Origin of the sequence: Labrenzia sp. 5N, from assembly GCF_012395805.1 — a bacterium.
Classification (GTDB): Bacteria; Pseudomonadota; Alphaproteobacteria; order Rhizobiales; family Stappiaceae; genus Roseibium; species Roseibium algicola.
Genome location: NZ_JAAZTM010000013.1, coordinates 1 through 57671, shown reverse-complemented (window position 1 = coordinate 57671; position 57671 = coordinate 1). Strand labels below are relative to the sequence as shown.

The 57671-nt window shown below is 60.6% G+C and carries 51 protein-coding genes (1 of these 51 running past the window's edge); 31 read left to right on the top strand and 20 right to left on the bottom strand.

The annotated features are described in order from the left end of the window. The 9 genes from HEP89_RS12835 to HEP89_RS12795 all read left to right on the top strand — a co-directional run. A protein-coding gene (locus HEP89_RS12835) for a DUF1194 domain-containing protein (protein ID WP_168692195.1) crosses the window boundary here: on the top strand, positions 1 to 554 show its 3' portion. The gene continues 181 nt to the left of window position 1, outside the view; 554 of the gene's 735 nt are visible here — the last part of the coding sequence; its start codon lies beyond the left edge, outside the window; the stop codon is at positions 552 to 554. A gap of 149 nt (positions 555 to 703) precedes the next feature. After that, complete coding sequence (locus tag HEP89_RS12830) at positions 704 to 1951, top strand: cation:proton antiporter (RefSeq protein WP_168692194.1); 1248 nt, start codon at positions 704 to 706, stop codon at positions 1949 to 1951. 53 nt (positions 1952 to 2004) lie between these two features. Next, complete coding sequence (locus HEP89_RS12825) at positions 2005 to 3615, top strand: glutamate synthase-related protein (protein WP_168692193.1); 1611 nt, start codon at positions 2005 to 2007, stop codon at positions 3613 to 3615. A gap of 30 nt (positions 3616 to 3645) precedes the next feature. Then, positions 3646 to 5622, top strand: coding sequence for a thiamine pyrophosphate-binding protein (locus HEP89_RS12820; protein WP_168692192.1), 1977 nt, complete (start codon positions 3646 to 3648; stop codon positions 5620 to 5622). Positions 5623 to 5915: 293 nt separating this feature from the next. Further along, on the top strand, positions 5916 to 6137 hold the full coding sequence (locus HEP89_RS12815; RefSeq protein WP_023003034.1) for a hypothetical protein: 222 nt from the start codon (positions 5916 to 5918) through the stop codon (positions 6135 to 6137). Continuing rightward, positions 6134 to 6301 carry a hypothetical protein gene (locus HEP89_RS12810; RefSeq protein WP_168692191.1) on the top strand — a complete coding sequence of 56 codons (168 nt, stop codon included), beginning with the start codon at positions 6134 to 6136 and terminating at the stop codon, positions 6299 to 6301. The genes HEP89_RS12815 and HEP89_RS12810 overlap by 4 nt, the downstream gene beginning before the upstream one ends. Then, positions 6298 to 7365, top strand: coding sequence for a Rieske 2Fe-2S domain-containing protein (locus HEP89_RS12805; protein WP_168692190.1), 1068 nt, complete (start codon positions 6298 to 6300; stop codon positions 7363 to 7365). The genes HEP89_RS12810 and HEP89_RS12805 overlap by 4 nt, the downstream gene beginning before the upstream one ends. Next, positions 7362 to 8123 (top strand): hypothetical protein, encoded by a 762-nt coding sequence (locus tag HEP89_RS12800; protein WP_168692189.1) that lies wholly within the window; start codon positions 7362 to 7364, stop codon positions 8121 to 8123. Before HEP89_RS12805 ends, HEP89_RS12800 begins: the two co-directional genes overlap by 4 nt. Continuing rightward, on the top strand, positions 8120 to 8365 hold the full coding sequence (locus tag HEP89_RS12795; protein ID WP_168692188.1) for a hypothetical protein: 246 nt from the start codon (positions 8120 to 8122) through the stop codon (positions 8363 to 8365). The genes HEP89_RS12800 and HEP89_RS12795 overlap by 4 nt, the downstream gene beginning before the upstream one ends. 45 nt (positions 8366 to 8410) lie before the next feature. Here the strand turns inward: HEP89_RS12795 and HEP89_RS12790 are convergent, their stop codons facing one another. From HEP89_RS12790 to HEP89_RS12755, 8 genes are all read right to left on the bottom strand, one after another. Further along, a complete protein-coding gene (locus tag HEP89_RS12790) occupies positions 8411 to 9205 on the bottom strand; it encodes an alpha/beta hydrolase (RefSeq protein WP_209014676.1) in 795 nt (264 codons plus the stop codon). Next, positions 9202 to 10263, bottom strand: coding sequence for a branched-chain amino acid ABC transporter permease (locus HEP89_RS12785; protein ID WP_077291845.1), 1062 nt, complete (start codon positions 10261 to 10263; stop codon positions 9202 to 9204). Before HEP89_RS12785 ends, HEP89_RS12790 begins: the two co-directional genes overlap by 4 nt. Before the next feature lie 15 nt (positions 10264 to 10278). Then, positions 10279 to 11307 (bottom strand): branched-chain amino acid ABC transporter permease, encoded by a 1029-nt coding sequence (locus HEP89_RS12780; protein WP_023003027.1) that lies wholly within the window; start codon positions 11305 to 11307, stop codon positions 10279 to 10281. Next, entirely contained in the window at positions 11304 to 12029 is a 726-nt protein-coding gene (locus HEP89_RS12775; protein ID WP_168692187.1) for an ABC transporter ATP-binding protein, read from the bottom strand. Before HEP89_RS12775 ends, HEP89_RS12780 begins: the two co-directional genes overlap by 4 nt. Then, a complete protein-coding gene (locus HEP89_RS12770) occupies positions 12029 to 12811 on the bottom strand; it encodes an ABC transporter ATP-binding protein (protein WP_207106374.1) in 783 nt (260 codons plus the stop codon). Before HEP89_RS12770 ends, HEP89_RS12775 begins: the two co-directional genes overlap by 1 nt. A 143-nt stretch (positions 12812 to 12954) precedes the next feature. Further along, positions 12955 to 14154 carry a substrate-binding domain-containing protein gene (locus HEP89_RS12765; protein ID WP_023003024.1) on the bottom strand — a complete coding sequence of 400 codons (1200 nt, stop codon included), beginning with the start codon at positions 14152 to 14154 and terminating at the stop codon, positions 12955 to 12957. Between the two features lie 682 nt (positions 14155 to 14836). Further along, on the bottom strand, positions 14837 to 15898 hold the full coding sequence (gene ugpC / locus HEP89_RS12760) for a sn-glycerol-3-phosphate ABC transporter ATP-binding protein UgpC (RefSeq protein ID WP_168692186.1): 1062 nt from the start codon (positions 15896 to 15898) through the stop codon (positions 14837 to 14839). Positions 15899 to 15925: 27 nt separating this feature from the next. Continuing rightward, positions 15926 to 16714: an IclR family transcriptional regulator gene (locus HEP89_RS12755; RefSeq protein ID WP_168692185.1), complete on the bottom strand. Its 789-nt coding sequence runs from the start codon at positions 16712 to 16714 to the stop codon at positions 15926 to 15928. A 118-nt stretch (positions 16715 to 16832) separates the two neighbouring features. Here HEP89_RS12755 and HEP89_RS12750 point away from each other — a divergent pair, with 118 nt between their 5' ends. The 9 genes from HEP89_RS12750 to HEP89_RS12710 all read left to right on the top strand — a co-directional run bounded on the left by HEP89_RS12750 (position 16833) and on the right by HEP89_RS12710 (position 27294). Continuing rightward, positions 16833 to 18092, top strand: coding sequence for an ABC transporter substrate-binding protein (locus HEP89_RS12750; RefSeq protein WP_168692184.1), 1260 nt, complete (start codon positions 16833 to 16835; stop codon positions 18090 to 18092). Positions 18093 to 18179: 87 nt separating this feature from the next. Beyond that, entirely contained in the window at positions 18180 to 19097 is a 918-nt protein-coding gene (locus HEP89_RS12745) for a sugar ABC transporter permease (protein WP_023003020.1), read from the top strand. A gap of 1 nt (position 19098) precedes the next feature. Further along, positions 19099 to 19947, top strand: a complete 849-nt coding sequence (locus tag HEP89_RS12740; RefSeq protein WP_023003019.1) for a carbohydrate ABC transporter permease — start codon at positions 19099 to 19101, stop codon at positions 19945 to 19947. After that, complete coding sequence (locus HEP89_RS12735; protein WP_168692183.1) at positions 19944 to 22019, top strand: alpha-galactosidase; 2076 nt, start codon at positions 19944 to 19946, stop codon at positions 22017 to 22019. The genes HEP89_RS12740 and HEP89_RS12735 overlap by 4 nt, the downstream gene beginning before the upstream one ends. A gap of 61 nt (positions 22020 to 22080) precedes the next feature. Further along, a complete protein-coding gene (locus HEP89_RS12730; protein WP_168692182.1) occupies positions 22081 to 22845 on the top strand; it encodes an SDR family oxidoreductase in 765 nt (254 codons plus the stop codon). Next, entirely contained in the window at positions 22842 to 23762 is a 921-nt protein-coding gene (locus tag HEP89_RS12725) for a 2-dehydro-3-deoxygalactonokinase (RefSeq protein WP_168692181.1), read from the top strand. The genes HEP89_RS12730 and HEP89_RS12725 overlap by 4 nt, the downstream gene beginning before the upstream one ends. After that, positions 23759 to 24373: a 2-dehydro-3-deoxy-6-phosphogalactonate aldolase gene (locus HEP89_RS12720; protein ID WP_168692180.1), complete on the top strand. Its 615-nt coding sequence runs from the start codon at positions 23759 to 23761 to the stop codon at positions 24371 to 24373. The genes HEP89_RS12725 and HEP89_RS12720 overlap by 4 nt, the downstream gene beginning before the upstream one ends. A gap of 4 nt (positions 24374 to 24377) precedes the next feature. Then, the gene (locus HEP89_RS12715) at positions 24378 to 25217 is read left to right on the top strand and encodes an SMP-30/gluconolactonase/LRE family protein (RefSeq protein ID WP_062487184.1); all 840 of its coding nucleotides are present in this window, start codon (positions 24378 to 24380) and stop codon (positions 25215 to 25217) included. A 175-nt stretch (positions 25218 to 25392) separates the two neighbouring features. Continuing rightward, on the top strand, positions 25393 to 27294 hold the full coding sequence (locus HEP89_RS12710) for a beta-galactosidase (protein ID WP_168692179.1): 1902 nt from the start codon (positions 25393 to 25395) through the stop codon (positions 27292 to 27294). A 206-nt stretch (positions 27295 to 27500) separates the two neighbouring features. Here HEP89_RS12710 and HEP89_RS12705 read toward each other — a convergent pair whose 3' ends face one another. From HEP89_RS12705 to iolG, 5 genes are all read right to left on the bottom strand, one after another. Beyond that, the gene (locus tag HEP89_RS12705; protein WP_062487180.1) at positions 27501 to 28178 is read right to left on the bottom strand and encodes a DsbA family oxidoreductase; all 678 of its coding nucleotides are present in this window, start codon (positions 28176 to 28178) and stop codon (positions 27501 to 27503) included. Positions 28179 to 28332: 154 nt separating this feature from the next. Then, positions 28333 to 30222, bottom strand: a complete 1890-nt coding sequence (locus HEP89_RS12700) for a monovalent cation:proton antiporter-2 (CPA2) family protein (RefSeq protein ID WP_077291833.1) — start codon at positions 30220 to 30222, stop codon at positions 28333 to 28335. Beyond that, a complete protein-coding gene (locus tag HEP89_RS12695; protein ID WP_077291832.1) occupies positions 30222 to 30839 on the bottom strand; it encodes an NAD(P)H-dependent oxidoreductase in 618 nt (205 codons plus the stop codon). Before HEP89_RS12695 ends, HEP89_RS12700 begins: the two co-directional genes overlap by 1 nt. Positions 30840 to 31026: 187 nt before the next feature. Next, positions 31027 to 32160, bottom strand: a complete 1134-nt coding sequence (locus HEP89_RS12690) for a Gfo/Idh/MocA family oxidoreductase (protein WP_077291831.1) — start codon at positions 32158 to 32160, stop codon at positions 31027 to 31029. 175 nt (positions 32161 to 32335) lie between these two features. After that, on the bottom strand, positions 32336 to 33334 hold the full coding sequence (gene iolG, locus HEP89_RS12685; RefSeq protein ID WP_077291830.1) for an inositol 2-dehydrogenase: 999 nt from the start codon (positions 33332 to 33334) through the stop codon (positions 32336 to 32338). A gap of 117 nt (positions 33335 to 33451) precedes the next feature. On the opposite strand from iolG, the gene HEP89_RS12680 reads away from it, so the two are divergent. From HEP89_RS12680 to iolB, 8 genes are all read left to right on the top strand, one after another. Continuing rightward, the gene (locus tag HEP89_RS12680) at positions 33452 to 34318 is read left to right on the top strand and encodes a MurR/RpiR family transcriptional regulator (RefSeq protein WP_077291829.1); all 867 of its coding nucleotides are present in this window, start codon (positions 33452 to 33454) and stop codon (positions 34316 to 34318) included. Positions 34319 to 34463: 145 nt separating this feature from the next. Then, positions 34464 to 35405 (top strand): sugar ABC transporter substrate-binding protein, encoded by a 942-nt coding sequence (locus HEP89_RS12675; RefSeq protein ID WP_023003006.1) that lies wholly within the window; start codon positions 34464 to 34466, stop codon positions 35403 to 35405. Positions 35406 to 35574: 169 nt separating this feature from the next. Further along, complete coding sequence (locus tag HEP89_RS12670; protein WP_031270286.1) at positions 35575 to 36702, top strand: ABC transporter permease; 1128 nt, start codon at positions 35575 to 35577, stop codon at positions 36700 to 36702. Position 36703: 1 nt separating this feature from the next. Continuing rightward, on the top strand, positions 36704 to 37483 hold the full coding sequence (locus tag HEP89_RS12665; protein ID WP_023003004.1) for an ATP-binding cassette domain-containing protein: 780 nt from the start codon (positions 36704 to 36706) through the stop codon (positions 37481 to 37483). A 28-nt stretch (positions 37484 to 37511) separates the two neighbouring features. Then, the gene (iolC, locus tag HEP89_RS12660) at positions 37512 to 39470 is read left to right on the top strand and encodes a 5-dehydro-2-deoxygluconokinase (protein ID WP_168692178.1); all 1959 of its coding nucleotides are present in this window, start codon (positions 37512 to 37514) and stop codon (positions 39468 to 39470) included. Further along, complete coding sequence (iolD, locus tag HEP89_RS12655) at positions 39467 to 41308, top strand: 3D-(3,5/4)-trihydroxycyclohexane-1,2-dione acylhydrolase (decyclizing) (protein WP_168692177.1); 1842 nt, start codon at positions 39467 to 39469, stop codon at positions 41306 to 41308. Before iolC ends, iolD begins: the two co-directional genes overlap by 4 nt. A gap of 201 nt (positions 41309 to 41509) precedes the next feature. Further along, positions 41510 to 42406, top strand: coding sequence for a myo-inosose-2 dehydratase (iolE, locus tag HEP89_RS12650; RefSeq protein WP_168692176.1), 897 nt, complete (start codon positions 41510 to 41512; stop codon positions 42404 to 42406). Then, positions 42403 to 43206: a 5-deoxy-glucuronate isomerase gene (iolB, locus tag HEP89_RS12645; protein ID WP_077291827.1), complete on the top strand. Its 804-nt coding sequence runs from the start codon at positions 42403 to 42405 to the stop codon at positions 43204 to 43206. The genes iolE and iolB overlap by 4 nt, the downstream gene beginning before the upstream one ends. A gap of 238 nt (positions 43207 to 43444) precedes the next feature. Here iolB and HEP89_RS12640 read toward each other — a convergent pair whose 3' ends face one another. The 7 genes from HEP89_RS12640 to HEP89_RS12610 all read right to left on the bottom strand — a co-directional run bounded on the left by HEP89_RS12640 (position 43445) and on the right by HEP89_RS12610 (position 52287). Further along, the gene (locus HEP89_RS12640; RefSeq protein WP_209014663.1) at positions 43445 to 45865 is read right to left on the bottom strand and encodes a methyl-accepting chemotaxis protein; all 2421 of its coding nucleotides are present in this window, start codon (positions 45863 to 45865) and stop codon (positions 43445 to 43447) included. Positions 45866 to 46112: 247 nt separating this feature from the next. Beyond that, complete coding sequence (locus HEP89_RS12635; protein ID WP_168692174.1) at positions 46113 to 47021, bottom strand: sugar kinase; 909 nt, start codon at positions 47019 to 47021, stop codon at positions 46113 to 46115. A 194-nt stretch (positions 47022 to 47215) separates the two neighbouring features. Continuing rightward, positions 47216 to 48037, bottom strand: coding sequence for a carbohydrate ABC transporter permease (locus tag HEP89_RS12630; protein ID WP_168692173.1), 822 nt, complete (start codon positions 48035 to 48037; stop codon positions 47216 to 47218). Further along, positions 48034 to 48924, bottom strand: coding sequence for a sugar ABC transporter permease (locus HEP89_RS12625; RefSeq protein ID WP_197923213.1), 891 nt, complete (start codon positions 48922 to 48924; stop codon positions 48034 to 48036). The genes HEP89_RS12630 and HEP89_RS12625 overlap by 4 nt, the downstream gene beginning before the upstream one ends. Before the next feature lie 120 nt (positions 48925 to 49044). Beyond that, entirely contained in the window at positions 49045 to 50328 is a 1284-nt protein-coding gene (locus HEP89_RS12620) for an ABC transporter substrate-binding protein (protein WP_168692172.1), read from the bottom strand. 67 nt (positions 50329 to 50395) lie between these two features. Next, a complete protein-coding gene (locus HEP89_RS12615; RefSeq protein WP_197923212.1) occupies positions 50396 to 51484 on the bottom strand; it encodes an ABC transporter ATP-binding protein in 1089 nt (362 codons plus the stop codon). Continuing rightward, positions 51481 to 52287, bottom strand: a complete 807-nt coding sequence (locus HEP89_RS12610; protein WP_023001188.1) for a DeoR/GlpR family DNA-binding transcription regulator — start codon at positions 52285 to 52287, stop codon at positions 51481 to 51483. Before HEP89_RS12610 ends, HEP89_RS12615 begins: the two co-directional genes overlap by 4 nt. A 456-nt stretch (positions 52288 to 52743) precedes the next feature. On the opposite strand from HEP89_RS12610, the gene HEP89_RS12605 reads away from it, so the two are divergent. The 5 genes from HEP89_RS12605 to HEP89_RS12585 all read left to right on the top strand — a co-directional run bounded on the left by HEP89_RS12605 (position 52744) and on the right by HEP89_RS12585 (position 57430). Next, complete coding sequence (locus HEP89_RS12605; RefSeq protein WP_168692171.1) at positions 52744 to 54246, top strand: alkaline phosphatase; 1503 nt, start codon at positions 52744 to 52746, stop codon at positions 54244 to 54246. A gap of 130 nt (positions 54247 to 54376) precedes the next feature. Continuing rightward, positions 54377 to 54835: a hypothetical protein gene (locus HEP89_RS12600; protein ID WP_209014652.1), complete on the top strand. Its 459-nt coding sequence runs from the start codon at positions 54377 to 54379 to the stop codon at positions 54833 to 54835. Between the two features lie 9 nt (positions 54836 to 54844). After that, complete coding sequence (locus tag HEP89_RS12595; RefSeq protein ID WP_168692170.1) at positions 54845 to 55525, top strand: ATP-binding cassette domain-containing protein; 681 nt, start codon at positions 54845 to 54847, stop codon at positions 55523 to 55525. Next, complete coding sequence (locus tag HEP89_RS12590) at positions 55518 to 56840, top strand: ABC transporter permease (RefSeq protein ID WP_209014650.1); 1323 nt, start codon at positions 55518 to 55520, stop codon at positions 56838 to 56840. The genes HEP89_RS12595 and HEP89_RS12590 overlap by 8 nt, the downstream gene beginning before the upstream one ends. Before the next feature lie 26 nt (positions 56841 to 56866). Then, positions 56867 to 57430, top strand: coding sequence for a copper chaperone PCu(A)C (locus tag HEP89_RS12585; protein ID WP_168692169.1), 564 nt, complete (start codon positions 56867 to 56869; stop codon positions 57428 to 57430). Positions 57431 to 57671 lie beyond the last annotated feature (241 nt).

The following is a 57671-nucleotide window of genomic DNA, read 5'->3' as shown; positions in this document are numbered from 1 at the left end:
CCATCGCCAGCAATATCTACGGCAAGATCGTCGTCACCTATGTCGAATGGGCGGACATGCGCTCCCAGGATGTTGTCGTGGACTGGACAGTCATCGACGGTCCGGAGAGCGCCCAGCATTTTGCAACGGAACTGATGGCAGCCCCGCGCCGCGCCTACGGCCGCAACGCCATTGGCGCAGCGCTTCTGAAAGGCAAGGAGCTGATCGACGACAATGCCTTTGCAGGCTTGCGCAGGGTGATCGACCTGTCTGCCGACAGCGCCAACAATTGGAACGGCCCGACCATACCCGAAGCCCGGAATATCGTGGTTTCCTCCGGTATTGTCATCAACGGCCTGGCGGTTCTGTGCCGGCATTGTTCCGGCCGGCCGATTGCCTACGATCTGGAAAAGCGGTTCTACGAGAGCATCATCGGCGGTCCGGCCGCCTTTGTGGTGACTGCCGACAGTCCAGCGACATTTGCCGAAGCAGTGCGCAAGAAACTGATCCTTGAAATCGCCGCCAAACCCACCGATGCGCAGCGCATCCTGAAGCAATTATCGGCCTTGCAGTAATCCTCACACGGGCCTTTGACCCGCCCTTTCCAAACGCATTTTCGCCTTTGGCAAATCACGGCTGTCGCACAACCGCGTCATCGCATTATGATTTGAGACGGCAGCTCGCGCTGTCCTAACGTCACAGCGTTCGAGGGGGATACCGTTTCATGACAACCGGCCTGTTGCTTCTGGCGCTGTTTACGGTCTGCTACACGCTGCTGGCCAGGACATTGTCGAAGGGCGTCCTGACAGCGCCGATCCTCTTCATCGGCTTCGGTTACCTGATGGCCCAGACCGGGCTGATGCCCGGAACCGATGCTGAACGCCTTCTGCATATCGTTGCCGAAATGGCTCTCATCGTCCTTCTGTTCCTGGACGCTGCCCAGATCAATCTTCAGGCCCTGCGCCAGCGCCACCAATGGCCCCTGCGCATGCTCGCCCTTGGCCTGCCACTTGCCATCATTATCGGAACCATGGCGGCCATACCGTTTTTGAGCGGCGAACCGCTCATCGTCGCCGCTCTTGCTGCCGCGCTGCTCGCCCCGACCGATGCTGCTCTCGGCCAGGCTGTCGTCACCAACAAGGCGGTGCCGGAGCGGGTGCGCCGGGCGCTGACCCTGGAAAGCGGCCTCAATGACGGACTGGCCCTGCCGGCCATCTTGCTGTTCGCGAGCCTTGCCGGGGAAATGATGCAGCCGGGCGCGACAGACTGGCTGATGTTTGGCGCCAAGCAACTGATCCTTGGTCCCCTGGCGGGCGCGGCTATCGGTGCTGCGGGCGGGGTGCTGTTTCTGGCTGCCAAACGCCGGGGCATGACCACCGATACAATCGAAGGCATCGGCGCCATTGCCATGGCTAGCGGCGCTTATCTGGCCGCCGGCGAAATCGGCGGCAACGGCTTCATATCAGCGTTCGTCGCAGGGCTCTTCTTCGGCAACGTCATCAAGGGGCAATGCGCCTTCATTTACGAGTTTACCGAAAGCGAAGGCCAGATGCTTTCCTGGGGTGCCTTTTTCCTGATCGGTCTTGCCCTGTTGCCCGATGCTATCGCCCATCTTGATGCCGCCAGCCTTGCACTCATTCTGGTGAGCCTGTTCGTGGTGCGGCCACTGGCGGTCTGGCTGTCGCTTGCCGGCACGGATGCCGCCCCGCTGACCAAGCTCTTTTTCGGCTGGTTCGGCCCGCGCGGACTGGCAACAGCCCTCTTTGCGCTGCTCGTCGTTGACCAGATCGATCACGCAATCGGCGAACAGCTCCTGAATCTGGCCGTTAACGCGGTCTGGATCAGCGCGGTCCTGCATGGTGTCACAGCCGTGCCTTTTGCCAAATGGTACGCTGCTCACATGTCCGGCAAGGACGGGGCAGCGGAACTCAAGGCCATGCCGCCCATGCGGCCGGAAGTGCCTGCCGACTGAATTTCGACCAACCCAATAGCAAGGGCGCATATCGCCAGTAGCCGGGGGAAGACATGACAAAACAGGTTGTTGCCAAACTCAGCGAATTGCCGGACAGAAAACCGACCTATGCCCTCGTCGCCGATGTTGACCTTGTGGTTGTTCGCTTCGACGACGACATCTCCGTCTTCTACGGCCGCTGCCTGCATCGCGGCGCACTCATGTCCGATGGCTATGTCAGCGGCAACAACCTCATCTGCGGTGTTCATTACTGGGATTACCGGCTCGACAGCGGCGTCTCCGAATACAACAACTCCGAGGCCTTGCCGAAATTCAACAGCTGGGTGGAAGGCGACGATGTCCTGGTCGACGAGGACGAGGTCGCCGCCTGGGCTCGGGAGCATCCGCAGCCGTTCAACCGCAACAGCTACCTCGGCCTTTATGCCGACACCAGCCACGGCACCGAGGAAGAACCTTACAACGGCCTGATCCAGCAATACGCCCGCGACGGTCTTAAAAAGACAGGTCATCATGGCCGCGTCGACGCCATGGGCGTGCCGCGCAACCAGTTGCCCGACTGGGACGATATCCAGATCCTGACGGCCCAACTGCAGAAATTCCCGCTTCTGGAGGACGAACCGGTCGGCACCGACGTTGTTGTCGGGCCGAACGCGCAGAAACCGCTGAAACTGAAGATCCCGTTGCTGGTCTCCGACATGAGCTTTGGCGCCCTGTCGGAGCCAGCGAAGATTGCCCTTGCCAGAGGCGCAGACCTTGCCGGAACCGGCATCTGCTCCGGCGAAGGCGGCATGCTGCCGGAAGAACAACAGGCCAATTCAAGGTATTTCTATGAACTCGCCTCGGCCCGTTTCGGTTTTGCGTGGGACAAGCTCGACAAGGTTCAGGCGTTTCACTTCAAGGGCGGTCAGGGGGCCAAGACCGGCACGGGTGGTCATCTGCCGGGTGCCAAGGTCAAGGGCAAGATTGCCGAGGTCCGCGGCTTGAAGGAAGGCGAAGACGCGATCTCGCCACCCCGCTTTCCGGACTGGACAGATCGATCCCAGATAAAGGATTTCGCTGACGAGGTCCGCACCCGCACCGGCGGCATCCCGATCGGTTACAAGCTGTCGGCCCAGCACGTCGAAAAGGATATCGACGCGGCGCTGGAGCTGGGTGTCGACTACATTATCCTTGATGGCCGTGGCGGCGGCACCGGGGCAGCACCGATCATCTTCCGCGACAATATCTCCGTTCCGACCATTCCCGCGCTTGCCCGCGCCCGGCGGCACCTCGACACGTCGGAACGGCCGGACATCACGTTGATCATCACAGGCGGCCTGCGCAAACCGGCCGATTTCATCAAGGCCCTGGCGCTCGGTGCCGACGCGGTGGCGCTTTCCAATTCGGCCATGCAAGCCATCGGCTGTATCGCCATGCGAGCCTGCCACACCAACAATTGCCCGGTCGGGATCGCCACCCAGAAACCGCATCTGGTCAATCGGCTGGAAATCGAGAAATCCGCCCGTCAGCTGACCAACTTCTTCGAAGCATCGGTTGAACTGATGCAGGTGATGGCAAGGGCCTGCGGCCATTCGCACCTGAGCCAGTTCACCCTGGAAGACCTGACGACCTGGAAACGGGAAATGGCCGAGCTATCCGGCGTTGCCTATGGCGGCATCGCGTGACCGATCGCGACGTTTAAGGGAGGAAGACCAATGGACGCACAGGATCTCGACTGGATCAAGGTTGGGCACGTCAAAGACCTGCCCGAAGGCCGGGTGAAAACGGTCACGGCGCGTACAATCTCGATCTGCCTGTCGCACTTCGAAGGCCAGTGGGCGGCGATGGACAATCATTGCCCGCATCAACGCGGCCCGCTCGGGGAAGGCTCCATCGAGAAGGGGTCGGACGGCAAATGCTGGATCCGTTGTCCCTGGCACGGCTGGGATTTCGATCCGCTGACGGGCACGCCTCCCGGCGGTCACGAGGACAGTGGCCAGAAGCTCTATCCCCTCAGGATCGACGGTGACGAGATCTTCATCGGCCTGGAACCGGAGCCGCCCCATGAACGCACGGTGACCGACGTCATGGCCGAAACCATGGTCAACTGGGGCGTCAAGCGTGTCTTCGGCATGGTCGGCCACTCCAACCTCGGTCTTGCCGATGCGATACGCCGTCAGGTCGACAAAGGCGCTTTGGGCTATATCGGAATTCGCCACGAGGGCGCGGCCGCCTTCGCCGCATCCGCCTATGGCAAGCTGACAGGCAAACCGGCAGCCTGCCTCACCATTGCCGGCCCCGGCGCAACCAACCTTCTGACCGGCCTCTGGGACGCCAAGGTCGACCGGTCACCGGTTCTGGCCCTCACCGGCCAGGTTCAGACCCAGGTGTTCGGCCCCGGGGCCTTTCAGGACATTGATCTCAAATCCGCGTTCGAAGCCGTCTCGAAGTTTTCCCAGCCGGTGCTCAGCACCTCCAACCATGCCGAGCTGATGTCGCTGGCCTTGAAAACCGCGCTGGTGGAACGGGATGTCGCCAATCTCATTTTCCCCGACGACGTCCAGACCAACCCGAGCAGCAGGGAGGCAGGCAAACCCGAAGGCCGCCTCGGCGGAACCGGCATCACGCCCTCCGGCGAGGATCTCGCAAAGGCCGTTGAGATGATCAACGCAGCGAAACGCCCGGTCATTGTGCTTGGCTACGGCGCCAAGGATGTTCGCGACAAGGTCGTTGCGCTTGCCGAAAAGCTCGGCGCTCCGGTCCTGACCACTTTCAAAGGCAAGGGCCTGATCCCGGACACCCACCCGCTGGCGGCTGGTGTTCTTGGCCGCTCCGGGACGCCCATTGCAAGCTGGTTCATGAACGAGGCGGATCTGATCGTCTCGCTCGGGTCTTCCTTTGCCAACCACACAGGCATCGCTCCCTACAAGACCATCATCCAGGTGGATTTCGAGCGCATGCAGCTCGGCAAGTTCCATCCCGTGACCCTGCCTGTCTGGGGCGAGATCGGCACCTTCTGCGAAGCCATTGTCGATCAGGCGCTGAAACCGGCAGATGCCCCCGACCAGGCGAGCGAGCTGGTGGAACGCTGGACAATCTGGCGCGCGGAAAAGGATCTTCGTCTTTCCGAGGACGGCGGCAGGGGCATTCACTCGGCGGCCGTTTTCAAGGCTTTGAGCGATCTGTGCCCACCGGACGCGATCATCCCGGTCGACGTCGGCAACAACACCTATTCCTTCGGTCGGTATTTTGAGCCTTGCGGACAGCGTATCCTGATGTCCGGCTATCTCGGCTCCATCGGCTTCAGCCTGCCCGCGGCCCTGGGCGCCTGGAGCGCGACCCAGGACTTCGAGGAATTCCGGGGCCGCAAGGTGATCTCGATTTCGGGTGACGGAGGTTTTGGTCAATACGCCATGGAGTTCACCACGGCCGTCAAATACGGAATGGATATAACCCATATCCTTTTGAACAATTCAGAGCTCGGCAAGATCTCCAAGGAGCAGCGCTCGGGCGAATGGCCGGTCTGGGAAACGAACCTCACCAACCCGTCCTTCGCCGCTTTCGCGCGCCTGTGCGGTGGTCATGGCCACCGGGTGACCGACCCTGCCGAACTGAAAGACGCCATCGCCGATGCGATCGCCCACGACGGTCCGTCACTGGTGGAGATCATCACGGATGCGGATCTGGTTTGATGGAAACCGTGACAAGGTCTCAATCGCTCCTTTTACGCGGCAAGGCCACTCGAGCAACACCTCCTCCTCCGTCATCCCATGGCTCGACCATGGGATCCATGCCATTGCGGTTCGACATGACGGACCTCGCTCAAGGCACGGAAACGGCATGGATTGCAGGGTCGAGCCCTGCAATGACGGGGTGAGAAGAGAAGAGAGGCCAACTCGGACCGGAAGAAATGAAGAGACCGTTGGCAATGCTTCGTAATGAGCTAAGCTGACACCAATCACATCCAGACCTGGTGGGGGTCCACTTGCAAACAGCAGCCATTCTGATCGACATCGGAAAATACTATCTCATGGCCGGCGGGCTGGTCGCGGTACTCTTTCTTGTCATCGGCATCGACCGGGTGGAGCCATCCGCACGCGGGTCTCATGTCTTCCGGCCCTTGCTCATTCCCGGTATCTGCCTGATCTGGCCGCTGGTGCTCTATCGCTGGTACGTGCTTGAAAAGCATGGGGAGGCTGGCCGGTGAAACGTGCACATCGCAAAGCCCATGCCCGTATCTGGACTGTCCTCGGCCTTTTGCTGCCGCTGGCTTTCTTTGCCATCCTGGCGATGCGCCAGTCGCCCCCCACGGACAGACCGGCTGTGCTGATTGAAGTCCCGGTGGAAAGCTCCGGGGAGGCAAGCCAATGAGCGTGCAATACACACCGGTGATCTGGAATCGCAACAAGATGGTCTATGATGCCATCCTGCTGATTGCCGTTGCGCTTTATCTTTACATCTTCATTCGTGTCGGGCCGTTCTATGAGGATATCACCCGGCCAATCGACGGTGCCATCCTGAGGATGCGTGCCTTCGGCAGCTGTGCCTTCCTGATGCTGACGGTGATCCTGTGCATCGGGCCGCTGGCCCGGCTCGACCGGCGCTTTTTGCCGCTGCTTTATAACCGCCGCCATTTCGGCGTGATGACCGCCGGTATTGCCGCCGTTCACGCCAACTATGTGCTTGGCTGGTATTTCAACTTCTCACCGACAGACAGCTACGTCGCGTTACTGTCGTCCAACACAAGCTACGGGCAAGTGATCGGCTTTCCCTTCGAGGCTTTCGGTATCGCCGCGCTCCTGATCCTGTTCGTACTGGCTGCCACCAGCCATGATTTCTGGCTCAGCTTTCTGGGAGCGCCGATCTGGAAGGCGCTGCACATGTTCATCTATGCCGCCTACGCCTTCGTAGTGTTGCATGTCGCGCTCGGCGCGCTGCAAGGCCCGTCCGATCCCATCTTCACCAGCATGGTTGCGGCAAGCGTTGTCATGGTCTGCGGTCTTCACTTTGCAAGCGGGCGCCTGGAGGCCAATCGGGAAAAGGGCGATGCCACGGCAAAGGCTTCCCTAGAGGAAGCCGGCTGGGTCGTCGCCGGAGAGGTGGACGAAATCGACGACAAATGCGCCAAGGTCGTGACCCTGAGCGAAGAGGAGCGTGTCGCAATCTTCAAGTATGACGGCAAGCTGTCGGCTGTCACCAATGTCTGCGCCCACCAGAACGGCCCGCTTGGCGAAGGCAAGGTGCTGTGGGGCTGCATCACCTGCCCCTGGCACGGGTATCAGTACAATCTGGCCGACGGCCGAGCACCCGCGCCCTTCACCGAGAAGATCGCCACCTACAAGCTGAAGCTGGTCGGCTCCACCGTTCTTCTCGATCCCAACGCTCTGCCACCCGGCACCTATGTCGAGCCGGTGGTGATCGGAGGTGCGCCATGAGCTGGAAACAAACCAAGGCGGCTCCGTTTTTCGTCGGTTATCTCAACAAGGTACCGAAGCCGCTGGTGGCCTTTCTCGGGGTCTTCTCCCTGTGTTTTGTCGCGGGACTGGGCCTTGCAGCCTTCGCCCTGTCCACCACACAGAACGATCCGGGCAGCGGCACGTTTCAGTGGGGCAACAGGTTCGAGCAAACCGGCCTGCTCGAACTCCGGCCCTATCCGGTGTTCCGCATTCCGGCGGATGGCGACACCCCTGCCCGCACCTACATGCTGGCAGGCCAGGGCAAACGCGGTGTCTTTGAACAGGCAGAAGCCAATCGCGAGATGCAGGTGACCTTGCGTGGAGTGCCCGTGAACCGGGGCGATCTGACAATGATCCAGGTGGGACAGGTAGCACCTGCTATGGACGATGCGCCCGGCTTCACCCCATCCGAACCCGTCTCGCTGGGACGCTGGAAACTGACCGGTGAAATCTGCGACGGCAAGTGCTATGCGGGCGCCATGCGCCCGGGCCGGGGCCTTGCGCACAAGGCCTGCGCGGACCTCTGCCTGACCGGCGGCATTCCGCCGGTCTTCGTCTCGTCCGGACCGGTCGAGGGGCGCACCTTCTTTCTCATGGCCGGCAAGGACGGCCAGCTTCTCGGCGATGCCATCGATCCGCTGCTGGCGCTTTACATCGAGGTCGAAGGCGAGGTCGAACAGCTGGACGACCTGATGGTGTTCAAAGCGGACCTTCTGACCGCCAGGGTGCTGAAATGAGCGACCAGCCGCAAAAGCCTCTCTGGCAGAACATCCTGATCTCGCTGGTGATGACAGCACTCCTCGCCGGGATCGCCTGGGCTGTGTGGACCTACGCCAACAGCAGCGTCCAGGATTTTGCCCTCGGCACGTTGCTGCGCGACCTCCGCTTCTTCGTCGGCCTGCTCGCCGTGTTCCTGGTTTTGAGCATCCTGGACCGGATCATTGAATTCGTGAAGGCGAAGCTGGGCGGCGGACACTAAGGAAACGGTCAGGATGGCCGTCCCAAAAAGCCAAGTTTGTGCGCCTCAGCCCTTCACCAGGTTCCGCAGCAGGCTGTTGAACTTGTCCGCCTCTTCCATGTGCGGCGCGTGGCCTGATGCTTCAAAGCCATGGAAACGGAAATCCAGAACATTGTCCGCGTGCCAACGATGGACACCCGGGCCGTAAAGCTGGCTGCGCAGACCCGCCACCAGATGAAACGGCACGGGAAAGGCTTTCAAAAGCGGGCGGAAATCCTGCGCGGTGAGCGACGACCACATCGGCTTCAAGAGCACAGGATCGGCTGCAGCAATCTCTTTGCGGGCTAGCTCCGCAACGCACTCCGGCACGGGCAGGCCTTCGGCGAACAGTCGTCTCGCGATCCGGGCCGGCAGTTTGGCCCAATCCGCCACAATGGCATTCAGGAAATGGTCGTTGAGTTCAGCATTGAGGCCGTTCAGCGTTCCGTTCTGCCAGTCGGGGTCGTTCAGAACCTTCGGCGTCATGTCAATGGCAACGAACTGCGAGATCCTGTCGGCGCCGTGCCGCTCGATCATTGCATAGGAAACCAGCGCACCCATCGACCAACCGCAGAGGATTACTTCGGTTAGTTCGCGCTCGACCATAGTTTCATGAACCGCATCGGCTGCTGCCTCGATGGTCAATGGCAACCGGCCCGCTGTTTTGCCGTGGCCCGGCAGATCCGGAACGATGCAACGGGCGTCAGTTTTCAGAGCCCCGATCTGGCCTTCGAAGAACCGGCCCGGACAGGACCAGCCGTGGATCAGCACCAGCGGTCTGCCCGTTCCCTCGTCGCGGATATGCAGCATATTCCCGCTCACGCACGCCCCGCCCGTAGCCGTCCGACAATGCCCGTCGGGAAAAAATAGACCGACAGAATGAAGAGAACACCCAGCCACAACAGCCAGCGTTCCGGCGCCACCAGCGTCGAGAACACCGGCACCGCGCTGGTTGCTTCTGCAGCAACACCCATCAGGTTCTGCAGATAGGTTTGCGCCAGAATGAACAGGGTTGCCCCGAGCACGGCCCCGTAAAGCGTGCCCATGCCCCCTATCACGACCATCAACAGAATGTCGATCATGATCTCCATGGAGAGCGTTGTTGCCGGGCCGGTGTAGCGCAGCCAGATGGCCAGAAGAGAGCCCGCAAGCGCTGCCATGACTGCCGACAGAACGGTGGCCGTGGTGCGATACCAGACCACGCGGTAACCGATCGCCTCCGCCCGGAAGGCATTGTCGCGAACCGCCTTCAGCGTGCGGCCGAACGGCGAATTGACGATGCGCAGCATGATCAGGAACAGGATCGCGGCGGCGAAGAACACCAGGTAATAGGCCAGGATCTTGCCATTGATGCTGACGTCGAACACCTTCGTCTTGATAAGCTTGAAGGCGGGCGTCAGTTCGCGCGGGATCTTGTAGTTGAGCCCGTCCTCACCGCCTGTCAGCCAGGACATCTGCGACACCAGCACGGCAAAGGCGCTTGCGACCGCCAGCGTCACCATGGCGAAGAAGATCGCCTTCACCCGAAGCGAGAACAGCCCGATGGCCAGCGCGAACAGGGCCGCAACCCCGGCACCCGCCGCCGTACCCCAGATCAGCGAACCGTAGTTCGGCCCGGTGGTCGACAGGGCAAGCGCGGTCCCATAAGCGCCGATGCCGAAGAACATGGTGTGGGCGAAGGAAACGATACCGGCATAACCCAGCAACAGGTCGTAACTTGCCACCAGCACGATGAAGATGCAGATCCGCGCGGCCGTCTCCAGCGACTTGGTGCCCGGAAAGAGAAACGGTGCAAAGGCGAGCGAGATCAACACGATCAGCAGCAGCGCTGTCAGAAGGCCGCTGCGCGGCGTGTCGCCGGAAAGAAGTCTGGTCAGCATGATCTTGTTCCGTCCCTACTTCGCCTTGACCACCGGATAAAGCCCCTGTGGCCGCCACATCAGCACCACGACCATCAGCGCGATGGTCGAGATCAGCGCCACCTTCGGCGCCAGGAAGGCCGTGTAGTTTGCAAGCAGTCCCACCAGCATGGCGCCGATGAAACAACCCTCGACCGAGCCGAGGCCGCCGATGATCACCACGATGAACACCAGCACCATGATCTCCGAGCCCATGTGTGCGGTAATCGTTTCCTGATAAAGTCCCCACATGACGCCTCCGAGCCCGGCCAGCGCCGACCCGGTCATGAACACGATCAGGAACAGCCGGCGGATACGGTAGCCGAGTGCTTCCACCATCTCGCCGTTCTCCACCCCGGCGCGCACCAGCAGACCGATCTTGGTGTTCTTCAGGATATGGCGCATGCCGATGAACAGCGCGAGGCCGATGCCGACCGCCACCAGGCGATATTTCTCGATGGCTGCTTCGCCGATCACCAGCGATCCCTGCAAGGCTTCCGGGCGGGACATATGCAGCTCGTCCGGCCCCCAGACCACGTAGATCATCTGCTGAGCCACGATCAGCCCGCCCATGGTGACAAGGATCTGCTTCAGATGTTCGCCGTAGACCGGCATCACGATCACCCGCTCGAAGGCAAGACCGAGAAGGCCGGTCACGAGCATGGCCGCAAGGATGGCAATCAGCACGGCGGAGAGATTCATGAAGACGCTTGGCGAAGCCGTCCAGCCGGCCAGCCAGGCCAGAACCGTGAAGCCGACGAAGGCGCCGACGGCAACAAAGGCGCCATGGCCGAAGTTGATCACGTCCATCAGCCCGAAAACCACGGTCAATCCCGACGCCATGATGAAGATCATCATGCCCATGGCCAGCCCGGCCACCGTCAGTGTCAGCCAGCTCGCCGGATTGCCGATGGCAATGAGCCCGACGGCAGCCAGCACCGGCACCAGCAGCACCGGCAGTTTCTGGGCAAGCTGTTCCTTCAGCGGGATTTTCTCGATCCGCGGTTTGATCGCCGTCTCGCTCATTGATGCGCCTCCAGGCTCAGCCCCATGAGTTTTTCCTGCAAGGCGACATCCGCCACCAGTTCGTCCATGCGGCCTGAATGAATGATGTGACCATCATCCATCACCGCGACCGTGTCGCCGATGCCGGACGCCATGGCGAAATTCTGCTCCACCAGCAGGATAGTGGTGTCGGTTTCCTTCAGTTCCTTCAGCGCATCTGTCATCGCCTTGATGATCGCCGGTGCGAGGCCTTTCGTCGGCTCATCGATCAGGATCAGCCGGCGCGGCTCGATGATCGCCCGCGCCACGGACAGCATCTGCTTCTGACCACCGGACAGCGTTCCTGCGGAGGAATTCCAGAAGCTGCCGATCGGCGGAAACAGCTCCTTGATCCAGGCAAGGCGCTTTTGGTCCATCGGCCCGTTGGCAGCGGCCAGGATCATGTTTTCGGCAACTGTCAGATCGGTGAAGATGCCCATGTCTTCCGGCACGAAGGCAATTCCCCTGCGGGAAATTTCAGGCGTCGACAGTTTGGTGATGACATGATCGTCAAACCGGATATCGCCCTGGCTGGCCGTCCAAAGCCCCATAATGGTGCGTAACGTTGTGGTCTTGCCCGCGCCGTTGCGGCCGAGCAGAACGGTCACCCCACCTTCAGGCACTGCGAGGTCCACGCCCTGCAGGATGTGATAGGGGCCGATATGGGTGTGCACTCCGGAAAGGGTGAGCAGGTTTTCCGCCATCACGCAGCCTCCCCGGAGGAAGCCGGTGCCTTGCCGAGATAAGCCTCCTGCACGATCGGCAGGGCAATCACTTCCGAGGGTTCTCCATCGGCCACCAGCGCCCCGTTGTGCAGAACGATGATACGGTCGGCCAGGGTGCGAATGACATCCATCTTGTGCTCCACCAGCAGGATCGTCCGGTCCATGTCGCTCTTCAATTTCTGGATCAGCTCCAGGATCACCGGCACTTCGTCGACGCTCATTCCGGCGGTCGGCTCGTCGAACATGAGCACCTGGGGCCCAAGCGCGATCAGCAGCGCTACCTCAAGCTTGCGCTGGTCACCATGGGGCAGAGCGGAAACGGTCTGGTCGGCCTGATCGATCAGCCGAACCTCCGCCAGCACGTGGTCTGCCCGCTCCAGAAGTTCCACATGGCTTTCTGCAACGGTGAAGAGATCGAACCCCTTGCGTGCCTTCGCCTGAGCTACAAGCCGCACGTTTTCGCGCACGCTCAGGGTCGGAAAGAGATTGGTCAGCTGGAACGCCCGGCCGATACCCCTGTCGGTGCGTTCAGGCACCGACAGTCGGGTGATGGTCTCGCCGTTGAGCAGCACAGCCCCGGAGGTCGCTGCCAGCTGACCGGAGATCAGGTTGAAATAGGTGGTCTTGCCCGCGCCGTTCGGCCCAACGATCGCCGTCAGGGTGCCTCGATCGAAGGCGCAGGAAACGTGATCGACCGCCACATGACCGCCGAAGCGAATGGTCAGGTCCCTCGTTTCCAGAATCGGGTGTTCCTTGGCCACGATGCGCGTTCCCAGGCTTGATTTGTCGCGAAAACTGTATCGGATGAGTGCCCGGCCGGACGGGTTTCCCACCAGCCGGGCAAACTTAAAGGTCTTGAGGCCACGCGGGCGAAGCTGAAAGCTCCGCCGCGTCTTCATTCGGCTTACTGGTTGCGCACCGGGATGTTCATGTCCTCGATTGTCAACTCGCGCACCAGCTCCGGGATGCCCCATTCGACATCCGGGTCGACCTTGATCTTGAAGTGATACATCGACTGCAGAGCCTGGTGATCTTCCGCCCGGAACATCATCTTGCCCTTCGGCGTTTCGAACTCCATGCCTTCCATGGCAGTGATCAGGTCTTCGGTCTCCGTGGACCCGGCCTTGCGGATAGCCTCGACAATGGCAATGCCGGAAGACATGCCACCCGCGGTGAAGAAGTCCGGCGGCGCATTGAAGCGCTTCTGGTGTTCGGCCACCAGCCAGTCGTTCACCGGGTTCTTCGGGATCTCGTAGTAATAGTAAGTCGCGCCTTCCATGCCCGGCAGTTCCTTGTAGGCCGCCATGGCCGCCAGGATGTTGCCGCCCGTGGCGATCTCGACACCAAAGCGCTCCGGCTCCATTGCCTTGATCTTGCTGATAGGATTGCCGCCACCGGCCCAGATCACGAACAGGAACTTGCGGCCCGGCTCATCCTTCAGGGCATCAAAGACGCGCTGCGCGTTGGCTGTGAAATCCTTGGTATCGGTCGGCGCATATTCCTCGAACACCAATTTGGCACCCGTGCCTTCCAGCGCTTCCTTGAAGGCGGCGACGCCGTCACGACCGAAGGCATAGTCCTGTGCAAGCGTCGCGATGGAGACGCCTTCCTGCCCCAGTGCGACAGCGTTGGCGATCGCGTCCTGGGACGAGTTCCGCGCGGTGCGGAAGATGTAGCGGTTCCAGTTCTCGCCGGTGATGCTGTCGGCAACCGCCGGCTCCACCAGAAGCACCTTCTCGTATTCTTCGGCGACCGGCAGCATGGCCAGCGCAACGCCGGAGGAGACAGGGCCGACGGCGATATCGACTTCATCGTCACCATAGGCTTCCGCCAGCGCGGCCTTGCCGATATCCGGCTTCAGTTGGGTGTCCTTCTCGATGACCACGATCTTGCGGCCGTCGATTTCCATGGTGCCGTCGGTGGCATATTCGAGACCCATCATCAGGCCGGTATGCGACTGTTTCGCATAGGCCTCCAGGGCACCGGTCTTGCCGTAAACATGGGCGATCTTGATATCGTCGGCCTGGGCACCGGCAATCCCGGCAGCCGCCACGCTGATGCCAGCCAGAAGCGGCACGGCCCAGCGGAAAACGCGTTTCGTCATGAATTCTCCTCCCGTTGCGCGAAAGGCCGGCAAACCTGCCCGGCCGCTCCCACGGCCTCCACAGGGTAACATCATCGCCTGACGCTGGAATATATGACACATGAATCAGTATTCATGTCAAGGCAAGATGCGCGTTCGAAGTGGCCGCCTTTCCGGGCGGGTCGTCAGTTAGCGTAACACGAGCTCATGACAGATGAATGCAGCCCTGTCCTGCAAAGACACAGCACCAAGAGCGGCAGCGCAATGCCAGACAGTCATGTGATAAAGACTGTCTGAAGGATGATGATGACAGAGAAAAAAGATCGGCCCTGACGGGAGAGCCGCCAAAATCGTCAAAAAACAGACTCGCCACCAGACGAATGCAATGCAAGCGACCCGCAGACCAAATGCCCTGCGTCCAGGCATAAGTGGAAAGGCGTTCTCAGTCCCCTGCCCAATCCGTTTTGCCAGCCCCTCGAGGACAAGGCCTTCAACGGTTACCCAAAGTCATTCCGGACAAGCGCAGCATAAGCTGCGTGCAGATCCGCAATCCAGCGCATCTGCGTGAGTGTAGCGAACTCTTTTTCGTACGAGGAGACGCGCCAATGGCGCGGCTGATATCCGGTTTCCGGTTCGGCATTGCCTCACTTGTCCAAAACCACTTGCGGAAGGCGGGCCGCCTGGACCAGTCGCCTCGGCAAGACTACCTCAGCCGCTGTTCCGTCTTCGCATCGAAGAACAGCGCTGAAGCCGGGTCGAAGTCGATGGCGACAGTTCCATCAGAAACAGGCACATCCTCACCCTTGGTTTCCACGATCACACGCTCGCCCGATGGGCAGATGAGATAGGAATAGGCGACGCCGCCGAGCTGCTCGCACAGATCGACCTTCGCCCCTTCCTGCGCAGGTGAGACTTTCAGATGCTGCGGGCGCAGACCGACGAGAACCTTTTCGCCCTTGGCGGGCAGCGCGACCGATGTCGGCACGGCAACACCGCCGAACGCAGCAACACTGACCTCACCCTCCCCGGCAATCCCCTCCACGAAATTCATACTGGGGGAACCGATGAAGCCAGCGACGAACCTGTTGTCCGGATCGGAATAGAGCTGCATCGGCGAGCCGACCTGCTCGATATTGCCACCGCGCAGAACCACGATCTTGTCCGCCAGCGTCATCGCCTCGACCTGGTCGTGCGTCACGTAGATCATCGTCGCGCCGATATCCTTGTGCAGGCGGGCGATTTCAACGCGCATGTCGACACGCAGCTCGGCATCCAGGTTGGAGAGCGGTTCGTCGAACAGGAACACTTCCGGTCCGCGCACGATGGCCCGGCCGATGGCAACACGCTGGCGCTGCCCGCCGGAAAGCGCCTTCGGCTTGCGCTTCAGATAAGGGTCCAGCTTCAGGATGCGGCTGGCTTCGGCAACCTTGGACTGGATCTCGGCCTTCGGATGACCGTTCATCTTCAGCCCGAAGCCCATGTTCTCCTCGACCGTCATATGCGGGTAAAGCGCATAGGTCTGGAACACCATGGCTACGCCCCGTTCCGCCGGATCTGACTTGGTCACATCACGGTCACCGATCTCGATCCTGCCGTCGGTCGTTTCCTCCAGCCCGGCGATCATGCGCAGAAGGGTGGACTTGCCACAGCCGGACGGACCGACAAAAACGCAGAATTCGCCATGCTCGATCTGAAGGTCCACTCCGTGGATGACTTCCAGGTCGCCATATTTCTTGACGGCTTTTGTCAGTGTGACGCCAGACATGTAATTCTCTCTCCCTTGGGATTCTTGTTAGGCAGGGAACTGCCAGTCCTCGACCGCCGCCGCGATCTTGGAGGCCGTATCCAGCAGTGCAGGCCGTGCCTCCAGAAGCTGTTCGAGGCTCTTGCGCTGTGTGGACGTGGTAACGGAAAGCGCCCCGACCGGGCGCCCCTTGGACGACAGGATCGGCGCTGCAATGCAGATGATGCCGGGCTCATGTTCCTCGCGGTCGTAGGACAGCCCCTCTTCGCGGATCTTTTCCAGGTCTGCACGCAGTTCAGCTTCGCTGGCCAGCGTTGCCGGGGTGTAGCGATAGAACGACTGCTTCTTCAAAACGTGATCGAGTTCAGCAGGCTCCAGAAAGGCCATCAGGGCCTTACCGACCCCGGTGCAATAGGCCGGACCAACCTTGCCGGCCTGCGAAAACATGTCGATGGCATTGGTCGGGTTTCTCTTGTCGACATAAAGCACCTGCCCGCTGTCGAGCTGTGCCAGGTGCACCGTTTCGCCGACAGCTTCCGACAAGGCGCCTACGAAGGGACGCGCAATCGGCGCGATGGAACTTTGCCGCCAGGCCGCATGCGCCAGCCGCACCAGGCGGATACCCAGCGAATAGGTCTGCTGGCGCTCGTCGTAGGCCAGCATGCCCTGGCTCACCAGCGTCTGCAGCAACCGGTACAGCGTCGCCTTGGGATGAGTGCTTTCAGACAGCAGTTCGGAAAAGCGCACGGGCCGGCCCACAGCTGCAACCTTGTCCAGCACTTCCAGCGCCTTGCCGACCGTGCCGTCACCTGTCGATGACCCCGCCTGTTTGTTCATGAGCTCCTCCTTCGGCCCGTTTCTTGTCGTCGAGCCTGTTGACAACTTATCGCCATCGCATCAAAGTATCAATATACAAAACTAAGTTTCACATAATGGAACAAAAAGGGAGGACACCATGCGTTCCATGCTGAAAACGTCCGTAGCGGCATTTGCCATGTTGGCAGCCGTGATGGGCGCAGCTTCTGCTGACGGCCTGACAGGCAATCTGAAAATCTTTCTCGACACATCGAACCCGGCGCCGCGTGCGACCATGGAAGAGATGATCGCTCAGTTCCAGGAGAAGAACCCGGAGCTGAACATCGAGACGACGGTGATTGACCGGGAAGCCTACAAGACCCAGATCCGCAACTTCCTGACGGCAAATGCGCCGGACGTTGCCACCTGGTACGCGGCCAACCGCATGCGGCCTTACGTGGAGGCCGGCCTCTTCGAGGACGTGTCCGACCTTTGGGCGGAACCGGAAATTGCCGACAACCTCGCCTCTACCAAGGGTGCGATGACCATCGACGGCAAGCAGTGGGGCGTGCCCTACACCTACTACCAGTGGGGTGTTTACTACCGCAAAGACATCTTCGACGAGCTTGGCCTGTCCGAACCCACTACCTGGGAAGAGGAAAAGGCGAACTGCCAGAAGATCATCGATGCCGGCAAGAAGTGCTACACGATCGGCACCAAGTTTCTCTGGACCGCAGGTGGCTGGTTCGACTACCTGAACATGCGCACCAACGGCTTCGATTTCCACATGGACCTGCTCACGGGCAAGGCGTCCTGGAAGTCCGACGAAGTCCGCAAGACCTTCGCCAACTGGCGCGAGCTCATCGACATGGGCGCCTTCATCGACAACCATCAGACCTACTCCTGGCAGGAAGCTCTGCCGTTCATGGTCAAGGGCGATGCAGCCGCTTACCTGATGGGCAACTTTGCCGTGGCGCCGCTGCGCGAAGCCGGTCTTTCCGATGACCAGATCGATTTCTACCAGTTCGTGGAAATCACGCCGGGCATCGCCAAGGCGGAAGACGCGCCGACCGATACCTTCCACATTCCGGCCAATGCCGAGAACAAGGAAAACGCGCGCGAATTCCTGAAGTTCGCGGTCTCGCCGGACGTCCAGACCTGGATCAACGACGGCAAGCACCTCGGCCAGCTCCCGGTGAACGCCAAGTCGTCCGTGGATAAGGACAAGTTCCTGGAACAGGGCTTTGAGATGCTGTCCACGAACTCCCCCGGCGGCGTTGCCCAGTTCTTCGACCGCGATGCCCCGGCTGAAATGGCAAAGGTTGCCATGGAAGGCCTGCAGGAATTCATGGTCAAGCCGGACAACCTGGACAAGATCCTGGACCGTTTGGACCGCGCCCAACAGCGTATCTACAAATAAGGTCTGCCTTCGCATGACCGGACAGGGGGCAACCGCTCCCTGTCCTCTTTTCCGGTATACGCCGACGACTCACGAAGAGTTCCGAAAATGGCCCAAGCATCCGTCGCCGAGACCCGCCAGAGTTCCTGGTGGCATCGCAACCAGCAGCAGTTGACACCCTGGCTGTTCCTGGCTCCCGGGATCCTGTTCTTCCTGTTCTATGTGATCTTTCCGATTTTCCAGTCGTTCAACCTGTCGCTCTACGAGTGGGACGGTTTGGGCCAGGCGGAATATGTCGGGCTCTACAATTACGAGGAACTCTACTGGGATGACGCGTTCTACACCTCGCTGAAGAACAACGTCATCTGGCTGCTGCTCTATCTGCTTGCCATTCCGGCCGGTCTGTTCATCGCGCTGTTCCTGAACCAGACCGTCACCGGCATCCGGCTCTATAAATCCCTGTTCTTCTTTCCCTTCGTGATTTCCCAGGTCGTCGTCGGCCTGGTGTTCACCTGGTTCTACGACCCGACATTCGGCATCCTCAACGTTCTGCTCGGCGCGGTCGGCCTGCCGCCGCTCAACGTGCTGGGGGACGAAAACTGGGTCACCGTGGGCATCATCGTCGCGGGCCTCTGGCCCCAGACAGCCTATTGCATGATCCTCTATCTCACCGGCCTCAACGCGGTTGATCCGGAGCAGATCGAGGCCGGACGCCTCGACGGCGCCAAGGGCTGGCGCATGCTCTGGTACATCATCGTGCCGCAGCTTCGCCCGGCCACCTTCATCGCCTTCGTCGTCACCATCATCGGCGCTTTGCGCTCTTTCGACCTGATTTCGGTCATGACCAACGGCGGGCCCTTCGGCGCCAGCCGGGTGCTCAGCTTCTACATGTTCGAGGTCGCACTCTCCGAATACGGCTTCCGCATGGGCTACGGCGCGGCCATTGCCGTGGTGCTGTTCCTGATCATGCTGGCCTTCATCGCCTACTTCCTCTGGTCGATGTACAAAGAAGAAAAGGCGCGCTGACATGTTCCCGACACCGATCGAACGCACGTCCCGCCCCTGGCAGATCACCTATCAGACGCTGCTTCCGCTGGCGCTGATCCTGTGGCTGCTGCCGCTGATCGCGGTCGCCATCTTTTCGGTCAAGCCAGATTCGGATTTCGCCAACGCCAACTACTGGGGATGGCCGTCATCCTTCGAAGGCTTCACCAACTACGCGCTGGTCTTCACCGGCTCGGACATGCCGCAGTATTTGCTGAACTCGTTCAAGATCACCATTCCAACGGTGATCGGCGCGGTTGGCCTCTCCTGCATGACCGGCTTCGCCCTCGGCATCTACAAGTTCAAGGCCAATATCTGGCTCTTCTTCATGTTCGTGGCGGGCAACTTCGTGCCGTTCCAGATCCTGATGGTGCCGGTGCGCGACCTGACCCTGCAGATGGGCCTCTACAACACCATCACCGGCCTGGTTCTGTTCCACATCGCCTTCCAGACCGGCTTCTGCACACTCTTCATGCGCAACTTCATCCGTGCCCTGCCGTTTGAGCTGATCGAGGCTGCGCGCGTTGAGGGCGTCTCCGAATGGCGGATCTTCTGGTACGTGGTGCTGCCGCTGATGAAGCCGGCCATCGCCGCGCTGTCGGTGCTGATCTTCACCTTCATCTGGAACGACTACTTCTGGGCCGTGGTGCTGACGCAGGGCGTTGAAAGCCAGCCTGTCACCGCCGGCATCACGTCCTTCAACGCGCAATATCGTGCTGCCTACCACCTGATGAGCGCCGGTTCCATCGTGGCCGCCCTGCCGCCTGTCGCCATGTTCTTCCTGATGCAGCGCCACTTTATTGCAGGCCTCACACTCGGAGCCGTGAAATGATCCGCAGCTGGCATCTTGGAGATGACAGACAGAGCCTGGTCCTGGCCAGCTTCGACGACCGATTGCCGGAAGCCGTCTACTGGGGGCCCGCCCTTCCCACTGGCGAAAACCTGGAGACGCTTTCGGCAGCCGCACTTGCCGACGTCACCGGTGGCATGGTCGACCGCAACGCCGGTCTGAGCCTGTGTCCGGAAGCCTCCGAAAGCTTCCCCGGGCAAACCGGCCTGACTGCAAGGAACGCATCCGGCGCGCCGCTCATGCCCAGTTTCCGGTTCGAAAGCGAAGCCGCTTCGGAGCATGGCCTGACGCTTGTCTTTGCCGACAACAGCCTTGATCTCAGCCTCGTCTTCGATCTCGTCCTGACACCGGAAACCTCCCTGTTAAAGCTTCAGACACGGCTGGAAAGCGCCGATGAGATCACGGTCGACTGGCTGGCGGCTCCGGTTCTGCCGGTCCCGGCTCACACTGGCGAGATGATCGAGTTTTCCGGCCGCTGGTGCGCGGAATTCCTGACCCGCCGCCTGCCGTTTGCGCCCGGTTCCCGTGTCCGCGACAACCGCACGGGCCGCACGGACCACGCCCATTTCCCGGGGCTTGTCGTCTGCAATGCCGGAACGTCCAACACGGCTGGTGAAGCTTTCGCGTTTCACTATGGCTGGTCCGGGGGCCACAAGATGGTTGCCGAGGAACTTGCCGATGGCCGTCGCCAGGTCCAGTTCGGCCACGCCACTGCCAGCCTTTCCAGCGGACGCCACTTCGTCAGCGCACCGCTCTACGCAACCTATTCCGCCACCGGCTTCAACGGTGCCGCCGTGCGGTTCCAGCGCCATGTTCGCGACCGTGTGGTTCAGGGAGCCCGAACTCCCCGCCCGGTCCACTACAATTGCTGGGAAGCGGTCTATTTCAAACACGACCTCGACGAACTCAAAGCCATCGCCTCCCAAGCGGCGGGCCTGGGCGCCGAGCGCTTTGTGCTGGACGACGGCTGGTTTGGCCGCCGGGATGACGACACCTCGTCTCTGGGAGACTGGGTGATCGACAAACGCAAGTACCCGGACGGACTCACCCCGCTGATCGACCATATCAAGGCGCTCGGCATGGAGTTCGGCATCTGGTTCGAACCGGAAATGGTCAACGAGGACAGTGACCTCTGCCGCGCCCATCCCGACTGGGTGCTCGGTCACGCCGACCAGATCCGCGGACGCCAGCAACTGGTGCTGGACATGTCCAACCAGGAGGTTCGCGACTATCTTTATGCCCACATCGCCGACGTCCTGAAAAACAACGACATCGGCTACATCAAGTGGGACCACAACCGCATCCTGCCCGTGGTCGATGCCGAACAGGCCGAAGGCTTTTACGAGCTGGTCGACCGTCTGCGGTCCGATTTTCCGGCAGTGGAGATCGAGAGCTGCTCGTCCGGCGGCGGGCGGATCGACTTCGGCGTCCTGGAACGCACGCACCGGGTCTGGCTTTCGGACAGTAACGATGCGCTGGAACGCCAGCGTATTCAGCACGATGCCGCCTTGTTCCTGCCAGCCTCGGTAACAGGCTCTCACGTCGGGCCCCGTCACTGCCATACTTCCGGCCGAACGCTGGACATTCGTCTGCGCGCCTGGACCGCGGCTCAACGCCACATGGGCTTCGAGATGGACCCGCGTGAGCTGACGGAAGCCGAAGCCGAGACGCTGCGCAATGTCACGAGCTGGTGGAAAGCCAACCGGGACTGGATGATGCAGGCCGATATCCTGCGGCTCGACAGCGCCGATCCGGCCGTGATCGCAGAACAGCAGCTTGCCGGCGACGGCAGCCGGTTCGTTGCGTTTGCCGCGCTGACGCGACCAAGTGACCAGATCCTGCCGCGTCCGTTGCGCTTGACCGGTCTGGACCCGCAAGGCAGATACAGGCTATCTCTCGTCAATCGGGACGAAGCGCCCCGGCTGTCCCGCGGTGCGCCTTTCCTGAAACATCAAGACCTTGAAGTCAGTGGACAATATCTGATGTCCCACGGGCTCACGCTCCCCTGGCGGTTCCCAGAAACCGTCTGGGTTGTGGAAGGCGAACGTCTTTGAGTAACGTTACTCAAAACGAACCGATTTCGGCTTAGGCCGCCAAAACAATTGAGGAAGTGCCATGTACGCAACATACCCGGATCTCGACAACGCATCGGTATTCATCACCGGTGGCGGCTCCGGCATTGGCGCGGTGCTGACGGAGGGCTTTCTGCGGCAGGGGGCGAAGGTCGCCTTTGTGCAGCGTTCCGACGCAGCGCCCTTCTGCGACGAGATGGAACAGAAATACGGCCGCCGTCCGCTGTTCCTGCCCTGTGACATCACAGACATGGCTGCCCTTAAGGCAGCCATGGATCAGGCAGCCGAAGCCCATGGCCCGATCACGGTTCTGGTCAATAATGCCGCCAACGACAAACGCCACAAGACCGAAGAGGTTGACGAGGCGTTCTGGGACTGGTCCGTGGCGATCAACCTGAAGGCCTATTTCTTTGCCTGCCAGCATGTGGTTGCCGGCATGCGAGCGGCCGGCGGTGGCTCCATCGTCAACTTCTCGTCCATCTCCTACATGATGGGCAATGCGGGCTACCCGGTCTACACAACCGCGAATTCCGGCATCAACGGCATGACCCGCAGCCTCGCACGAGAATTCGGCCCGGAGAACATCCGCGTCAACGCAATTGCGCCCGGCTGGGTCCTGACCCAGAAGCAGAAGGACATGTGGGTAACACCGGAAGGCCTGGCAGCTCACATCGACCGGCAGTGTCTCAAGGTTGAACTGCAGCCGGACGACATGGTCGACCCGGTGCTTTTCCTTGCCTCCAGAAGCAGCAAGGCGATGACAGGACAGGCGCTGGTCGTGGATGGCGGCGTGGTGGTGACGGGATGAACACACATCCAAAAGCGTCCTGGATCGCAGCGGATTGGGGCACCACCAATCTGCGCATCTGGGCGCTTGACGAAGCCGGCGGCATCCTTGCCCATCGCAGCTCCGAAAAGGGCATGGGCCGACTGGAGAAACAGGATTTCGAACCTGCCCTGATCGAACTGATCGCCGACCTCCTGAAGGACGGTGAGGTCACACCCGTGATCGTCTGCGGCATGGCCGGGTCCCGGCAGGGTTGGGCCGAAGCTCCCTACATGACCGTACCCTGCGCGCCGCCGTCGATCCGGAACGCTACCGGGGTGGATGCAGCCGACCCGCGCCTTGACGTGCGCATCCTGCCGGGCATCAAGCAGCTCACACCTCCCGATGTCATGCGCGGCGAGGAAACGCAGATCGCGGGGTTCCTTGCGGATAATCAGACCTATTCCGGCACCTTGTGCCTGCCTGGAACGCACACCAAGTGGGTCGCCTTAAAGGACGGACGAATTGAGCGGTTCCGCACCTTCATGACAGGAGAGACCTTCGCGCTTCTGTCCAAACACTCCGTCCTGCGGCACGGCCTTTCCGCCGATGACCTCGACAGCACAGCCTTTGCCGAAGCGGCCGAACACAGTTTCAATGCCCCCGAAGCGCTGACTGCCGATCTCTTTGGCGTGCGCGCCGCCGGCCTTGTTGCTGACCTTGGCCCGGCACAGGCAAGCGGCAGATTATCGGGGCTTCTGATCGGAGCCGAACTGGCCGCTGTCAGCCGTGATTTCGACCTTGGTAACACGGCCCTGCTGGGCAGCGACAAGATCGCCGGTGCCTATCGCAGCGCCTTGACACATCTCGGCCATGCCTCAAGGCAGCTCGATGCGGAAACCATCACCTTGAAGGGGCTGACCCTTGCCTATTCCTTCTACGAACCGGAGCATTCATGAGCCGTAACCTGATAGCCATCCTGCGCGGCCTGACCCCGGACGAGGCTCTGCCCGTTACCGAATGCCTGATTGCCGCCGGCATCACTCGTATCGAGGTTCCGCTCAACTCGCCGGACCCGCTTGTCAGCATTGCCGCCATGGCAAAGGCCTTTTCCTCGAATGCCGAGATCGGCGCAGGCACCGTGCTGGCGCCCGAACAGGTGCGCGACGTCAAGAACGCCGGCGGCACGCTGATCGTGTCACCCGACTGCAATCCGGATGTCATCAAGACGACGAAAGCCGAAGGCATGTCTTCCTTTCCCGGTGTGATGACACCAAGCGAGTGCTTCACGGCGCTGCGCAGCGGGGCAGATGGCCTCAAATTCTTTCCAGCCTCGCTCATCGGCCCGGACGGACTGAAGGCGATGCTGGCGGTATTGCCGAAGGGCACTGCGACCTATGCCGTGGGCGGTGCCGGCCCGGACAATTTCGAGGACTGGATCAAGGCCGGGGCAGCCGGCTTCGGCATCGGAACGGCTCTGTTCAAACCCGGTTTCAGCGTTGCCGAAGTCAGCGACCGGGCCGAAAAAATCGTCGCCGCCTACGACGCGGCCGTTGCAGCATGCAGGTGATGTCATGAGCACAGTTTTCGACGAGCGCCAGTGCACCCTTGGCGAAGGCCCGTTGTGGCATCCCGAACGCCAGCAGCTGTTCTGGTTCGACATTCTCAACAAGCGCCTGCTCAGCCGTGACAACGGCACGGAAAAGACCTGGCAGTTCGATGAATATGTTTCTGCCGCAGGCTGGGTCAGTCGGACCGAACTCCTGATCGCCAGCTCTTCGAAGCTGTTCCTGTTCAATCTGGAAACGGATGCCTCCGCAAAGATCTGCGATCTGGAGGCCGACAACGCAATCACCCGGTCCAACGACGGCAGGGCAGATCACAAGGGAGGTTTCTGGATCGGCACCATGGGCCTTGGCGCCGAAAAGAACGCCGGATCGATCTACCGATATTACAAGGGAGAGCTGCGCAAGCTGTTCTCCGACATCACCATTTCCAACGCGATCTGTTTTTCGCCGGACGGCAAGACAGCCTATTTTGCCGACACCGACACCCTGACCATTCAGAAGGTCGCCCTGGACGCCGAGGGCTGGCCAGCAGGTGCGCCGTCCCTGTTCGTCGATCTGTCCGCCGACGGGTTCAATCCGGATGGCGCCGTGGTCGATAGCGAGGGGTTCCTGTGGAACGCCCATTGGGGGGCGAACCACGTAGCGCGCTATACGTCGGACGGGAAATTTGCCGAGGCTGTTTCCATGCCTGCAAAACAGATTTCCTGCCCGGCATTCGGCGGGGCGGATTTGCAGACGCTCTTTGCCACATCCGCCGCCGAAGGTCTTACCGGCGAGCACGAAGGCAAGACCTATTTCGCGCAAGTGAAGGTTCGTGGACAGAGCGAGCACAGGGTCTTGCTCTAACAGGTCCGCCGTCCATCTCCCGGGCAAAGTTTTGGGAGCACCGGGACAAAATGCAAGTTCAGTGGACCTTTGAAGGGTCCTCAGGCCCCGCCTTCGCGGGGATGACACGGAATATGTGGCAACGCTTCACCATCCGGATGAGCGTTGCCGAACCATCAAGCAGTGAGCATCCATCATGAAACGCACTCTCGGCACCTGCTATTATCCGGAACACTGGCCGGAAGAAATCTGGGAAGCTGATGCCCGCCGGATGGCCGAGACCGGGCTGACATGGATCCGCATCGGTGAATTCGCCTGGTCGCGCCTCGAGCCTCGCCCCGATGACTTGCACTTCGAGTGGCTGGACAGGGCCATCGAGACCTTGGGCAGTGCAGGGTTGAAGGTCGTGCTCGGCACACCGACCGCAACGCCGCCGCGCTGGGTTGTCGACAAGCATCCGGACATGGTCGCCGTCGATGCCGGCGGCAATCCCCGCAAGTTTGGTTCCCGCCGCCACTACTGCTTTTCGCACGAGGGCTTTCGCCAGGAGAGCGACCGGATCGTGAAGCTTGTCGCCGAGCGCTACGGCAACAATCCGCATGTCGCCGCCTGGCAGACCGACAACGAATATGGCTGCCACGACACGATTCTCTCCTATTCGGATGCTGCCCGAAAGGCGTTCCGGGTCTGGCTGAAGGGCCGCTACGGCTCCATCGAGGCGCTCAACCGCGCCTGGGGCAACGTGTTCTGGTCTATGGAGTATCTCTCCTTTGACGAGATCGACCTGCCGAACCTGACCGTAACCGAACCGAACCCCTCGCACACGCTTGCCTTCCGGCGGTTCTCCTCCGATCAGGTGGTTACCTTCAACAAGCGCCAGGTCGATATCATCCGGGCGCATTCCAGCGCACCGATCAGCCACAACTACATGGGCCGGGTAACGGATTTCGACCACTTCAAGGTCAGCGACGATCTCGAGATCGCGACATGGGACAGCTACCCGCTCGGTTTTCTGGAAGACCGTGTCGGCGCGGATGACGCCCATCAGCGAGCCTTCATGCGCCAGGGCGATCCGGACTTCCAGGCCTTCCACCACGATCTCTACCGTGCCGTTGGCAAGGGCCGCTGGTGGGTGATGGAACAACAGCCGGGACCGGTGAACTGGGCCCCCCACAATCCGGCTCCTCTGCCGGGCATGATGCGGCTTTGGGCCTGGGAGGCTTATGCCCATGGGGCCGAGGCCGTGTGCTACTTCCGTTGGCGACAGGCGCCTTTCGCGCAGGAACAGATGCATGCCGGCATGCTGCGCCCGGACAATGCCGATGCGCCGGCGCTGCTCGAAGCCCGCAAAGTCGCCGACGAATTGCGCGATGCGCCTGACGTCTCGGCCCCACAGGCACCTGTTGCACTGATCTTCGACTATGACGCGGATTTCGCCTGGACCACCCAGCCGCACGGCAAGGAGCTTTCCTATTTCCAGCTTGTTTTCGACACCTACAAGGCGCTGCGCAAGCTCGGGCTTTCGGTCGATATCCTGCGCGGCGAAACCCGCGACTTTTCCGGCTACAAGATCATTGCCCTGCCTGGCCTGATCTACGTGCCGCAGGACCTGAAACAGGTGCTTGCCGAAACCGAAGCACTGGTGGTGTTGGGCCCGCGCACAGCCGCCCGCAACGCCGACATGGTCATTCCCGTGCCATTGCCACCAGACATGCCCGGGCTCGACCTTGCGGTCTCACGGGTCGAAAGCCTGCGCCCGGATATGCCGATGCCGCTCAAGGGCGGCGGCGCCTTCACCGGCTACCGCGAGGAACTGGAAGGTGCTGGCGAAGTTATCCTGGAACTGGAAGACGGCCAACCCGCCGCCTACCGCCAGGAACATCTCGTCTATGTCGGCGGCTGGGGTGACGAAACCGTGCTGAAGCGCCTCTACACCATGCTGTGCGAAGAAGCCGGGATCGACACGCTCGACCTTGCCGGCGGCGTCCGCTGCCGTGTGACCGATGGCCTGAGGATCTGGACAAATTACGGCACCGAGCCTGCCGACACACCTGCCGGCCGGATCGAAGCTGCAGGGGTGTTGTTCGAAAAGCTGTAAGGCAAAGTTGGTTCTACCCTGAGAGTGGTTAGATAACCGAACTCTTCCTCCACCCCGTCATTGCAGGACTTGATCCTGCAATCCATGCCGAGACAGTGCCTCAAACTGAGGCCTGTGGAGCGGGAACGGAACGGCGTGGATGCCATGGTAGCTATGGCATGACGAAGAAATTGGACGATCTACAGGTTATCTCCAAGGCTGTGCCGTCAGGCCGCCTTGCCCTTCGTCAGCTCGGTGATGATGGCCGCGAAATTGTCGACGCCCTGTGCGCCTGATACCAGGTGCTGACGCTCGAAGATGACAGCCGGAACGCCGTGAATGCCGTTGCCGGTCCAGAAGGCTTCTTCCGCACGAACGGTTTCGGCAAAGCGGCCGTCTTCCAGAACGGCAAGGGCTTCGGCCCGGTTGAGGCCAATGCTTTCGGCCACATCCGCCAGAACCTGATTGTCATTGAGGTCCTTCCGGTCGCCGAAATAGGCCTGGAACAGCGCCATCTTCAACTGGTGTTCCTTGCGGCTCTCACCGGCCCAATGGATCAGCTGGTGCGCCTTGAAGGTGTTCACCATGCGCATGTCGTCGGTGAAGTTGAACTCGAAACCAAGGCTCGCGCCAAGGTCCGTCAGCCGGTCCCGCGCCGCCTGGGACTGCTCCGCGCTGGAGCCGTATTTGCGCATGATGTGTTCGCGCAGGTTCTCTCCCTCGGCAGCCATATCCTGATTGAGTTCAAAAGGATGCCATTTGATGGCGGCCGTAACGCCGGTCCGTGCGATCGCCTGTTCGAGCTGCTTGAAGCCGACGATGCACCACGGACAGACGACATCGGAAACAATGTCGATCTGCAACACATCATCGAGGCCGGTTGTGTCGGTGTCTTGCGAAGTCATGATTGGTTCCTGTTCCGGCGCAGTCAGCCGCGTGTCTGGCTGGCGCCATTGTCTGTCTTGCCCCGCATATAGGAGCCGCTGCCAGCCGGGAAAAGGCAGTGGTTACCACCGGGAAACCTCATTCTTTTGTCGGAACGCTGCTTTCCGCCTCCCGTCAGAGCGTCGCATCGCCCTTTGGGGGCGGCGTCCAGCCACGCTCCGATCCTTCAGGGCGATCACCACCCCTGTCGACTTGCATGATTTCGAACAGGGTTTCGGAATGCGCCCTCATGGCATCGATATAGGAAGTGTCGACGCCACCGTCGTTGAAATTCTCGCGAAGGTCATCGAGCATCGCAATGTCGTGATGACGGAATTCCCTCGCCTTGGTGCGCGCCCGGAACGGATGGTACCCTAGCTCGGTCAAGGCCTGGCGTCCAAGCGCCAGGGCCCCTTCGAAGACCTCTCGCTCGGCACAATGAGCACCGGCATTTTCCAGTTCGTAGACATGATGCCGGTCGCGGGCACGGGCGAGGATCCGGACATTCGGATAGGTCTTGGCAACGTGTTCCACCAGTTCGGTCTGCTTGTCGCGATCATCAAGCGCGGCAACGAAGAGGTCGGCATCGTCCAGCCCGGCACCGTGCAGAAGGTCCGGCCGGGTCGCATCCCCATAGAAGGTTCGAATGCCTATCCTGCGCAGGTTTTCGATCGTCTGCGGGTCATGATCGAGAATGATCACGTCATAGCCACTGGTCAGCAGCAGTCGCGAGACGATCTGGCCGAACCGGCCCATGCCCGCGACAACAACCCGGCCGCGCCTGTCGATGACATCCGGTTCCCGATCCGCTTTCGCCAGAGCCCGTGGAGCGACGATTTTTTCGTAGAAGATGAACAACGCGGGTGTCAGCAGCATGGAAATCGCCACCACCAGGGTCATGGTCTTGATCAGCGATGGTTCCAGCACCCCGCTGCCCGAGGCAAATCCGAACAGCACGAAAGCGAATTCCCCTGCCTGTGCCAGCCCGAGCGCGAACAGCCACCGATCTGGCCCTGTGAGGCGAAAGAGGGCTGCAAGCAGGAACAGCACCAGAAACTTGACTGCCATCAAGCCGAGCGCGAGTCCAAGGATCGATAAAGGGGCACCGAACAGCAGGTCGAAATCGATCCCCGCCCCGACCGTCAGGAAGAACAGGCCAAGCAACAGGCCCTTGAAGGGTTCGATATCGCTTTCCAGCTCATGACGATAGTCGCTGTCGGACAGGACAACCCCGGCAAGAAAGGTTCCGAGTGCCGGCGACAGGCCGACAAAATCCATGACCAGGGCGATGCCGATTACGAGCAGCAGCGCGGTTGCCGTGAAGATTTCCCGCAGGCGTGCTTCGGCTATGAACCGGAAGACAGGCCGCAGCAGATGACGCCCTGCCAGGATGATGGCGGCAATAACAGCCAGAATGACAAGAGCCTGTGCCCAGCCCGGCAAGGCCGCCAGAGCTTCACCACCATGACCGGCACTCTCGCCATGCCCGTCCGCGGCTCCTTCCCCGCCATGGCCACTGATGGCAAGCAACGGAAGAAGTGCCAGCATCGGAATGACCGCGATATCCTGGGTCAGCAATACCGAGAAGGAACTCTGCCCACCTTGCGTTTTCAGCCAGCCCTTCTCGTTGAGGGTCTGCAAGACGATGGCGGTGGAGGAAAGCGACAGGATCATGCCGAGCGCCAAAGCGCTCTGCCAGTGAAGACCGAACGCCAGACCGGCCGCGGCAAAGATGAGCGCTGTCCCGACAACCTGCAAGCCGCCAAGCCCGACAAGCTGCTGGCGCATTTTCCAGAGCATGGCGGGTTGCAGTTCCAGCCCGACCAGGAACAGCATCATAACCACGCCGAATTCTGCAAAATGTTGCACGTCGGCCGCTTCCGACCCGACGATGCCGATGACAGGCCCGATCACCACACCGGCGATCAGATAACCAAGCACGGAGCCAAGACCAAGCCGGTTGGCAATCGGCACCGCGATGACGGCCGCGCACAGATAGACGAAGGCTTCGCTGAGCAGCGCCATCAAACCGTCTCCCCTGCCAGCAGGAACGCATCCAGGTCATCCGGCAGCACCGGCGCTACGGCCGCCTTTGCAAGATCCAGCTGATCGCGGACCAAAGCATTCAGAAGCTTTCCATAGGCATGGCGGTGGGCCTCAAAGCGGTTTTCCTCCAGTGCTCGCCCGGCCCCGAACAGCGCAAAGGGCGCAAGGTAGCGCATGCCGCACAGATCCGCCGTCTTTTCGAATGGGCCCAGCAAGCTGCGCAACTCGGCATGGTTCATGCCCGTTTGCGAATAGGCATCCGGTTTGGCACCGGTCGTGACCGCGTTCAGAAACACCTTGCCATGCAATGCCTTGCCGGCATGACCATAGGCAAAGCCATGTTCCAGAACCAGATCCTGCCACTCTTTCATGATGGCGGGAGCCGAATACCAGTAAAGCGGATGCTGGAAGACAACCACGTCATGAGCCCGCAGGCGGTCCTGTTCCCGGTCGATATCGATGCTGAAATCCGGATAGTCCGCATAAAGATCGACGGTTGTGATCTCCTTGATCGACCGCGCGGTTTCAAACAGCGGCAGGTTCACCTCCGACCTGTGCGGTCGTGGGTGGGCAAAGAAAACGATTACCTTGGCCAAGAGGATCTCCCGGATCTGAGTAAGCCCGCAGAGCCGGCAAGGCCCGCCAGGCAAGGCAAACCAACGGTCTGTATTCTCAAGAGTTTATAGGGATCATCCGCAACAGATAAAGGGCGCGAACAGGAACCGGCCTGTTCGCGCCCATTGAACAATAAAGTGAGCGATAGACAGTGGGATGCTGTCGGCGTCAGTCCGCTCTGGAGACCCGCACCCGGGTGCCCGTCTCTCCAGCCTCGGCAATCGCATGAATGACCGCTTCAAAATGAAGCGCCTCCCGGAACGACGGCACGGCATTGCGCCCTTCTGAAATCGCCGTCAGGAACTCATGAACCTCTATCACCTTCAGATCGTTGAACCCGAGCTGATGGCCGGCGGCCGGAACGAATTGCCCGTACGGCGGATGAGCTGGCCCGCTGAGCAACGTCTTGAAACCCTGTTCGGCAAGCTCGCCCCGGTTCTGATAGAGACGGAGTTCGTTCATGCGCTCCTGATCAAAGGTAATCATGCCTTCCGTTCCATGCACCTCGAAGCCGATGTAGCTCTTGCGGCCCCAGGCACTGCGCGAGGTCGAGACAACACCATGGACACCGTTTTCGAAGGTCAGCAGTGCAGAAGCGATGTCTTCGTTTTCAACCGGACGCCGCTCGCTTGAGCCATTGCCCATGGGCCGTGTTTCATGAACCGTTCTTGTCTCTGCGACCAGGCTTTCGACCGGTCCGACGAGTGCGGTTGCGAGCGAAATCAGATGGCAGCCAAGATCGCCGAGCGTGCCGAGGCCGGCATCGGCCTTGGTTGCCCGCCAGGTCCAGGCGAGGTTTGGATCAGCCTGGTAGTCTTCATCGACCATGCCGCGAAAATGCACGATCCGGCCGATGGCGCCATCCGCGATGAGTTTGCGGGCATGCGAAATCGCCGGATTATGCAGGTAGTTGTAGCCGACGATGGTCTTCGCACCTGTTCTTTCGGCAACAGCCAGCATCTGTCTGGCGTCCTCCAGGCTAAGCGCCATCGGTTTTTCCAGATGCACGTGCTTGCCGGCCTCGAGCGCGGCAAGCGCCATTTCCTTGTGCACCTTGTTGGGTGTGGTGATGCAGACGATATCGACCTTCGGATCCGCAATCAGATCTTTCCAGTCGCTCGTTGCCCTTGCGAAGCCGAACTGGTCGGCAAAGGCTTCTGCCTTTTCTGCAGGAACATCGCACAGCACTTCCAGGCGGGTCGCCGGCACATCGCCGAACACCGCTTTCACCGAACCATAGGCAAGCGCATGGCACTTTCCCATGAAACCGGTGCCGATCAATCCGATACCGAGACTTGTCATGTAATCCGATCCTCCCTGAGGTGACGAAGCGGACCGTTCCGCCCTTTAACCTCATCCTGAGGAAGCGCCTTGGCGCTGTCTCGAAGGATGGGCTGCTTGCTCATGAGTGCGCCGCCCATCCTTCGAGACGGACCAGACGGTCCTCCTCAGGATGAGGTCATAGTGGTTCTGACGCTCAGACTTCGTCCATGCCGACGGCGCGGCGTTCGGCGATGGACTTGAGGGCAGCTTCCGCCAGGGCGAGTGCCTTCAATCCGTCCTCGCCACTCGGTGACGGCGCACTACCGGTTTCGATAGCCTCGACGAAAGCGGTGATTTCAGCCGCATAGGCTTCCGTGTAGCGGGTCATGAAGAAATCATGCAACGGCGGACGGGTGTACCCGGCTTCGGTTGCCACTTCGATGGATACCGGACGCTGGTTTTCCGCACTCACCACACCCTTGGAGCCATGCACTTCGATGCGCTGGTCGTAGCCATAGGTTGCCCGGCGGGAATTGGAGATGGAGCATTGCTTGCCGGACGCCGTCGTCAGCACCACCATGGCGCTGTCGTAATCGCCGAGCTTGCCGATTTCCGGATCGACCAGAACCGACGCCGTCGCGTAGACGGTCGTGACTTCATCGCCGAGCAGGAACCGGGCCATGTCGAAATCATGGATGGTCATGTCACGGAAGATGCCGCCGGACGACGTGATGTAGGATGGCGGCGGTGCACCCGGATCGCGCGAGGTGATCTGCACCATTTCCACGTCGCCGATTCGCCCTTCGTCAATGGCTGCGCGCACGGCGCGGAAATGCGGATCGAAACGGCGGTTGAACCCCAACATCAAGGTTGCGCCAAGGTCTTCTACCGTCTTCAGGCAGGCTTTCACCCGGTCCAGCGACAGATCGACCGGCTTTTCGCAGAAGATCGCCTTGCCTGCGCGTGCGAACTTCTCGATCAGATCGGCATGGGTGTCGGTCGGCGTGCAGATGATCACCGCGTCGACATCGCCGGCGGCAGCGATCTCGTCGATCGTGCTGACACGGGCGCCATAGGCGGCTGCAAGCGTTTCGGCGGCTTCCGGGAAGGCGTCCGCAACAGCGACGAGCGTCGCACCGGCGGCCGCGCCAACGGCCTTTGCGTGCACTTTACCGATACGTCCAGCCCCAAGCAGGGCGACATTGACGGCCATGATACTTCCTCCCGGATGACATGTGGCAGAGCGGTTTGAACCAGCGCTTGCCAATTTAGAATAAAAATTCCAAAATCATTTTCGACGGAATGTGTCAAGCCGGAAAAGAAGAAGACAATGAATGACGCCTCGCCCGATCCAGAAAATGAACCCAATCTCGCCACCGCCGAAATCCTTGCGCCGCCGCAGTCGATCGATGCGTTTTTTGCCCGGCTCGGCAGCACCGCCGAAAGACTCCCCAAGCGCCTGAAACAATTCGCGAACTACATCGCGGCCAACCCAGACAAGGTGGCGGTTTCCACGGTTGCCGAACTTGCCGAAGGCGCCGACGTTCAGCCGTCCGCCGTGATGCGTTTCTGCCAGGAAATGGGCTTTTCCGGTTTTTCGCAAATGCAGAAACTGTTCCGCTCGGACTATTCCCAGAAATGGCCGGACTACGCCACCCGCCTCGCCAAACTGCGCGAGCACGGCACCGAGTCCCCTTCTGCGCTCCTGGCCGAATTCGTCGAGGTTGGCCGTTCTTCTCTGGAAAACCTACTGACAACCGTCGACCCGACCGCGCTTCAACAGGCAGTCGATGTGCTGGCCCGGGCCGAAACGATTCACATGATCGGCTTCCGCAGGGCCTTCCCGGTCACGTCGTATCTTGCCTATGCCTTCGAAAAGATGGACGTGCCGGCGGTTCTCCATTCAGGCATCGCCAACATCAACATGGAACACCTGATCCGGCCGAACGACGCGGTCATCGCGGTGACCTTCGCCCCGTACACGGAAATGACCATCGACATGGCCACCAAGGCCCGTGCCAGCGGCGCTGACATTGTCGCGATTACGGATGTCGTGACCAGCCCGCTCGCACGCCTGAAAGCAATCCAGCTACTGGTCTCGGAACTGGACGTAGGCGCGTTCCGGGCGCTGTCCGCAAGTCTCTCCCTGGCCATTGCCCTGGCCGTTTCCGTGGGGGCTCAACGGAACAGGCTGTGATCTTTCTGGAAAAAATCTGTTGCGCTTCGATAAAAATGGAATTTATATTCCAAATGCGGCAACGGCGATCCCGAGCCGCCACAGACTTCTGATGACGCGGGTGGGATTGTTCGAGGCCCGCGGTCCACGTTCTGGGAGGAACACCATGAAGAAGACACTTATTGCAATGGCGGCTGCCGCCGTTGCCTTTACCGGCCTTGCCGCTCCGGCCTCCGCTGATGGCGAACGTTTCGTTCTGGTCAGCCATGCACCGGACAGCGACAGCTGGTGGAACACGATCAAGAACGCCATCACCGTTGCCGGTGGCCAGATGGGCGTTGAAGTGGAATACCGCAACCCGCCGACAGGCGATCTTGCCGACATGGCTCGCATCATCGAACAGGCTGCTGCGTCCAACCCGAACGGCATCATCGCGACGATCGCCGACTACGACGTTCTGAGCGGCCCGCTGTCCAACGCGGTTGCCAAGGGCATTCCGGTCATCACCATCAACTCCGGCACTGAAGAGCAGTCCAAGAAAATCGGCGCTCTGATGCATGTCGGTCAGCCGGAATACGATGCCGGCAAGGGTGCAGGTGAAAAGGCCAAGGCGGCCGGCGTCACCAGCTTCCTTTGTGTGAACCACTACATCACCAACCCGGCTTCGGTTGAACGTTGCCAGGGCTATGCTGATGCACTGGGCGTCGAACTGGGCGGCCAGATGATCGACAGTGGCCAGGACCCGGCTGAAATCAAGTCCAAGGTCATGGCCTACCTGCAGGGCAACCCGGACACCAATGGTGTCCTGACCCTCGGCCCGACCTCTGCGCATCCGACGCTGGCTGCGCTGGAAGACATGGGCAAGTCCGGCACCATCCACTTCGGCACCTTTGACCTTTCCGGCGAAATCGCTGAAGCCATCAAGGGTGACGTGATCGCCTTTGCCATCGACCAGCAGCCTTACCTGCAGGGCTACCTGCCGGTCGTCATCCTGACGAACCTGGCTCGTTACGGCGTGGTTCCGGGCAACTCCATCAACTCCGGCCCGGGTTTCGTGACCAAGGGCAACATTGCCCTGGTGGAAAAATACGCCGGCGAATACCGCTAAGCTGAAGGGCCGCCAGGCGCGGCCCTGTGGAGAGGCGGCCCTCCGCCTCTCCCTTGCAACTGACACGCTCGCGCACCCCGAAGGGTAAGCGCTGAATTCCAGAACACTGTTCTGCGGCCGGGCCGCATACTGGACGCGGCCGGCCACCCCGGCACGCAGGAGGAGACCTATGGCTGAGACACAATCGGCAGCCGCCCCTCGGAAAGACGAGCGCATCCGCGAAATGTCGCCCATGCGCAAGGCCCTGATCCGCCCGGAGCTGGGCGCGATCTGCGGCACTATTCTCGTATTCATGTTCTTCCTCGGCATCGCCAGCGACAGCGGCATGTTTGCCCCGGAAGGCATCATCAACTGGGGCACAGTCTCTGCCCAGTTCGCCATCATCGCCGTCGGCGCCTGCCTTTTGATGATCGCGGGAGAGTTCGACCTCTCCGTCGGCTCGATGATCGGCTTTTCCGGCGTCATCATCGCGCTCTTCACTGTTCAGTGGGGGTTCCCCGCATGGTTCGGTATCCTGGTCGCATTTGCCATGGCGCTGGCCATTGGCGGGCTCAACGGATACCTGGTCATCAAGACCGGCCTGCCCTCCTTCATCGTCACCCTCGCCTTTCTCTACATTCTGCGCGGTCTGACGATCTTCATTTCCATCGCCACCACCCGCAAGACCATCATCGGCGGCGTGCGTGAAGCGGCGGAAGGTGATCCCATCGCATGGCTTTTCGGCGGCAAGGTCTTTTCCGGCCTCTTTGTCTGGCTGGCCGATCTCGGCATTGTCGGCAAGTTCGTTGCCGGCCCGAAAGCAGGACTGCCGGTGGTCGAAGGCATTCCGATGCTGATGATCTGGGCAATCATCCTGATCGTGTTCGGCCATATCCTGCTCACCCGCACCCGCTTCGGCAACTGGATCTTCGCCGCCGGCGGCGACGCCCAGGCAGCGCGCTATGTCGGCGTGCCCGTGAACCGGGTCAAGATCCTGATGTTCATGTTCTCCGCCTTCTGCGCCACTATTTTCGCCACCTGTCAGGTGATGGAATTCGGCTCGGCCGCAGCCGACCGCGGCCTCCTGAAGGAATTCGAAGCCATCATTTCCGTGGTGATCGGCGGCGCACTTCTCACCGGCGGCTACGGTTCGGTGGTAGGCGCGGCGCTTGGTGCACTGATCTTCGGCGTTGTTCAGCAAGGCCTCTTCTTCGCCGGGGTCGAAAGCTCGCTTTTCCGGGTTTTCCTCGGCGTTATCCTGCTGCTCGCCGTGATCCTCAACACCTACATCCGCCGCATGATCACGGGGGAACGCTAAGATGTCCGACAACCTCATCGAACTCGTCGATATCGAAAAACACTTCGGCCCGGTGATCGCCCTCAATGGTGTCTCCGTGTCCGTCAAGGCCGGCGAATGCCACTGCCTTCTGGGCGACAACGGCGCGGGCAAGTCCACCTTCATCAAGACCATGTCCGGCGTCCACAAGCCGACCAAGGGCAAGATCCTGATGGAAGGCAAGGAAGTCAGCTTCAACAGTCCGCGGGACGCCATGGAAGCCGGCATCGCGACCGTCTACCAGGACCTGGCGATGATCCCGCTGATGTCGGTGACCCGGAACTTCTGGATGGGCCGCGAACCGCAAAGGCGCTTCGGCCCGTTCAAGTTCTTCGATTTTTCCGAAGCCAACGAAGTCACCATGACCGAGATGGCCAAGATGGGCATTCACCTGCGCTCGCCTGACCAGGCGGTCGGCACATTGTCGGGCGGTGAACGCCAGACGGTCGCCATCTCGCGCGCCGTCTTCTTCGGGGCCAAGGTGTTGATCCTCGACGAACCGACATCTGCCCTGGGTGTGCGCCAGACCTCCAACGTGCTGGCGACGATCGACAAGGTCCGCCAAAAAGGCATCGGTGTTGTCTTCATCACCCACAACGTGCGCCATGCCATGGCCGTGGGCGACAGGTTCACGGTACTCAACCGCGGCAAGACGCTTGGCACCGCAGAGCGCGGAGACATAAAAGCGGAAGAACTTCAGGACCTGATGGCCGGTGGCCAGGAACTGGCGGAACTGGAAGGTTCCCTCGGCGGCACCATCTGACGGGCTGAATCAAAAACGGAATGTGCACGTGAAGAAACTCGATGTCATCACGATAGGCCGCTCGTCGGTCGACCTCTACGGAGCCCAGGCTGGCGGCCGTCTGGAGGACATGGCGTCCTTCAACAAGTATATCGGCGGCTCGCCCACCAACATGGCCTGCGGCACGGCTCGGCTCGGCCTGAAATCCGCGCTGATCACCCGTGTCGGTGACGAACACATGGGCCGTTTCATCCGCGAGGAACTGGAACGGCACGGTGTCGACACACAAGGCGTAATCACCGACAGGGAGCGGCTCACCGCGCTTGTGCTGCTCGGCATCCGCGACCAGGAGCAGTTCCCGCTGATCTTCTACCGCGAGAACTGCGCCGACATGGCTATTGGCGAAGATGACATCGATCCCGCGTTCATTGCCTCGGCCAAGGCCGTGGTCGCCACGGGCACGCACCTCAGCCATCCGCAGACGGAAGCTGCCGTTCTGAAGGCACTGAGGCTTGCCCGCGAAAACGGCAGCCGTACCGCGCTTGACATCGACTACCGCCCCAACCTCTGGGGCCTGTCAGGGCACGGCGACGGCGAGAACCGCTTCATTGCCTCCGACAAGGTGACGGCCAAGCTGCAATCGAGCCTGCATCTGTTCGACCTGATCGTGGGCACGGAAGAAGAATTCCACATTGCCGGTGGAACCACGGACACGGTCGAGGCACTGCGCAATGTGCGCAAAGTGTCGGGGGCGACGCTGGTCTGCAAGCGTGGACCGATGGGGGCAACTGCCTTCGAAGGCACGATTCCCGACAGCCTCGACGAGGGCATTTCCGGTCCCGGATTTCCGATCGAGGTGTTCAACGTTCTGGGGGCCGGCGACGGCTTCATGTCCGGGCTGCTGAAAGGCTGGATCACCGGCGAGGACTGGGTCACGGCCCTGACCTATGCCAACGCATGCGGCGCGTTTGCCGTCTCCCGGCACGGCTGCACGCCGGCCTATCCGAGCTGGGAGGAGCTGCAGTTCTTCCTGAAACGGGGCGTGAAGGACAAGGCCCTGCGCAAGGACCCGGAACTGGAACAGATCCACTGGTCCACAAACCGGCATCGGCTGCACGGCGGCAACTGGTCGACCATGCGTGTCTTTGCCTTCGACCACCGTATTCAGCTCGAACAGATGGCCGATACGGCAAATGCCGGTCACGAGCGGATCGGATCGTTCAAGAAACTCTGCCTCGACGCGGCACTTTCGGTCGCAGACGGCCAGCCGGGCTATGGCATTCTGTGCGACAGCCGACACGGCCGCGAGGCGCTTTATCGGGCCGCCGGAACCGGGCTTTGGATCGGTCATCCGGTGGAGTGGCCTACCTCCCGGCCACTGACACTGGAACCGGAAATCGGTCCGGATTTCGGCGGCCTGGCCGAATGGCCGACGGAGCATGTGGTCAAGGTGCTGTGCTTCTATCATCCGCATGACACCGACGCGATGAAGGCCGAGCAGGAAGATGTCCTGAAGCGGCTGTTTGCCGCCTGCCGCCGCAACCGGCTGGAAATGCTGCTGGAGATCATCCCCTCCAAGGTTGGTCCGGTTGATGCCGACACCACGGCAGATATCATCCGCCGTTTCTACGAGATCGGCATCTATCCGGACTGGTGGAAGCTGGAACCCATGACCTCGTCGGAAGCATGGGCGAAGGCTTGCGACGCGATTTCCGAAAACGACCCTCACACCCGCGGCATCGTGGTACTCGGTCTTGATGCCCCGGAAGAGGAACTCGCCGCGAGCTTTGCCGAAGCGGCCCGCTTCCCGCTGGTCAAGGGCTTTGCGGTCGGCCGCACGATTTTTGCCGAAGCAGCCCGCAAATGGCTGGCAGGTGAATTGACAGACGAAGCTGCCGTCGCCGACATGGTGAGCCGCTTCGCCCGCCTGTGCAGCATCTGGGACACGGCGCGCACAGAAGCCGGAACCGAGGCACACGTCAACGAACTCCAGGGAATTTCCGCATGAGCACGATCCGTCTCACCGCCGCCCAGGCCATGGTGCGGTATATCTCCGCGCAGATGACCGAGGACGGCGAGCGTTTCATCGACGGTGTCTGGGCGATCTTCGGCCATGGCAATGTTGCCGGTCTGGGCGAGGCGCTGGAGCAGGCCGGCAACGCCCTGCCGACCTGGCGCGGCCAGAACGAACAGACCATGGCCCATACGGCTATCGCCTATGCCAAGGCCAAGAAACGCACACGGGCAATGGCCGTCACCTCGTCCATCGGCCCCGGCGCCACCAACATGGTAACCGCCGCAGCCCTTGCCCATGTCAACCGCCTTCCCGTTCTGCTGATCCCCGGCGATGTCTTTGCCAATCGCGCGCCGGACCCGGTGCTGCAGCAGGTGGAGGATTTTGACGACGGCACGGTCTCGGTCAATGACTGCTTCCGTCCGGTATCGCGCTACTTCGACCGCATCAGCCGCCCGGAACACCTGCTGACGGCCCTGCCGCGCGCCTTCCGCGTGATGACCGATCCGGTCAATTGCGGCCCTGTGACCCTGGCGTTCTGCCAGGACACGCAGGCAGAAGCCTTCGATTATCCGGCAAGCTTCTTCGAGCCGAAGGTCTGGCGCATCCGTCGCCCGGAACCCGACAGCCGGGACATCGCCGATGTTGTCGCCCTCATCAAATCCGCAAAGAACCCGGTTCTGGTTTGCGGCGGCGGGGTGATCTACTCGCAGGCAGAGGAAACCCTCGGCGCGTTTGCGACCAGGCACGGCATTCCAGTGATCGAGACCCAGGCGGGCAAGTCGGCGCTGGCGCAGTCTCATCCGATGAACTTCGGCACTGCCGGGGTCGACGGCTCGGCCTGCGCCAACGAGATTGCCGAAAGCGCGGACCTCGTCATCGGCATTGGCACCCGTTTCCAGGACTTCACCACCGGCTCCTGGGCGCTCTTCAAGGAACCGGGCCGCAAGCTCGTCTCCATCAACGTCCAGGGCTACGACGCCCTGAAGCATGGCGCCGTCGGTGTCATCGGCGATGCCAAGGTGTCGCTGGAGAAGATCTCAGCGACCCTTGGCTCAGAGACAAAATCGGCTTTCAATCCGCAGTCCCGTCTTGACTGGCTGGCGAAGGTCGATGCCCACTGCAGTGCGCGGACCGATGTGCCCGAAGGCTACCTGCCGCTCGACGCCGAAGTCATCGGCGCGGTGCAGCGGACGTCTTCGGAAAAGACCATCGCCATGTGCGCGGCCGGCACCATGCCGGGCGCCCTGAAGCTTCTGTGGCAGGCGCCGCAGGGTGGCTATCACATGGAATACGGCTATTCCTGCATGGGCTACGAGATTGCCGGTGCCATGGGCATCAAGCTGGCGCAGCCGGAGCGGGATGTCGTCTGCTTCGTCGGTGACGGGTCCTACATGATGGCCAACTCGGAACTTGCGACCGCCGTCATGAGGCGGGTGCCGTTCACGGTCGTGCTCACCGACAACCGGGGCTACGGCTGCATCAACCGGCTGCAGATGGGCACCGGTGGCAACCAGTTCAACAACCTCTACAAGGACTGCAATGTCGAGGCGCAGCCGGTGATCGACTTCGTCGCCCACGCGGCCGCCATGGGCGCCCACGCGGTAAAGGCAAAGGACATCGCCGACCTGGAAGCGCAGATCCTCGCCTCGAAGGACCGGGCCATTCCGACCGTAATCGTCATCGATACGGACCCGATGCACGGGCCGGGTGAGAACGGTGGCGGTCACTGGTGGGACGTCGCCGTGCCGGAGGTCTCTGAGCGGACCGAAGTCAACAAGGCCCGTGAGGGCTATGTCGACGCTTTGAAGCACCAGAACCTGGTCGATTGAGGGGAATGCAGAACACCAGCCCAGCTTTTCCACCCAGTCACACCTCATCCTGAGGAGGACCGTCAGGTCCGTCTCGAAGGATGGGCGGCATATACCGAACAAGTGGCCCATCCTTCGAGACAGCGCTGAAGCGCTTCCTCAGGATGAGGTTCGAAAGTTACGATCAACTCCAACGCACCAATGCGTTACAGGACAACAGCCATGATCCTTTACGGCACCAACCCGATCGCCTGGGCCAATGATGACGACCAGACCCTTGGCGCACATATTCCGACCGAGCAGATCCTGTCGGAAGCTTCCGAAATCGGCTTCGACGGTATCGAGAACGGCCACCGCTGGCCCAACGATCCGGAAGAGCTGAAACAGCTTCTGGGCGGCCATGGGCTCAAGTTCATTTCCGGCTGGTACTCGCTCAACCTGCTTGCCCAGTCGGTCGAGGACGAAAAGAAGGCGATCCAGCCGCATCTGGACAAGCTGAAGCACAATGGCTGCAAGGTCTGCATTGCCTGCGAGACCTCCAACACCATTCAGGGCTCTCAGGTCGACATCAACACCAGCCCCGTTCTGACCGCAGAAGAAATGAAAACCTTCGGCGCCAAAATCGAGGAACTTGCCGCCTTCTGTGCAAGCCAGGGCATCGACCTTGTCTACCACCACCACATGGGCACTGTGGTCGAGACACCGGCGGAAATCGACGCCTTCATGGATGCCACCGGCCCGGCGACCAAGTTGCTGTTCGATGCCGGTCATTGCTATTTCGGCAGCAATGGTCAGGATCCGGCGCCGGTTCTGGAAAAACACGCTGCCCGCGTGAAGCATTTCCATGCCAAGAACGTTCGGCCTGCCGTGATGAAGAATATCCGCGAAGACAAGAAGTCCTTCATGGACGGCGTCCGTGCCGGCGTCTTCACCGTACCGGGTGACGAGGAAGGCGGCGTTGATTTCAAACCTCTTCTAAAGATCCTGAAGGACACCGGCTACGAAGGCTGGATCGTTATCGAGGCAGAGCAGGACCCGGAAGTCCGCAATCCGTTCCAGTATCAGAGCCTCGGCCTCAAGACCCTCAAGCAACTCGCAAAGGAAGTGGATTTGACATGAGCCATCTTCTCGTCAAACCGTCCGGCACCTCCGGCAAGGTGCACGACATCACGCCTGAAAGCGCCAGGTGGGGCTATGTCGGCTTCGGCCTGTATCACCTGGAAGCGGGACAGTCTGCATCGGAAGAAACCGGTGACAAGGAAGTCATCCTTGTCCTCGTGGAAGGCAAGGCGTCAATTTCCGCTGGAGATGAAAGCTTTGGTGAGCTGGGCGACCGGATGAGCGTGTTCGAGCGCAAGAAGCCGCATTGCGTCTATGTGCCCAACGGCAGCAGCTGGTCCGCAACGGCGACAACCGACTGCGTCCTGGCGGTCTGCACTGCCCCCGGCAAGGGCAACTACAAGGCCCGTGTGATCACGGACATCGGCCAGGTGGAACGCGGCAAGGGTGCGAACACCCGCTATATCCACCCGATTGCGATGGAAGAAAGCGATATCGCCGACAGCCTGCTAGTGACGGAAGTGTTCACACCCCAGGGCAATTGGTCGTCCTACCCGCCGCACCGGCACGACGAAGACAACTTTCCGGACATGACCTATCTGGAAGAGACCTACTACCACCGTCTGAACCCGAAACAGGGTTTCGGGTTCCAGCGCGTTTTCACCGAGGACAGCGAGCTGGACGAGACAATGGCTGTTGCCGATGGCGACGTGGTGCTGGTCCCCAAGGGCCATCACCCCTGCGGCGCGCCCTACGGCTACGAGATGTATTATCTGAACGTCATGGCCGGCCCGATGCGCAAGTGGCGCTTCCAGAACCATCCGGATCACGACTGGATTGCCCAACGGGACGCTGGGTAGGCTCAAGCAACTGAGACTGAGCAAGTAGCCCATCCTTCAAGACGGGCTTTGGCCCTCCTCAGGATTAGGATCGTGCATGATGAGGACAGGGAAAAGGCGCCAGCGGCACTGTTCCTTTCCCCCTCATCCGTCATCCCGGACGCAGCGAAGCGAAGATCCGGGATCGGTGAGCCAAGGGCTTTCGTCAACAAAAAAAGGGCGCCGACAGGCGCCCTTTTCGTTTCCTGAGATTGCCATCTTATGCGGCGATGAGAATGTGGCTTTCTGCTAGCTGTTCGGCGAATTCCACGCCGCAGCCTGCTCCTGTCTGGCGCACGACCTTGCCTTGCAGCACGGTGCCATCCAGGAATTCCAGCGTCATCCGTTCGCCGATCGGCAGATCGGTCATATCCAGGATCTGCGCACCGGTGACACTGACGTCGATCAGCTGCGCGGTGCGCTTGCGACCGTCCGCGAACGTGATGGCAACATCCTCGGAAATCGCCTTGCGCACCGAACGTCTCCGGTCCTCTACGTCCTTCGTGACGTCCGCCAGGAACTTCTCGACCTCGCGGGCAAGGCTGTCGCTTGCCTCCGAAACCAGGTCGGACGCAGTGTTGACTGATCCGGCTTCAGTCGACGTTTGTTCAACTGCACCGGAAACAGACGACATGCTGCTGGCAGCATTGCCTGTACTGTCACTGGCCGAACGGGCCGAGCGCGCGATTTCCTGGTTTGCCGCCCGCTGTTCCTCGATAGCCCCTGCCACGGAACTGGTCAGGTTCTTGATGTCGGACACCTTCTCGGCAATGTGCTCGATGGCACCCGCTGCATCGCGAACCGAGGACTGGATGCCTGAAATCCGACCGGAAATCTCGTCCGTCGCCTTGGAAGTCTGCTCTGCAAGCTGTTTGACTTCCGACGCCACGACCGCAAAACCGCGACCGGCTTCCCCCGCACGGGCTGCCTCAATGGTGGCATTGAGCGCCAGAAGATTGGTCTGCTCGGCGATATCGCGAATGAGATTGACCACGCTGCCGATATGCTCGGCGGCTTCCGACAGCGTCTGAACGTTGCGGTTGGTCTGTTCCGCCGCTTCCACGGTCTCCAGAACGATGCGGGTGGTGGCTTCGGTCTGGTTGGCGATTTCCTGAACCGTGGCCGTCATTTCTTCTGTTGCGGCGGCAACGGCGGCGACGTTTTCAGAAGCACTGATGGAGGCGTGACCTGCCTGATCGGATTCAGACTTCGCATTTGATGCCAGGTCTTCCAGCGTTGTGGCAGCATCGCGCATCCGTTCCATCTGGTCGGACACGGTTGCCAGGCGATCAGTCATGATCGACTTGAAGTCCGCGATCACCCCTTCCAGGAAAGCCTGGCGCTGGCGTTCCCTGTCACGTTCGTTGCGGGCCTGGTCTTCAAGATGACGGCGCTGAATGGCGTTTTCCTTGAAAATCGCCACAGCCTTGAACATGTCGCCGATCTCGTCGCCCCGCTCGGAACCGTCCGTATCTACGCGTGTGTCCCCATCGGCAAGCCGGTTCATGGCGGAGACCACCATGTTGATCGGCTTTGTTACGGAGCGCGCTGCAAAGAAGCCAAGGGCAGCGGCAATCGCAAGCAAGGCGAGCCCGGCGAGGACCATCCGGTTGCGCATATCTGTCAGCGGGGTAACGGCTTCTGCATAAGGTTGCATGGCGACGATGGCGAAGTTCTTGCCCTGGTAGGTGAATTTCTCGGCTTCAACGTCCATCAGCTTGTCGCCGAAATAGGTATTCATGCCGAAGGCGCTGCCTTCCGCGAAGGCCTTGTCGATGACGGGCCCACTCAGTTCCGTAGCCAGAATATCGTTCTTGTCGGCAGTGAGCGGCGTATCGTTGCGCATCATGCGATCTTCGCCGATCAAAGCCAATTCACCGGTTTCTCCAAGCCCGAGACCACTGCTCATGAGAGAATTGATCTTGTCGATCGGCATCTGGAAGGCCAGAACACCAACCGTTTCACCGTTCGCGTGAATCGGGTGCGCCATGAAGCTGGCAGGGGCGTCGAAGCTCGGTTTATAGGCGGCAAAATCCTCAAAGGCGACTTCGTCCTCTGCGGTGATCGCCATCGCCTTGCGGTAGACTTCGCCGAGGTCGGTATCCGCCCACTGGCCACCACCCTTTTCGAAATTCGTGGCGTAATCCAGTTCCTTGAAAACCGTGTAGACGAGGTTGCCCTTGGCGTCGAACAGGAACACGTCGTAATAACCCTGGTCCTGCTGCAGTTTTCGGAACCAGGGGTGATATTTGGCGTGCACCTCGTCGTAAGCCGACCCGGTCTCGGCCCGGTCGAGCTTGTGTTTCTCGCCGGTCGGATGCGGGTTGCCGGTGATATACGCAGCTTGCAGTTCTTCCTGCGGATTGCCGCCGGACATTTTCCAGAAATCCCAAACAGAGGCGAAATCCTGGACAGCGGCTGCTGTGCCAGGGTGCTCAGCCGTCAGAATGAGCTCGCGTTCGATCGCCTGCAGATAGGCGACTGTTTCCTTTTCGCCAGTCTCGGCAGCCGTCTGAAGGCGTTCCTTCGTCAGTTCTTTCACGATCACAGAAGACGTGAGGTAGCTTTCTACACCGACACCGATGCCAACCACCGCAGCGGCGCCCAAAACCAGCGCCGGAATCTTTTTCGACAAACGCATGCCTGAGAACATTCGTGCCCCCCTCAGATGGCCCATTCAGCCAACGATCAAAACCGAACGTAGGGTAAGGACAAGGAGCGAACGAAAGCTTAATTTCATCGCATAAAGTTATTTTCAGGCAAATATTGGCGAAAGAATTCGGAACAGCTTCCAAATCATACTGTTAATATTCGCAATATATTCTCTTTTGGGTTGAACGCCTTTTCTTGAAGCAATCAATCACCAGCCGAATCATACGCACTTACCCTCAGGCAGCTTCGAGGCAGGCAACGAGGGCACCACGGTGCTGGATCACCTTGCCGGCGAGACGTGCACCGGCATCAACGCTTGCCGGGACGTCGCCCCCTGAAAGATACTTCGCCAGAAACGCGGCATTGAAGCTGTCGCCGGCTGCAGTCGTATCGACAATGCTGGAAACCGGCGCTGGCTGGAAAGCCTGCCGGGAAACGGCATCCGCGCAGATCACCTCTTCCGGCCCGTTCTTGACCACGACCATGCCTGCCCCTGCTGCCAGATAGCGGTCGGCGCTGACGTCTGGCGTTGCATCACCGAAATGGGCCAGCTCGTCCTCGAAGGACGGCATCAGGAAATCACAGCAGCCGGCAGCTTCCGTAACACTTGCCCGCATGGTGTCCGCATCTTCCCAAAGACGCGGACGCAGGTTCGGGTCGAACGCCGTTTTGGCACCGGCTTTTCGCGCGGTTCTGAGTGCGTCCAGAAATTTTACCCGGTCTTCCGATGGAAGGATCGCAAGGGTAATCCCGCTGAAATAGATCAACCCCGCACCACTAAGCGCAGATGCAAGATGTGTCCCGTCCGCGGCAAGACACCGGGCTGCCGATTGCGAACGCCAGTATGCGAAGCTGCGTTCGCCGTCCTTCAGCTGGATCATGTAGAGGCCGACGGTCCGGTCGTCCCGCTTCTGGATGGCAGCCGTCTCCAGGTCGGATTCTTTCAGGAAAGAAAGCATCTGCTCCGACACCTGATCGCGGCCAACCGCAGTGTAATAGCCGACGGTCCAGTCGGCAGGCAGGCATTTGCGCGCATACCAGGCGGTGTTGAGCGTATCGCCGGCAAACCCCATGGCATAGGTGCCCTCACCCGTTGGTGCCATCTCGACCATACATTCGCCAATGGCAAGGAATTTGAGTGACACGGCGGGGCTCCTCGATGCTCGGGGATCAGAAAAACTTAAGGCGAAAACCCCGCAGAAAACCGGGATTTAAATCCATTAGCATAAAAGTCCATGCCTTAAAAAGTGGCACAAAGGTCTATGCCCGTTGCCAAAGCGGTTTGGCCGTCCGGACGATGGTCATTCATCCCCGGTTTCTGCTGTTTCTCGGATTAATTTTATTTGATGCCGGCGCGCATGAAGCTTTGGACAAACTGCCTCTGGAACAGCAGAAAGGCGATCAGCAGCGGCCCGGAGGTCATCAACGTCGCGGCATTGATGACCGACCATTCCACCCCGCTGTCGATGGCCGAGAAGATGCTGAGACCGACGGTAACCGGGCGGGTGTCCACCGAGTTGGTCACGATCAGCGGCCACAGGAAATTGTTCCAGTGGTGACTGACGGAAACGAGGCCATAGGCAAGATAGGTCGGCTTTGCGAGCGGAATATAGACCCGCCACAACACGCCCAGAACCGAAGCACCCTCGATGCGCGCTGCCTCGTCCAGTTCCTTCGGGATGGTCATGAAGGTTTGCCGCAGCAGGAAGATGCCAAAGCCGGACGCGATGTAGGGCAGCGCGATGGCGGGGATGGTGTCCACCAGATTGAGCATGCGCATGGTCTGATAGTTTTCCACCATCAGGATGTCCGGCATCACCAGAAGCTGCAGCAAGACAAGCGTAAAGAGGACATTGCGCCCGGGAAACTGGAACCGGGCGAAGGCAAAGGCGGCTAGCGTGCCGAGGAAAAACTGCCCGGCAAGGATCATCGACACCAGCAGGAAGGTGTTCAGGAAATAACGGGCGAAGGGCGCCGCATCCCAGGCCTTTACGAAATTGTCGAGTGTCAGCGGTGCAAGAAGCTCGAACCGTGCCTCGTAGGCCTCCGGATGAAAAGCGGTCCAGATGGCATAGGCCAGCGGCAGCACCCACAACAGTGCCAATGCCCAGGCAGCGAAGGTGTTGAGCACCCTGTCGAAGGAAAAGCCGGCGCCGGTCATTTGTAATGCACCTTGCGGTCGAAGAAGAAGAACTGGCCGATGGCAAGCAGCGACAGAAGCACCAGAAGAGCGACGGTGAGCGTTGCGCCATAGGCGGTTTCCCAGAAGCGGAAGGCGACCTCGTAGATGTAGAACAGCAGCAGTGCCGAAGCGTTGTCCGGCCCTCCGTCCGTCAAAATGAAGATATGGTCCACCAGGCGGAAGGAATTGATGACCGCGTTGACACAGACGAACAGGGTCGTCGGCATCAGAAGTGGAAAGGTGATCCGCCAGAAGATCGTCCAGCGCCCGGCGCCTTCGATCTGCGCGGCCTCCTTCAGCGTGACCGGAATTGCCTGCAACGCCGCAAGATAAAAGATCATGAAGAAGCCGGCTTCCTTCCAGACGGTGACCACGATGATGGCGTTGAGCGCGGTGTCCGGGTTGCCGAGATAGTTGCTGGCAGGCCAGCCAAACAGGGTTCCGGTGATCTGGTCGACCAGGCCGAAGCCGGGCGTGTAGAAAAACATCCAGATGTTGGCGACGGCGATCAGAGGCAGAACGGTCGGCGTGAAATAGGCCATGCGCACGAAGCTTCGGCCAACCAGCCTGTCGTTGACCCAGAGCGCCATGACGATCGCCAGACCAACGGAGACCGGAATGGTGCCAAAGGCGAACCAGACGTTGTTCCAGAGTACTTTCCAGAACACCGGGTCATCCAGCATGCGCTCATAATTGGATAGGCCGATGAACTTGGCCGGGCGGCGTCCGCGCGGGGTGGAAAAGAAGCTGTTCAGGAACGTCGTGACCGCGGGGATGTGGGTAAAGGCAAACAGGAACACCATTGCCGGCAGCAACAGCAGCCAGCCGTGGATCCAGTCGCGTTTCAAGGCAATGCCCCGCTTCATGGTCTAGGCCCCGATAAGGAGAAAAACCCGACCTAAAGCAAATTGCGGTTAGGACGGCGAAAGGTCTGGAGAACGGGACGGAACACCGGAGTGGGACCCGGTGCTCCGCCCCGAATGGCGTTAGCGGTATTCGCTCAGGATCTCGTCAGCCTGTGCCTGAGCTTCCTTCAGAGCCGTTTCGGCATCCTTCTGGCCGGTGATGGCAGCAGCAAGCGCATCGTTGAAGATGCCGGTCACGCGCTGGTTCTGGTAGGTCGCCAGTTCAGCCTTGGCGAAGTTCAGCTGGTCGCGGGCAACCAGGACAGCCGGGAAATCAGCCGCATAGGCTTTCATCGTGTCGGTTTCCCAGGTTTCGGCGCGTGGAGCGACGTAGCCTGTTGCGATGGTCCACTTCGCGGACTGTTCCGGAGCCGTGATCCACTGAACGAACTTGACGGCAGCCTTGTTCTGTTCGTCGGAAGCCCCCTTGAACAGGTAGAAGTTGCCACCGCCGGTCGGTGCGCCGCGCTGTGCCTTTTCCGGCAGCATGGCAACGCCGAACTTGAACGGGGCATTGTCACGAACGTTGGTGAGGTTGCCGGTGGAGGTCCACATCATGGCCGTCTGGCCTTCGAAAAAGGCTTTCGGCGTTGCGCCCCACTCGATGATGCCCGGAGCCATCACTTCGTGCTTGGTGCTGAGATCGACAAGATACTGCAGCGCCTCGACCACCTTGGGATCGTCGAAGTTGGTCTTGTTGCCGTCGGCATTGGCCAGGATCGCGCCGTTTTCGATGGCAAGGCCCTGGAACAGCCAGTACGGGAAACCGGAAGACGGAATACGCACGCCCCACTGGGTGACATTGCCGTTGTTGTCTTTCTTCGTCAGCTTCTTGCCGAATTCGACCATTTCGTCCCAGGTTGCCGGAGCGACCTCCGGGTCAAGCCCGGCCGCTTCGAAGGCTTCCTTGTTCCAGTAGAGCACCGGCGTGGAGCGCTGGAACGGAATGCCGTAGGTCTTGCCGCCGGTCTGGCTGTTTTCCATGAATGCCGGATAAAAACCTTCGACCCATTTCTTGTCTTCGTCGCTGGTCAGATAGTCGTCGAAGGGCTGGATCAGATCCTCATCGATCAGGGTGAACATGTCGGCAGACAGGATCACCGAAAGCTGGGGCGGGTTGCCGCCGCGCGAAGCGGTGATCGCCTTGGCGACGGTGTCCTGGTAGGAGCCGGCATAAACGGCGTCGATTGTAACGTCCGGGTTCTGCGCAACATAGGCGTCGGTCAGTTCCTGGATGGTGTCAGCAGCCTTGCCGCCAACGGCGACCGGAAAATAGAATTGCAAATCAACAGCCTGAGCGGAGGCCCAGGTGCTGAAGGAAAGCGCCGTTGCCGCAACGGCTTTCAGGAAAGTGGACTTCAACATCAGTTTACTTCCTAAGGTTCGAAAATCCGCAGGTCTGCGGTCGGTCTACGCGGGCGTGCGCAGCAGGTCAGGAGCGCAACAAGGCTCCGAACTCGGAAATGAGATCGTCCCGGCGGCGGCCGGTATCGGCGTCGAAAACATGAAGATCGTCCGGCGAAAAGCCGAGCTGCACGGATTGGCCGGGCGTGAAGGCCCGGCTGGCCGGAAGGCGCACCTGAAAACCGGTGCCGGCAACTTCGCAATCGGCCAGCACATCCGCCCCCAGATACTCGACGGCACGAACAGACGCGTTGACCGGGCCGCCGTCTTCCAGATGCATTGCCTCCGGGCGCAGGCCGAGCTTGAAGTCCGGCGCGGTGCACAGCTTCCTGAAGGCATTGGCCGGAAAGAGGTTCATTGGCGGCGTACCGATGAAACGGGCGGCAAACGGCGTTGCCGGTTTTTCGTAAAGATCCCGCGGGCTCGCCACCTGCTCCAGCCGGCCACCGTTCAAAAGCACCACCTGATCGGCCATGGTGATGGCCTCGACCTGATCATGCGTGACATAGACCATCGTGAAGCCGAGCTGCTGCTGCAGCGCGCGGATCTCCACCCGCATTTCATGGCGCAGCTTGGCGTCGAGATTGGACAGCGGCTCATCCATCAGGCAGATCGGCTTTTCGCCGATGATTGCCCGCCCAAGGGCGACACGCTGCTGCTGACCACCCGAAAGCTGACCCGGCTTGCGCTCCAGCAACTGGCCAAGGCCCAGCAGATCGGCAACCCGTGCAAGACGCCGGTCCCGCTCGGCCCTGCCGACCCGGCGAACCTTCAGGCCGAAAATGATGTTCTCGCCAACGTTCAGATGCGGAAACAGCGCATAGGACTGGAACACCATGGCAAGGTCACGCTTGGCCGACGGACGGCCGGTGACATCCTCTCCGCCGATCAGGATGCGTCCGCTGCTGACATTCTCGAGACCCGCAATCATGCGCAATGTCGTTGACTTGCCACAGCCGGACGGACCCAGAAGTGCCGTGAAGGAGCCTGCCGGAATATCGATCGACAGGCCATCGACGGCCACCGTCTCACCCCAGGTACGCGACACCGTTTCAAGGACGATCGGCTTGCCGGCGCCAGAGGGTTTTGCACCCTGGATATGCGGATCTGATGTCACGCCTCATCCCCGTCGTCGGCCACGAACACTTCCGTTTTCGTGCCTTCCAGCGATGCCAGGAAAACATCCGGCACCGGGCAATCGGTGAAGATCGCATCGACATCGCTGAGTTGACCGCCGCGCACATGGGCGTTCCGGCCGAACTTGCTGTGATCGAGGACCAGATAGGACCGGCGGCAATTGGCGAGTATCGACTGGCGGGCCGCCACTTCGTCCTCATGGAAATCCAGCAGCGTGCCGTCTTCATCGACACCGGCAACACCAAAAATGCCGATATCGACCTTGTAGTTGGAGAAGAACGCCTGCGCTGCGGACCCCAGCACGTCGCGGTCGCCATGACGCAACCGCCCGCCGGTGATAGTCACCTGAAACGACGGATTGACCGAAGCCGTGAAGGCCACGTTCAGATTGTTCGTGAAAACCGCCAGTTTCTCATGCCCAACCAGGGCCTGCATCACGATCTCCGGGGTGGTGCCGATGGAAAACGCGATCGACTGGTTGTTGCCGACATGGCCGGCCACCAGTTTCGCAATCAGCTGTTTTTCCGGAAGATTGAGGATCTGCCGGGTGGAATAATGGATGTTGGACGCCGGTGCCGGAGGCTCGACGCCGCCGTGGGTCCGGCGCAGGATCCCCAGTTCGCATAGACCGTTGACGTCCCTGCGAATTGTCTGCGTGGTCACCTCGAACCGGTCCGCCAGTTCCTCGACGGACGCAAATCCTGCCTTTTGTACCAGATCCGCGATTTCGGCCTGACGCTTTGAAATGTCTATTTGCCCAAGCATGTTCTTCTGATCCGCCATCGTCCCCTCTCCTCCTGCTGATGCAGAAGGCCAGTTGCTCCAAAGGCATCATGTTGACTCGAAAAAGCCTGACTTCGAAGCCCGTTAAAACATTTTCATATGAACCTTATTCGACGCTCATATGAAAATGATGTGACAATAGGGGATAGCGGGCAGCCCAGGAACACAGGACGCGACAGCGTCCTCAGATTTCAGGACTCCATTTTTCTATCTGTAATTGCCCGGGCTTTTCACAAGGCTGCCAGGCCGATTACCCGGCCAGGGAACAACCCTGCGGCTCGATGACAAGACGCTACCGAAGAAGAGACAAGACGGCGCAAAAGTAGAAGAGTTGAATTCAATCGTCGAAGTTATGTAATAAAATAACAAATCTGTTTCGTCATCCAACTGTCAATCAGATGTCATGCAGCGTTTTTAAGTAGCTCCCGGGATGCACCCTCACCTCCGGGAGATATCATGAAAACGATCGTTTGCACTTCGCTGGCGCTGGCCCTTACCGGCTCCGTCGTCTTTGCTCAGGACGCCCTGCCGCAAGCCTCCAGCCAGTGGTACAAGGATGGCGAAGCCGCCATTCAGGCCATTTTGGACCGTCAGCCGAACACCAACCGCGCCAAGAACGTGATCCTGCTGATCGCTGATGGCAACGGTGTCGGCACCAACTACGCCACGCGCCTTTTCGACGGTCAGCAGAAAGGCATGCTGGGCGAGGAAAACGTTCTCCCGTACGAAACTCCGGAGTTCTACAGCGCCCTGGTCAAGACCTACAACATCAACGCCCAGACGCCGGACTCCGCTCCGACCGCCGGCTCGATGAACACAGGCGTGAAGCAGCGCTTCAACCTGATCAACCTCGGCGAAGAAGCCATCCATGACGATTGCTCCACCGTCGAAGGCAACCAGCTTGCCCTGTTCTCCGAAATGATGACCGAAGCCGGCAAGTCCGTCGGCGTGGTTTCCACCGCCCGCCTGACCCACGCAACTCCGGCTGCCGTCTACGCCAAAACAGCGAACCGCAACTGGGAAGACGCGGTGCCGGAAGGCTGCACCGCACAGAAGGACATCGCGACCCAGCTGATCGACGCCATGGAAGCCGGCACCGTCGATTTCGCAATGGGCGGCGGTGGCCGTTACTTCCTGCCGAAGGACAAGGAAATGGGTGGGCTGAAAGGCCGCCGCGAAGACAATGTCGACCTGGTTGAGCGTGCAACCGGGCTGGGCGCTCAGTTCGCATCCGACACCGCCGGTTTCCAGTCGCTGAAGCTTGACGGCTCCAGCCCAGTGCTGGCCCTGTTCAACAACAGCCACATGGAATATGAGGCCGACCGCGCCGACAATGACGAGCCGTCCCTGGCCGACATGACCAAAGCAGCCATCGAATATCTGTCCAAGAACGAAGGCGGCTACTACCTGGAAATCGAAGCCGGCCGCGTCGACCACGCCAACCATGACGGCAATGCAGCCCGCGCCATGCGCGACGGTGTCGCCTTTGCAGAAGCCGTTGCCATGGCTGACGAGCTGACCAACGATGAAGACACGCTCATCATCGTCACCGCCGACCACGAACATGCCATCGCCTTCAACGGCTATTGCGGCCGCGGCTCGGCCATCCTCGGCCTTTGCTACGACGTTGCCCAGGTGGGCATCAAGCATTCCGACAAGGTTCTGACCGCGGACGACGGCAAGCCGTACACCGTGATCGGTTACCTGAACGGCTCCGGTTCGGTTCTGAAGAAGGGCGAAGGCGAAAACGACTACACCGGCTCGCGCCCGGACCTGGACCAGGAAACCGCCACCGATCTGGACTACGTCCAGCAGGCGTTGATCCCCAAGTCCTCCGAAACCCATTCGGGTGAAGATGTTGCTGTCTACGCAAAGGGCCCGTGGGCTCATCTGGTCGATGGCACCATCGAGCAGAACGTGATCTTCCACGTCATGAACCACGCTGTGAACGCCCAATAAGCCTTCAGTCAGCGTCCAACAAGCGCTCAGCGGGATCCCTGGTCGAATACCTGCCAGGGATCCTGAAGGCCTGCCGCCCGGCAGGCCTTTGCCTGTTTGTCATATTAGCCGGATAAGTTAGGAGCATGAATTGGCCAGAACCAGGGATGTCATGAACCGCAGACAGCTTATCGTCGGGCTCGGCCTCGCTCCGTTTGCCGGGAATCTGCTGCCGAACACCGCCTGTGCGGCGGACGCCCCCCTCAAGTTGCGCACGCTTTACAACAAGGACCGGAGCTTTTCCGACCTCGCCCATTCACTGGAAGGCACCAGGGTATCGGTCGGTGGCTACATGGCCCCACCCCTGAAGGCCGACAGCCAGTTCTTCGTGCTCACCAAGATTCCGATGGCAGTTTGCCCGTTCTGTGAAACCGAGGCGGAATGGCCGCGGGACATTCTCGCCATCTACACCAAGCGCATTGTCGACGTGGTCGCCTTCAACAGCAAGATCGTGACACGGGGCGTTCTGGAACTGGGAACCTTCAAGGATCCAGAGACCGGGTTCGTCAGCCGGGCAAGACTGGTCGATGCTGTCTATGAACGCAGCTGACAGCTTCTCATGAATCTTGCTCTTCAAGTCGACGATCTCCGCGTCAGGACACCCGGTGGCCGGGTGCTGCTGTCCTGCGATCACTTTGATGCAACACCAGGCGCAACTATCGGCCTGCGTGGCCCGTCAGGTGCCGGGAAATCGACCTTTCTCTACGCGCTCGCCGGACTGCACCCGGCCATGACAGGTCATATCCATTGGGGTGCAACCGATCTGGTGCAGCTGAACGACGCCGCCCGCGCCGCGTTCCGCCGCAGCCATGTCGGGCTGATCTTCCAGGACTTCCTGCTGTTTGAGGAACTGAGCGCCCTTGGCAACGCCTCCCTTGCAACGGCGTTCAACCCGGCTGAAAAACGCCGGTCGATCACCAACACCGCACGGGATTTTCTCAAGAGCCTCAAGGTGCCGGCAGAAGCGCGGACCGTAGACAGTTTTTCCGGAGGTGAACGCCAACGCACTGCGATTGCCCGCGCGCTGGCCCACGATCCCGAGATCATTCTCGCGGACGAACCGACGGCAAGCCTCGACCGCAAGACCGCCGATGCCCTGATCGAAGACCTGATCAGCCTGACCCGCGCGCGGAACAAGACGCTGATCGCCGTCAGCCACGACCAGCATCTGCTGGACCGGATGGATAGGGTCGTCGAAGTGACGGACGGCCATCTGCAGACGGAGACCGCCGGTGCCTGACTTTTTCGCAGACCGCTGGCAGGACCTTTCGCCGCTTGCCCAGGACGCTCTGTGGCTCGTGCTGCTGCTGTTACCCGCCGTGATAACCGGCCTGATCGTGATCTGGGGCTTCCGGCCACAGGCGCTGGTCGGAGCACTGCTCTGGCGCTTCCGCTGGACCAATCTGACCTTCGTTTTCCTGATCGCCATTTCCATCGGCATCGGCGTTGGCCTGATAGCCCAGGAACGCGGCCTCAGAAAGGGAACGGCACGGGCAGCGGAAAAGTTCGATCTGATCGTCGCAGCCCCCGGCAGCGAAATCACCATGATGTTTGCCGCCGTCTATCTGCAACCAAGCGACGTGCCGCTTCTGGGAGGCGAGATCTACAACGAGATTGCCACCCATGACGACGTCGACCTTGCCGCCCCGATTGCCTTCGGCGACAGCTACCTGTCGTCACCTGTTGTCGGCACCACGCCGCAGTTCGTCACGCATCTGGCCGGAAACCTCGCCGAAGGCAAGCTCTTTGCCGGCAGCGGGGAAGCGGTTGCCGGCTCGCGGGTCGACCTGAAGCTTGGCGAGACATTCGAACCCGCGCACGGCATTGGTGACAGCGCGGAAGAAGATGCCCACGCCGGCCACGCGCTCACCATCGTCGGCAGGATGCCGCCCACCGGCAGCCCATGGGACAAGGCCATTCTCGTTCCGGTGGAAAGCGTCTGGGAAGTGCACGGGCTGACCAATGGCCATGGCCCGGAACGACAGACACAGATCGGCCCGCCGTTTGACGCCGATTATTTCCCGGGAACACCGGCGATACTCGTTCATGCCAATGAGCTCTGGGCGAATTACGCCCTGCGGTCCGAGTTTACCCGCGACGACACCATGGCGTTCTTTCCCGGCGCGGTGCTTGCACAACTTCATGCACTCATGGGTGACATCCGTCAGATCATGTCGGTGATGGCGGTGCTGACCCAGGTGCTTGTGACTGCCGGTGTCCTGACGGGGCTGATAGCCCTTGCCCGGTTGTTCTCCAGGCGTCTGGCACTCCTGCGGGCCCTTGGGGCACCGGGACGCTTCGTCTTTGCCGTGGTCTGGTCCTATGCCGCCACCCTGATTGTCCTGGGCTCGGCCGTCGGGCTGGGCGTCGGCTGGATCGCGGTCGATGTCATCTCCTCAATCGTCACCGCCCGAACGGACATTCTGGTGATGGCAACGCTCGACTGGCCGGAGTTTCACCTCATCGCCGGTTTCGTCAGTCTGACGGTGCTGCTCGCGCTTCTGCCCGCCTTCATGGCAATGTCACGTAATATCATTACTGATTTGCGCGCCTGACCTGAAGCCCGAAGGATCTTCCCGATATGCGCGCCCTTGCCGTCCTGTTGCTACTGCTGTTCTGCCTGCCTCACTCTGCTTTGGCGTCCGGCACACATACTGCCTCCGAAACAGGGCATGGCGATGCAGAAGCACACGAAACGCATGACGAAGCCGAACATCATCACGATGAGGATGAAGGCAGCCACGAAGGCGCGTCTGAAGGCGTGCGTGCTGTCCACGCCTGGATCCGCGAGACTTCGGCCAACTCCGCGCTGCTTTTCGTCAACATCGAGAACACCTCCGGACGGCAGGTAAAGCTGGTTGGCGGTCACACCGAGATCGCCTCGAAGGTCGAACTGGTCGGCTTTGCCCTGAAGGACGGTGAAACCGGCTACGATCCCCTGCCGCCCGTTCCGATCCAACCGGGCAAGTCCCTCGTCCTTGCTCCCAACGCCCTGGCCCTGCGCCTCGGCGGCCTTACCCGCCCTTTCCGGGAAGGAGAGGAGTTCGAAATCGAGATCGAATTCGATTTCGGCCATATCGAGATGGAGGCCCAGGTCGAATCCATCAATGCAACCCGGCACAGCCACGCCGGGCATCAGCATTAGATCTGCCGGGATAAGAGACAGGGATTAAGTGGGGTTGGTATCCCAAGCTTCAGTCGATGAATACCCCCACCCCTACCCCTCCCCACAACGGGGAGGGGGTCAGTCCGTGCAGATTGAAAAGATCTCACTTGTCTGCCCGAATACCTGAAAAGGGATAGCGGGTTTCAGCGCACCTACATAGTGGCGCGGTAAAGCATTAGTCCCCCTCCCCCTTGTGGGGAGGGGTTAGGGGTGGGGGTCA

Coding starts and splice junctions, on each gene's coding strand:
- HEP89_RS12830 (WP_168692194.1), top strand. CDS start 704: ATGACAACCGGCCTGTTGCTTCTGGCGCTGTTTACGGTCTGCTACACG.
- HEP89_RS12825 (WP_168692193.1), top strand. CDS start 2,005: ATGACAAAACAGGTTGTTGCCAAACTCAGCGAATTGCCGGACAGAAAA.
- HEP89_RS12820 (WP_168692192.1), top strand. CDS start 3,646: ATGGACGCACAGGATCTCGACTGGATCAAGGTTGGGCACGTCAAAGAC.
- HEP89_RS12805 (WP_168692190.1), top strand. CDS start 6,298: ATGAGCGTGCAATACACACCGGTGATCTGGAATCGCAACAAGATGGTC.
- HEP89_RS12800 (WP_168692189.1), top strand. CDS start 7,362: ATGAGCTGGAAACAAACCAAGGCGGCTCCGTTTTTCGTCGGTTATCTC.
- HEP89_RS12795 (WP_168692188.1), top strand. CDS start 8,120: ATGAGCGACCAGCCGCAAAAGCCTCTCTGGCAGAACATCCTGATCTCG.
- HEP89_RS12785 (WP_077291845.1), bottom strand. CDS start 10,263: ATGCTGACCAGACTTCTTTCCGGCGACACGCCGCGCAGCGGCCTTCTG.
- HEP89_RS12780 (WP_023003027.1), bottom strand. CDS start 11,307: ATGAGCGAGACGGCGATCAAACCGCGGATCGAGAAAATCCCGCTGAAG.
- HEP89_RS12775 (WP_168692187.1), bottom strand. CDS start 12,029: ATGGCGGAAAACCTGCTCACCCTTTCCGGAGTGCACACCCATATCGGC.
- HEP89_RS12765 (WP_023003024.1), bottom strand. CDS start 14,154: ATGACGAAACGCGTTTTCCGCTGGGCCGTGCCGCTTCTGGCTGGCATC.
- ugpC (WP_168692186.1), bottom strand. CDS start 15,898: ATGTCTGGCGTCACACTGACAAAAGCCGTCAAGAAATATGGCGACCTG.
- HEP89_RS12755 (WP_168692185.1), bottom strand. CDS start 16,714: ATGAACAAACAGGCGGGGTCATCGACAGGTGACGGCACGGTCGGCAAG.
- HEP89_RS12750 (WP_168692184.1), top strand. CDS start 16,833: ATGCGTTCCATGCTGAAAACGTCCGTAGCGGCATTTGCCATGTTGGCA.
- HEP89_RS12745 (WP_023003020.1), top strand. CDS start 18,180: ATGGCCCAAGCATCCGTCGCCGAGACCCGCCAGAGTTCCTGGTGGCAT.
- HEP89_RS12740 (WP_023003019.1), top strand. CDS start 19,099: ATGTTCCCGACACCGATCGAACGCACGTCCCGCCCCTGGCAGATCACC.
- HEP89_RS12735 (WP_168692183.1), top strand. CDS start 19,944: ATGATCCGCAGCTGGCATCTTGGAGATGACAGACAGAGCCTGGTCCTG.
- HEP89_RS12730 (WP_168692182.1), top strand. CDS start 22,081: ATGTACGCAACATACCCGGATCTCGACAACGCATCGGTATTCATCACC.
- HEP89_RS12725 (WP_168692181.1), top strand. CDS start 22,842: ATGAACACACATCCAAAAGCGTCCTGGATCGCAGCGGATTGGGGCACC.
- HEP89_RS12720 (WP_168692180.1), top strand. CDS start 23,759: ATGAGCCGTAACCTGATAGCCATCCTGCGCGGCCTGACCCCGGACGAG.
- HEP89_RS12715 (WP_062487184.1), top strand. CDS start 24,378: ATGAGCACAGTTTTCGACGAGCGCCAGTGCACCCTTGGCGAAGGCCCG.
- HEP89_RS12710 (WP_168692179.1), top strand. CDS start 25,393: ATGAAACGCACTCTCGGCACCTGCTATTATCCGGAACACTGGCCGGAA.
- HEP89_RS12705 (WP_062487180.1), bottom strand. CDS start 28,178: ATGACTTCGCAAGACACCGACACAACCGGCCTCGATGATGTGTTGCAG.
- HEP89_RS12700 (WP_077291833.1), bottom strand. CDS start 30,222: ATGGCGCTGCTCAGCGAAGCCTTCGTCTATCTGTGCGCGGCCGTCATC.
- HEP89_RS12690 (WP_077291831.1), bottom strand. CDS start 32,160: ATGACAAGTCTCGGTATCGGATTGATCGGCACCGGTTTCATGGGAAAG.
- iolG (WP_077291830.1), bottom strand. CDS start 33,334: ATGGCCGTCAATGTCGCCCTGCTTGGGGCTGGACGTATCGGTAAAGTG.
- HEP89_RS12680 (WP_077291829.1), top strand. CDS start 33,452: ATGAATGACGCCTCGCCCGATCCAGAAAATGAACCCAATCTCGCCACC.
- HEP89_RS12675 (WP_023003006.1), top strand. CDS start 34,464: ATGAAGAAGACACTTATTGCAATGGCGGCTGCCGCCGTTGCCTTTACC.
- HEP89_RS12670 (WP_031270286.1), top strand. CDS start 35,575: ATGGCTGAGACACAATCGGCAGCCGCCCCTCGGAAAGACGAGCGCATC.
- HEP89_RS12665 (WP_023003004.1), top strand. CDS start 36,704: ATGTCCGACAACCTCATCGAACTCGTCGATATCGAAAAACACTTCGGC.
- iolD (WP_168692177.1), top strand. CDS start 39,467: ATGAGCACGATCCGTCTCACCGCCGCCCAGGCCATGGTGCGGTATATC.
- iolE (WP_168692176.1), top strand. CDS start 41,510: ATGATCCTTTACGGCACCAACCCGATCGCCTGGGCCAATGATGACGAC.
- iolB (WP_077291827.1), top strand. CDS start 42,403: ATGAGCCATCTTCTCGTCAAACCGTCCGGCACCTCCGGCAAGGTGCAC.
- HEP89_RS12640 (WP_209014663.1), bottom strand. CDS start 45,865: ATGCGTTTGTCGAAAAAGATTCCGGCGCTGGTTTTGGGCGCCGCTGCG.
- HEP89_RS12630 (WP_168692173.1), bottom strand. CDS start 48,037: ATGACCGGCGCCGGCTTTTCCTTCGACAGGGTGCTCAACACCTTCGCT.
- HEP89_RS12625 (WP_197923213.1), bottom strand. CDS start 48,924: ATGAAGCGGGGCATTGCCTTGAAACGCGACTGGATCCACGGCTGGCTG.
- HEP89_RS12620 (WP_168692172.1), bottom strand. CDS start 50,328: ATGTTGAAGTCCACTTTCCTGAAAGCCGTTGCGGCAACGGCGCTTTCC.
- HEP89_RS12610 (WP_023001188.1), bottom strand. CDS start 52,287: ATGGCGGATCAGAAGAACATGCTTGGGCAAATAGACATTTCAAAGCGT.
- HEP89_RS12605 (WP_168692171.1), top strand. CDS start 52,744: ATGAAAACGATCGTTTGCACTTCGCTGGCGCTGGCCCTTACCGGCTCC.
- HEP89_RS12595 (WP_168692170.1), top strand. CDS start 54,845: ATGAATCTTGCTCTTCAAGTCGACGATCTCCGCGTCAGGACACCCGGT.
- HEP89_RS12585 (WP_168692169.1), top strand. CDS start 56,867: ATGCGCGCCCTTGCCGTCCTGTTGCTACTGCTGTTCTGCCTGCCTCAC.